The 43,656-nt window shown below is 47.1% G+C and carries 41 protein-coding genes (1 of these 41 only partly in view); 19 read left to right on the top strand and 22 right to left on the bottom strand.

Annotated features, from left to right (window positions below; genetic code table 11):
- Positions 1-232: 232 nt before the first annotated feature.
- Entirely contained in the window at positions 233-952 is a 720-nt protein-coding gene (locus tag ACIGBN_RS09420) for a spermidine synthase (RefSeq protein WP_396665043.1), read from the bottom strand.
- Between the two features lie 252 nt (positions 953-1,204).
- On the opposite strand from ACIGBN_RS09420, the gene ACIGBN_RS09415 reads away from it, so the two are divergent.
- Complete coding sequence (locus ACIGBN_RS09415) at positions 1,205-1,426, top strand: penicillin-binding protein (protein WP_133001441.1); 222 nt, start codon at positions 1,205-1,207, stop codon at positions 1,424-1,426.
- A gap of 573 nt (positions 1,427-1,999) precedes the next feature.
- The gene (locus ACIGBN_RS09410) at positions 2,000-3,385 is read left to right on the top strand and encodes an FAD-dependent oxidoreductase (protein ID WP_396665162.1); all 1,386 of its coding nucleotides are present in this window, start codon (positions 2,000-2,002) and stop codon (positions 3,383-3,385) included.
- Between the two features lie 146 nt (positions 3,386-3,531).
- On the opposite strand, the gene ACIGBN_RS09405 is transcribed toward ACIGBN_RS09410, so the two are convergent.
- Positions 3,532-4,272: a putative quinol monooxygenase gene (locus ACIGBN_RS09405; RefSeq protein ID WP_396665041.1), complete on the bottom strand. Its 741-nt coding sequence runs from the start codon at positions 4,270-4,272 to the stop codon at positions 3,532-3,534.
- 196 nt (positions 4,273-4,468) lie between these two features.
- The gene (locus ACIGBN_RS09400) at positions 4,469-5,353 is read right to left on the bottom strand and encodes a LysR family transcriptional regulator (RefSeq protein ID WP_133001440.1); all 885 of its coding nucleotides are present in this window, start codon (positions 5,351-5,353) and stop codon (positions 4,469-4,471) included.
- Positions 5,354-5,534: 181 nt separating this feature from the next.
- Between ACIGBN_RS09400 and ACIGBN_RS09395 the strand changes: the two genes are divergently transcribed.
- Complete coding sequence (locus tag ACIGBN_RS09395; RefSeq protein ID WP_396665039.1) at positions 5,535-6,677, top strand: alkene reductase; 1,143 nt, start codon at positions 5,535-5,537, stop codon at positions 6,675-6,677.
- 96 nt (positions 6,678-6,773) lie between these two features.
- Here the strand turns inward: ACIGBN_RS09395 and ACIGBN_RS09390 are convergent, their stop codons facing one another.
- From ACIGBN_RS09390 to rnt, 7 genes are all read right to left on the bottom strand, one after another.
- On the bottom strand, positions 6,774-7,220 hold the full coding sequence (locus ACIGBN_RS09390; protein WP_396665037.1) for a hypothetical protein: 447 nt from the start codon (positions 7,218-7,220) through the stop codon (positions 6,774-6,776).
- Positions 7,196-7,864 carry a hypothetical protein gene (locus ACIGBN_RS09385; protein ID WP_396665035.1) on the bottom strand — a complete coding sequence of 223 codons (669 nt, stop codon included), beginning with the start codon at positions 7,862-7,864 and terminating at the stop codon, positions 7,196-7,198. The genes ACIGBN_RS09390 and ACIGBN_RS09385 overlap by 25 nt, the downstream gene beginning before the upstream one ends.
- Positions 7,865-8,070: 206 nt before the next feature.
- Positions 8,071-10,218: a TonB-dependent siderophore receptor gene (locus tag ACIGBN_RS09380; RefSeq protein WP_396665033.1), complete on the bottom strand. Its 2,148-nt coding sequence runs from the start codon at positions 10,216-10,218 to the stop codon at positions 8,071-8,073.
- A 197-nt stretch (positions 10,219-10,415) separates the two neighbouring features.
- On the bottom strand, positions 10,416-10,679 hold the full coding sequence (locus tag ACIGBN_RS09375; RefSeq protein WP_133001437.1) for a YdcH family protein: 264 nt from the start codon (positions 10,677-10,679) through the stop codon (positions 10,416-10,418).
- A 331-nt stretch (positions 10,680-11,010) separates the two neighbouring features.
- A complete protein-coding gene (locus ACIGBN_RS09370; protein ID WP_396665032.1) occupies positions 11,011-14,259 on the bottom strand; it encodes a DUF748 domain-containing protein in 3,249 nt (1,082 codons plus the stop codon).
- A 36-nt stretch (positions 14,260-14,295) separates the two neighbouring features.
- Positions 14,296-14,679 carry a YbaN family protein gene (locus ACIGBN_RS09365; protein WP_133001435.1) on the bottom strand — a complete coding sequence of 128 codons (384 nt, stop codon included), beginning with the start codon at positions 14,677-14,679 and terminating at the stop codon, positions 14,296-14,298.
- Between the two features lie 175 nt (positions 14,680-14,854).
- On the bottom strand, positions 14,855-15,523 hold the full coding sequence (gene rnt, locus ACIGBN_RS09360) for a ribonuclease T (protein ID WP_133001434.1): 669 nt from the start codon (positions 15,521-15,523) through the stop codon (positions 14,855-14,857).
- 94 nt (positions 15,524-15,617) lie between these two features.
- On the opposite strand from rnt, the gene ACIGBN_RS09355 reads away from it, so the two are divergent.
- The 5 genes from ACIGBN_RS09355 to ACIGBN_RS09335 all read left to right on the top strand — a co-directional run bounded on the left by ACIGBN_RS09355 (position 15,618) and on the right by ACIGBN_RS09335 (position 20,458).
- Positions 15,618-16,505: an OmpA family protein gene (locus ACIGBN_RS09355; RefSeq protein ID WP_396665029.1), complete on the top strand. Its 888-nt coding sequence runs from the start codon at positions 15,618-15,620 to the stop codon at positions 16,503-16,505.
- A 210-nt stretch (positions 16,506-16,715) separates the two neighbouring features.
- The gene (locus tag ACIGBN_RS09350) at positions 16,716-17,945 is read left to right on the top strand and encodes an argininosuccinate synthase (protein ID WP_133001432.1); all 1,230 of its coding nucleotides are present in this window, start codon (positions 16,716-16,718) and stop codon (positions 17,943-17,945) included.
- A 243-nt stretch (positions 17,946-18,188) separates the two neighbouring features.
- The gene (locus ACIGBN_RS09345) at positions 18,189-19,100 is read left to right on the top strand and encodes a ribokinase (protein ID WP_396665027.1); all 912 of its coding nucleotides are present in this window, start codon (positions 18,189-18,191) and stop codon (positions 19,098-19,100) included.
- 21 nt (positions 19,101-19,121) lie between these two features.
- The gene (locus tag ACIGBN_RS09340; protein ID WP_133001430.1) at positions 19,122-20,063 is read left to right on the top strand and encodes a nucleoside hydrolase; all 942 of its coding nucleotides are present in this window, start codon (positions 19,122-19,124) and stop codon (positions 20,061-20,063) included.
- A gap of 128 nt (positions 20,064-20,191) precedes the next feature.
- Positions 20,192-20,458: an RNA recognition motif domain-containing protein gene (locus ACIGBN_RS09335; RefSeq protein ID WP_396665024.1), complete on the top strand. Its 267-nt coding sequence runs from the start codon at positions 20,192-20,194 to the stop codon at positions 20,456-20,458.
- 127 nt (positions 20,459-20,585) lie between these two features.
- Here ACIGBN_RS09335 and ACIGBN_RS09330 read toward each other — a convergent pair whose 3' ends face one another.
- The 10 genes from ACIGBN_RS09330 to metG all read right to left on the bottom strand — a co-directional run bounded on the left by ACIGBN_RS09330 (position 20,586) and on the right by metG (position 32,079).
- A complete protein-coding gene (locus tag ACIGBN_RS09330) occupies positions 20,586-20,906 on the bottom strand; it encodes a hypothetical protein (protein ID WP_133001428.1) in 321 nt (106 codons plus the stop codon).
- Between the two features lie 209 nt (positions 20,907-21,115).
- A complete protein-coding gene (locus ACIGBN_RS09325; RefSeq protein WP_396665022.1) occupies positions 21,116-22,453 on the bottom strand; it encodes an aspartate aminotransferase family protein in 1,338 nt (445 codons plus the stop codon).
- A gap of 134 nt (positions 22,454-22,587) precedes the next feature.
- Complete coding sequence (nth, locus tag ACIGBN_RS09320; RefSeq protein ID WP_133001426.1) at positions 22,588-23,223, bottom strand: endonuclease III; 636 nt, start codon at positions 23,221-23,223, stop codon at positions 22,588-22,590.
- A gap of 43 nt (positions 23,224-23,266) precedes the next feature.
- Positions 23,267-24,031 (bottom strand): electron transport complex subunit E, encoded by a 765-nt coding sequence (locus ACIGBN_RS09315; protein ID WP_133001425.1) that lies wholly within the window; start codon positions 24,029-24,031, stop codon positions 23,267-23,269.
- 9 nt (positions 24,032-24,040) lie between these two features.
- Entirely contained in the window at positions 24,041-24,658 is a 618-nt protein-coding gene (gene rsxG, locus ACIGBN_RS09310) for an electron transport complex subunit RsxG (protein ID WP_133001424.1), read from the bottom strand.
- The gene (gene rsxD, locus ACIGBN_RS09305) at positions 24,658-25,716 is read right to left on the bottom strand and encodes an electron transport complex subunit RsxD (RefSeq protein ID WP_396665019.1); all 1,059 of its coding nucleotides are present in this window, start codon (positions 25,714-25,716) and stop codon (positions 24,658-24,660) included. Before rsxD ends, rsxG begins: the two co-directional genes overlap by 1 nt.
- Entirely contained in the window at positions 25,717-28,602 is a 2,886-nt protein-coding gene (gene rsxC, locus ACIGBN_RS09300; RefSeq protein ID WP_396665017.1) for an electron transport complex subunit RsxC, read from the bottom strand.
- Positions 28,602-29,198, bottom strand: coding sequence for an electron transport complex subunit RsxB (gene rsxB / locus ACIGBN_RS09295; protein ID WP_133001421.1), 597 nt, complete (start codon positions 29,196-29,198; stop codon positions 28,602-28,604). The genes rsxC and rsxB overlap by 1 nt, the downstream gene beginning before the upstream one ends.
- Positions 29,199-29,206: 8 nt before the next feature.
- Entirely contained in the window at positions 29,207-29,788 is a 582-nt protein-coding gene (rsxA, locus tag ACIGBN_RS09290; protein WP_133001420.1) for an electron transport complex subunit RsxA, read from the bottom strand.
- Between the two features lie 239 nt (positions 29,789-30,027).
- Complete coding sequence (gene metG, locus ACIGBN_RS09285) at positions 30,028-32,079, bottom strand: methionine--tRNA ligase (RefSeq protein WP_133001419.1); 2,052 nt, start codon at positions 32,077-32,079, stop codon at positions 30,028-30,030.
- Between the two features lie 315 nt (positions 32,080-32,394).
- On the opposite strand from metG, the gene apbC reads away from it, so the two are divergent.
- From apbC to ACIGBN_RS09250, 7 genes are all read left to right on the top strand, one after another.
- Complete coding sequence (gene apbC / locus ACIGBN_RS09280) at positions 32,395-33,465, top strand: iron-sulfur cluster carrier protein ApbC (RefSeq protein WP_133001418.1); 1,071 nt, start codon at positions 32,395-32,397, stop codon at positions 33,463-33,465.
- Positions 33,466-33,474: 9 nt separating this feature from the next.
- A complete protein-coding gene (gene dcd / locus ACIGBN_RS09275; protein ID WP_133001417.1) occupies positions 33,475-34,062 on the top strand; it encodes a dCTP deaminase in 588 nt (195 codons plus the stop codon).
- A gap of 214 nt (positions 34,063-34,276) precedes the next feature.
- Positions 34,277-34,717 carry a hypothetical protein gene (locus ACIGBN_RS09270; protein WP_396665013.1) on the top strand — a complete coding sequence of 147 codons (441 nt, stop codon included), beginning with the start codon at positions 34,277-34,279 and terminating at the stop codon, positions 34,715-34,717.
- A gap of 182 nt (positions 34,718-34,899) precedes the next feature.
- Positions 34,900-35,775, top strand: a complete 876-nt coding sequence (locus tag ACIGBN_RS09265) for a diguanylate cyclase domain-containing protein (RefSeq protein WP_396665011.1) — start codon at positions 34,900-34,902, stop codon at positions 35,773-35,775.
- Between the two features lie 274 nt (positions 35,776-36,049).
- On the top strand, positions 36,050-37,048 hold the full coding sequence (locus tag ACIGBN_RS09260; RefSeq protein WP_133001414.1) for a branched-chain amino acid aminotransferase: 999 nt from the start codon (positions 36,050-36,052) through the stop codon (positions 37,046-37,048).
- 122 nt (positions 37,049-37,170) lie between these two features.
- On the top strand, positions 37,171-37,818 hold the full coding sequence (locus tag ACIGBN_RS09255; protein ID WP_396665009.1) for an NAD(P)H-binding protein: 648 nt from the start codon (positions 37,171-37,173) through the stop codon (positions 37,816-37,818).
- 140 nt (positions 37,819-37,958) lie between these two features.
- Entirely contained in the window at positions 37,959-38,168 is a 210-nt protein-coding gene (locus ACIGBN_RS09250) for a hypothetical protein (protein ID WP_341562819.1), read from the top strand.
- An 84-nt stretch (positions 38,169-38,252) separates the two neighbouring features.
- Here the strand turns inward: ACIGBN_RS09250 and ACIGBN_RS09245 are convergent, their stop codons facing one another.
- Positions 38,253-39,017, bottom strand: a complete 765-nt coding sequence (locus ACIGBN_RS09245; RefSeq protein WP_396665007.1) for a class I SAM-dependent DNA methyltransferase — start codon at positions 39,015-39,017, stop codon at positions 38,253-38,255.
- 204 nt (positions 39,018-39,221) lie between these two features.
- Here ACIGBN_RS09245 and ACIGBN_RS09240 point away from each other — a divergent pair, with 204 nt between their 5' ends.
- The gene (locus tag ACIGBN_RS09240; protein ID WP_396665005.1) at positions 39,222-39,419 is read left to right on the top strand and encodes a CPXCG motif-containing cysteine-rich protein; all 198 of its coding nucleotides are present in this window, start codon (positions 39,222-39,224) and stop codon (positions 39,417-39,419) included.
- A 31-nt stretch (positions 39,420-39,450) separates the two neighbouring features.
- On the opposite strand, the gene ACIGBN_RS09235 is transcribed toward ACIGBN_RS09240, so the two are convergent.
- On the bottom strand, positions 39,451-40,311 hold the full coding sequence (locus tag ACIGBN_RS09235; protein ID WP_133001409.1) for a TraB/GumN family protein: 861 nt from the start codon (positions 40,309-40,311) through the stop codon (positions 39,451-39,453).
- Between the two features lie 193 nt (positions 40,312-40,504).
- On the opposite strand from ACIGBN_RS09235, the gene ACIGBN_RS09230 reads away from it, so the two are divergent.
- From ACIGBN_RS09230 to ACIGBN_RS09220, 3 genes are all read left to right on the top strand, one after another.
- Positions 40,505-41,038, top strand: a complete 534-nt coding sequence (locus ACIGBN_RS09230) for an RNA methyltransferase (protein WP_396665003.1) — start codon at positions 40,505-40,507, stop codon at positions 41,036-41,038.
- Positions 41,039-41,065: 27 nt separating this feature from the next.
- The gene (locus ACIGBN_RS09225) at positions 41,066-42,106 is read left to right on the top strand and encodes a CobW family GTP-binding protein (protein ID WP_396665001.1); all 1,041 of its coding nucleotides are present in this window, start codon (positions 41,066-41,068) and stop codon (positions 42,104-42,106) included.
- Positions 42,107-42,315: 209 nt separating this feature from the next.
- Positions 42,316-43,656 carry the 5' portion of an acyl-CoA dehydrogenase C-terminal domain-containing protein gene (locus ACIGBN_RS09220; protein ID WP_396664999.1) on the top strand. The gene runs 465 nt beyond the window's last position, so the window shows 1,341 of its 1,806 coding nt (coding positions 1-1,341); its start codon is at positions 42,316-42,318; its stop codon lies beyond the right edge, outside the window.

Below are 43,656 nucleotides of genomic sequence, written 5' to 3'. Positions count from 1 at the left end.
TTCCCTTATTTAAGCCCACTTTCCCTTATTTAAGCCCACTTTCCCTTATTTAAGCCCACTTTCCCTTATTTAAGCCCACTTTCCCTTATTTAAGCCCACTTTCCCTTATTTAAGCCTGACACACCATTATTAACTTGGCTTTTACTCGTCTAAATACAGGCATAATCCGCTGTTTTTTGATTGTTAATTATGACTGTCCTAGTTATTTAGTCGTTAATCATGACTGTCCTAGCTATTTGATGCAGACATAAACGGAGTTGGTTGAGTCTTTTCCTTGGAATGGGTTGTAGAAGGAGACAAGGTGGGAATCAACGCGGTTAAATACGGTGGCCAACAAGGCTTCGAAGTCAGCTTCTGGTGGATTCTGCGACCACATAGCGAAAACGCCACTGGGCTTAAGTTGTTCGGCCATTCGAGATAAGTTTTCTGTTGTATAAAATCCGGCATTCTCTGGGTTTAGGTATTCAGTGGGCGAGTGATCTATGTCTAATAAGATGGCGTCGAATTTTTTGCCCGCAGCGCTTGGGTCAAACCCGTTACTTGGGTCGGTTGCAAGGTCAAAGAAGCTGCCGAGCACATAACGGTTTCGCGTGTCTGCGTTGAGTACTTTCCCTAGAGGGACCAGCTCTTTTTGGTGCCAGCTGATGACGGTGTCTAGGGCGTCAACGACGAGCAGTTCAGAGATTCGTTCGTCTTTTAGTGCAGCCACAGCGGTATAGCCTAGCCCTAAACCACCCACAACCACACTTAAGTTTTCACCGTTTACTTGCTCTAAGCCAAGTGTCGATAAGGCTTCTTCTGCTTCAACAAACATGCTCGACATAAGAAACTCTTCGCCTAGCTTTACTTCGTAAATATCTCTATCACCAAACGCAGGAATCTGCCGTCTACGCAGTGATATTTCACCTAAAGGAGAATCTTGGCAATCGAGCTCTTCGAACGATGGTGGCATGGTGTGGGTCCTAAAATGATGATTTGACCTGCATTATACTGATTACATAGAAAGAAAAGTAATTCATTGGCGACTGCTTGAGGGTTTTGTCCAGTTTGACTGAGGATTAACTATGCCTGTCCTGGTAAGGGGTGGTGTGGGGATTAAGTTGCGCTATGCAAGAAGGTGATGATGTTGGAAAATACGCATCTGGTTTTTTAATGAGTTTCATTGACTCGATCGTATGTTGCTAATGTAAGGGTAGGATATTCTATGACAGAAGAAGACAAGCAAGCCATGTTAGAGGCTTTAAAGATTGCGTTCACTTATATGCCAAAAGCCATTGAGGTCAATAAATATGAGTACGGCGATCGTTATCAATTGGTTTTGAGTCATGTGGAAGCCGTGCGAGAAACCTTGCTTATTCATGATATAGACCCTGATGAGGTTGATGGGGAAGTGAACGGTGATATTGCGCCGAACTCGACATATTAAAAAAGGTGCAGATTATAGTGTAGAGTCGAAATGCTAGGTGTCGCTTTGTTTTCGAAATGTCATGTTAATCGCAGGTTCCTCGTTCTTTGGTTGAATAAAATTCGTGATAATTGATCGCTCTTTTTTCTAGGCATTCTAACTCATAAGTGTCAGAGCAAAATCCCTTTCAGCCCCCCTTGAAGTAAGGGGGAGAGCTAGGTCAAGGGCGGGTACTGTTTCTGTCCCTTCTCACTTCCCTTTGATGGAAAGCGTTCAAGGGGAAGGTTAGGATGGGGTGTTCTTGAACTTAAGAGCAAGAGCTGAGCGAGACCTATTGTTTGGACTCTGATCTATGGTGAGATGTATTGATCTCCAGTTATTGGCCTAAAGGCCAACTCACAAGAGCCAGAGTCTCCTTTAGTCCTCTTAAAGTAGGAGGAGTGCAAGATGAAGCTCAGGAATATTTTCGAATGCCGTTGATTTGGCGGGTGATTGAAGAAAGAAGTGAATAATTTGCAAACTGAAAAGACGAGTTGGGCGGCATGTCCGCATTGTCAGGGACGTGGAAAAAAGAGCCGTAGATTGCGGAAGAAGGTGCGGTTGCAGTACCAAAAAGAGCTAGCCGCATTCGAAAAAGCAAAAGGTAACGGTCCTGCACCTGTTCGTCCTAAAGGGCATTTGGACGACTGTGCCGATTGCGCTGGCTCAGGCTTGGTTCGTGCTGTGAATCATCCTGTTGCCGATGTCGAAAATTATCCTCATGTGGCGATTATCGGTGCAGGAATTGGTGGGGTGGCATTGGCTGTGGCTTGTTTGCATCGCGGTATTCCTTTTACGCTTTATGAACGTGATGACAGTTTTGATGCGCGTTCTCAAGGTTATGGTTTGACCTTGCAGCAAGCGAGTAAAGCGATTGAAGGTTTTGGGCTTTTTTCTCTATCTGAAGGCGTGGTGTCGACTCGTCATCTTGTCCATACGCCAGAGGGCAAGGTTGTGGCGGAATGGGGCATGAGAAAGTGGCTCGCTTCTGGCGAGTTGGCTGCGAAAGACAGCTCTCCTAAACGCACTAACGTGCATATTGCGCGACAGTCATTGCGTTTGGCGTTGCTCGATCAACTGGGCGGTCACGATAAGGTTCACTGGGGGCATCAGCTTGTTGATATGAAAGAGGCTGATGATGGTCTGAGATTGCATTTTAAAGTGGCTGGCGAGATCAAACATGCGAAGGCGGGGCTTGTTGTTGGCGCCGATGGCATTCGGAGTTCTGTGCGCCAGTTGTTGATCGCTGACGATGTGGCGCCGCTGCGTTATTTGGGCTGTATTGTGATTTTAGGAATTTGCCCGTTGCGTGATTTGAGGGCGCTTGAAGACGACTGTCTTGAAAACGAATTGCTGGATTCTGCTACGGTTTTTCAAACAGCCAATGGCAATGAGCGTATTTATATTATGCCTTATTCATCGGATTCTGTGATGTGGCAACTTAGCTTTCCTATGCCTGAAGAAGAGGCCAAAGCCTTAAGTGCCAAAGGTGTACAGGCATTGAAGGAAGAAGCCATGCGGCGCACTCCATGGCACGCTCCAATACCACAAATTTTATCCGCTACTGACGCTAGTTTGGTGTCTGGCTATCCTGTGTACGATCGCGCTTTGTTAGAGCCTCAGTGGTTGACTCAAGCGGGGAAGGCTACCTTGATTGGCGATGCCGCTCACCCGATGAGTCCTTTTAAAGGACAGGGAGCAAATCAAGCCTTGTTAGACGCCTTGGCCTTGGCTCGAGCGATGACCAAAGGGTGTGGCCCTTTTGCCGACTGGCGAGAAGCAGGCGTTAGAAACAGTGTGCTTACAGAGTTTGAATCTGAGATGTTAGAGCGCAGTGCTGTGAAAGTAAAAGGGTCCGCCGAGGCCGCCGAGTTTTTGCATTCAGAGATTGTGCTTCATGAGGGTAACGAGCCAAGAGGACGTTGCTTAAATCGGCAATAATAGTGGGCGGATGAATGGGTTAGGGGATGAGCCATAATGCTACCGTCATCGTCATTACCTTACTATTCACGTAACACTTTTGCGATAAAAGACGTTACGCGAAATAGCAAGGGGATGACGCTTTCTAGCCAGCTAGAAGTGGCTAATTACTTAGCAAAACCGCCTAATGGTTTTAGCAATAATGGTGATAGAGCGGCGTGCTTGTCTCTTAGTTCTTGTGGCAGGTCGCCTAGATGAACCATACGAGTTGGCGTAGCGGCGGCGATCCAGCGTTCAGCATGATCGTCCCAGTTTTGAATGTGAATGTGAGATGACTCAAGGTCTTTAAAGCGTTCATACACGAGAATATCGCCAGCATCAGACAAGTAATATTGGTAATTTAGAGTGCCTTCTTCTGTCAGAGCGCGAGCCACTTGAGATTCCATCACAGCTTTAAAATTGTCTAATTGGCCTGGGTTAAGTTTGGCTTCTACTATCCAGCCAAAGTTCTCGAATGTTGTGTTGCCAGCGTCTGTGATCGCGCTGCCTTGTGCTTCTTCACGAGCAAATCCACCGAATGGTTTTAACCAAAGAGGGTCTAGGGCAGCGTGTCGTTCGCGCACATCGTCAGGTAGGTCGCCAAGGTGAAGCATGCGTGTTGGTGCGGCAGCCGCCATCCAACGTTCTGCATGAGCATCCCAGTTTTCAATGTGTTCGTGTGAAGCGTCTGCATTTGCGAAACGCTCGTAAACCAAGACGTCACCGGCATCAGACAGATAGTATTGGTAGTTTTTAGTGCCTACTTCCGTCAGTGCACGATTCACTTGTGAGTTCATAACCGCTTTGAAGTTTTCAAGCTCGCCAGCGTTAAGTTTTGCTTCTACTATCCAGCCAAAGTTCTTAAACATGAGTATCTCCACTTAAATGCATTTTCCCACATGGGGATAAATTAATGTCAGGCAGTAATGCCGATGGAGGTAAGTGTATAGACGTGTCTTTTTGTTGATAATATCTGTTTATGACGCTTCAGTTTATGGAAAATAAATATAATAAGCGCGACAAAGGTTAACCCTAGGTAAGAGGATAGTGGGTAAACCTACCCGCTTATAAATTTTGCAATTGCTCAATTAACCAACGGTGAATAGGACTGTCGCTGGTACGAGGGTGCCAAGCAACGATAACTTGAAATGAAGGGGGCAGCGCGGCGACGGCCAGTTCTTTTACTTTGTCATTAGGCAATAATCTAGACGGGAAAAAAGCAATCATATCCGTGGTTTGTAAAATATTAGGCACAGCCGAAAAACTGGGCACCGACATGACGATATTGCGGTTGAAGCCTTTATTCGCAAACCATTGGTCGTGGGAGCCTTTTAAATTAGCCCGTGAAGGCGACACCACCAGTTGCGGTAGCGCTGCGATTTCCGACAAGCTTAAAGGTTCCTCAAAGCCGCTATTCTGGCAGCCAGTAATACACAAATGTTGCTCTTCGAGTAGGGTCTTATAAGCGAGATTATCTGGTATGAATTCAGGAAAGCTGATTAATAGGTCGAGCTCTCCTGCACTAATCAGTTGATTGACCTTGTCCGATTCGAAATCTCGAACAATCAGTTTTAATCCAGGGGCTTGTCGGCGAGTAATGCTGAACAATTGAGGCAACAGTGCTTGTGTCGCATAGTCTGTGGCACTAATGCTAATCACCCCTTTGTAGGTTTGTGGTGTAAACACATCAGGTTCGAGCAGAGCGTCGAGCTGTTTAAGAATTTGTTCAACCGCAGGGCCCAGTGTTTGGGCTTTGGGGGTGGCGACCATGTGGTTGCCTTGGCGGATAAAAAGACGATCATCAAATAAGTCGCGCATTTTTCGCAGCTGCTCGCTGATGGCTTGTTGCGTTAATCCCATCTTGCGTGCCACTTGAGAGAGATTGTTAAGCTCTAGCAAAGCATTTAGCACTCTGAGCTGTTTGATATCGAGTCTGTTTATACCATTCATAATTGTATCTTAAACAAAAAAGTCTTGTTTCAAATTGTATATTTAAGCCTCTATGCTGACAAACATTGTTTTGCTGGCGATCGCAGTGTTCGGTATGGCCTTGTCTCATGTAGAGCATTCGCCAGAACAAAACATATTTTTAAACAAGGTGTTACACAATCTGCTTTAAAAGAGAGTCTTCATGAAACAAATTTCCCCGAACACAAGTGCGTTATTTTCTAGCGTTGCACTGGGGCCTTATACCCTTAACAACCGTATTGTTTTACCTCCATTGACCCGTTCTCGTAGCTCTCAACCGGGTAATGTTCCGAATGATGTAATGGCCAGTTATTACGCTCAGCGAGCCAGTGCGGGTTTTATGGTGACAGAAGGCACGCAAATTGAGCCAAGAGGCCAAGGTTACGCGTGGACGCCAGGCATACATTCTCCAGAACAAATAGAAGGGTGGAAAAAAGTCACCCGTGCGGTACACGAAAAAGGAGGCATTATTTTTGCTCAACTTTGGCACGTAGGACGGGTTTCTCACACCAGTTTACAGCCAGCTGGTGAGCCTCCTATCGCACCGAGTGCGATTGCAGCGGATAACGTCAGCGTGTTTGTCGAAACAGGTCCAGGTGAAGGCGCTCTGGCTGAGCCAAGTATGCCACGTGCATTGTCCACGGAAGAAGTTGGCGAGTTAGTCGCGCTCTACGCACAAGCGGCACGAAATGCCCTAGCAGCAGGCTTTGATGGGGTTGAGTTGCATTGTGCGAATGGTTATTTAGTGAATCAGTTTATTTCCGAGCACAGCAATCAGCGTGAGGATCAATATGGTGGTTCTCTTGAAAACCGCTTGCGCTTTTTGAAAGACATTGTCGCCGCGGTCAGTGAGGTGGTTGGACCAGAGCGCTTGGGTGTGCGTTTCGCGCCTTTGTTTGCTAGCACCGATGAAGACCGAGTGTATTTAGGTCTGGTCGAAGCCGATCCACATACCACTTATATCGAGGCGATCAAGTTGCTTGAGCAAGCCAATGTGGCGTATTTATCGATAGCGGAAGCCGACTGGGAAAACGCCCCAGATCTTCCCGATACTTTCTACAGTGCGGTTCGAGAGACGTTTTCTGGGCGTATTATCTACGCGGGCAAATACACAATTGAAAAAGCACTGAAAGTATTGAGCAAGGGGCACGGCGACTTGTTTGCTTTTGGGCGTCCCTTTATCGCCAACCCAGATTTGCCAGAACGTATTGCCAATGGATGGCCACTCAATGACGTTGACCCTGCCACCATGTATGGCGGAACGGCTCAAGGCTATAACGATTATCCTCGCTATCAGAAAGTGTAACGCTTAAATGGAACGCGTCTATTGAGTGCCTATGTGCGCTCAATAGACGTTTTTTCTGCTTCTTTATCTGACGGGATAGGACAACAGGCGTCAGGCTTATTTGATATCGATAACAGATAACGTGCTTGGTGCATCGGCGGTTGTGTTGACCATTTTTGGCGAGTCGAAAACCGCGTCGAAGTTGGTTGCGATGACCTGTTTTCCTCTGACGATGACTTCTGCTGGGGCATCCAATTGTCCGTCTTTTCCGTCAGTGTCTCCGTTTTTAGCCAGTTCTACTGTGTTTCCTTGAGAGTCGACACTGTATACCGCGTTGGCAAATAAATCCGCAACATAGAGTTTGTTGGTGCGTTTGTCCCATGCCATGCCATCGGTGGCAATAAAGCCTTTGGCGAACAAGGTGGTCGTGAGTTTATTGTTGTCTTTGTCCATGGCGGTTTTGAAAATAGTGCCGTCTTCCATGATCCCAGTGTACAAATTGCCTTTCTCGTCGATGGCTAACCCATTGGCGCCAAATTTCAATGACGCATCAGAATGAAACACTTCAAATAAGTACGGATTTGAAGTGTTTTATCATAAGGCAACACTTTTGCTGGGTGCGTCGCGTCTAATTGTTGCAAGTTAATTTTATACACACCGCTGAGCTGTTTGCCGTTTTCAAGCGTTTCTGACAGCACTGTGTCTGAGACAAAAAGGTCATTGCCTCGCCATGCTAGGGCATTAGGAAACATGAACCCTGTAGCGACGACTTGAACCTTGACGACCTCGCCTTTGTCTAGGGTGAGTTTTAATACGCGAGACTTGTACTTACCGTTGTTGAACCACAGCTGCAGGTCGGCAACATAGAGATTGCCATCAGGGCCAAACGCGATGCCCATGGGGGCGATTTTGCCTGTGCTGGCTTCTAGGTCGGCTTGTTGGAAGGTATACCAAGCAGAAAACTTACCTTGCTTGTCCACTTTACCAATGGCCGGCATCGCGGGTTTGTCGAGCAGGCCATCTTGCATGAAGGTCTCGTTGTGAAAGTTTGGCGACGTAAAATAGATATTTTCCTCTTTGTCTAGGGCCATACTGGCGGGAGAGTTAACGCTATTGGGAAGCGTCACCAAGAGTCTTGCCTGCGCAGAATAGGCCGTTATAGAGGAGAGCAAAAAGACAATCGTAAGCAGGTAATGTTTAATCTTCATCAGAGAATCCATTTAAGTGAGTGAGTCAGGCTAAGGTAGGGGAAATTGGGCTAGGGGTTAATAGCCTAAAGACAGGAATCACTTTATATAAATTACATATAATCTAATGGAAAACGCGGTTTTATATCTTTAAATCGATAGAGCGAGAAGAGGAGGCGTCAAAGGTGGAGCCTGATTCCAGCGAGTGGATGGAATCAGGTTTATGATTAAAAGTCGTAAGTGGCGGTTAGATAAACACGGCGGCGTTCGCCGACGTAGGAACCAATGGTTTCGGTGAAGCCACTGACGGCGTATTTTTTATCAAATAAGTTCTTGATGTTGGCTTGGAACTTCCAGTCTTCCCATACGGTTTGCCAAGACGCATCGTAAACGGTGTAGGATTTGACGGTTTGATTGTCGCGGTTTTTTTGAGTGCTGACGTAATCCGCGCCAAAACCAATGGAAGAGGTTATGCTCGGGAAGTCATATCGAGTCCATACCCCAAGCTGATGGTGCGGCATGTTGGCTTCGTAACGATAGGCGTCGTCTGTATCGGTCACTTTGACGTCGTTATAGGCGTAACTGATGTTGGCCAGCCAGCGCTTGGTAATGTCGATTAAAGCATCGGCTTCAAAACCTTGGCTGCGGATTTTACCAATGGCAATGTTGTAATCATCGTCATCAGGGTCTTCTGCAAGCATGTTTTTGCGCTCAATATGGTACACCGCAAGATTCAGGTTTAAGCGGTTGTTAAACAAGTAAGTGCGCACACCAAGTTCGTATTGCTGGCTTTCTTCTGGGTCAAATAAGCTGCCGTCTTCAGAAGTTTGTTGATCAGAAGCGCTTTGTGGTGAAAAGCCCGTTGAATAAGACACATAAGGTTTTAGGTAACGGTTCAGATCGTAGGTCGCACCAAAGCGAGTGGAATACCCCACATCGTTATAAGACGCTTCCGTATCTCCTTTGTGATCGGTGTAATCTTCTTGCATGTAATCAAGGCGACCGCTACCCAATAAGCTCAGTTTATCCGTGACTTTCCACTGGTCTTGAATAAAGGCGCCTACCTGATTCAACTCTGTGGTTTGGTCTTTCGACAAGCTCATGGTGTAGTCACTCACGTCGTCGTCGTAAACAGGGTTCGTTAGGCTAAGGTTTGAGACGCCAGCACTTTCTCCTGTGGCTTTATAATAGACATAATCTTCTTTGTTGTAGTAGTAATCTGCGCCCGTTACCAAGGTGTGTTTGCCCAATTCGGAAACAAAGTACGAGGAGACATTCAGCCCTTTATTGTTCCAAACTTGATCGCGGTATTCTCGGGTAGCGGTATCCGCAACGCCATCAGAATCTGTATCCGATAAGCTTTTTAGCTCATGATAATTTTGTGTTTCTGTGTTTTCGAAATAACGTATGCTGGTGTGATTGCTTAACCAGCTATTGATTTCATGGTCTAAGGTTGCTTGGAAAACATCGGCTTTTAATTCCTGATAATCCGAAGGCTCATTGTTATTCCATGAGGTGTCTGCTAGGAAGTTACCGTCGTCATCGGTAGGAATACCGCGTAAACGGGCACCATCGATATGTTGATAGATATGGGTATATTGTAGTGTGAGGGTCGAATCTTCATCGAGGTCCCAGGCGTAGCCAAGGTCAATGTTTTCGTTTTCTTCTTCGACATTATTGCGGTAAGAGTTTTCTCCACTTGAGTAAATGCCGACACGATAACGTTGTGAACCCGACTCATTGGCTGGGCCTGACGACTCAACGCTGCCGCTTAAGAAGTCTTTGTTACCAGCGCTCACCTCGAGTGTATTTTTCTGCTCATAAGTCGGTTTTTTGGTCACGTAGTTAATTGTGCCGCCGGAATCCCCTGCGCCATATAGAGCGCCAGAAGGGCCTTTTAACACCTGAACTTCTTGGATGGTGAACAGTTGAGGGATAGAAAACCCTTTATAAGGGTCGCCTTTCATGCCATCGTAGAGTACTTCGTCTTGGGCAAAGCCACGCATGGTGACCGTTGAAAAATTGTTATAGGAGACGCCTGAGATAGAGCGATAAAGATCACTAATTTGGTTGGCTGCTTGGTCTTCGATCAGCTCTTTGGGCAACACTTGAATGGATTGCGGGGTTTCATCAATGGGCGTGCTGGTGCGAGTGCCTAGTGTTGATTCGTCTTCTTTGTAAAGCGACAGAGCGCGCCCTTTGACTGCGAGAGCATCTAGTTCAATTGGCGCTGAGTCGTTTGTTGTGGATGTGACTTCAACTTGTTCTGACCGATCCGTGGTGTGGTCTTCTACATTAGAGTCTGCGATAACGCCGGCGGAAAAGACAAGCGCTCCATATGCTTGCATCATCGTTAGCGTGGTTTTCAAATTCATAGCTGGGCCAAGGGTAAGTAAGTAAGACGCGCATAATAGTGTTTTTGATAATCATTTTCAATTGAGTTTTTTCTGAAAGTTTACACTTTTTTGCGGATGTCTTCTTTTTTGGCCAAAAAAGGCAATGTGTTGGTCAACATCATTGCCTTGTGTGTCATTGAACGTTTTGTTGGTCAGTTGCCTGACAATAATGCACGCTAAGCGGACGCCGTCTTTTGTTCGGTGACGGTTTTAAGGTAATTTACGATTGTGTCTTTAAGCTGAAGGCGGCGTTTTTTAAACTCCTCTTCTTCGGCGGTGCTAGTAAGGACAATTTCTTTTTCCATTTTTTCAACTTCTTCCGTGATGAAGTTGTACTCATCAAACAGCTTCTTAAAATGCGCATCGGTCATTTTAAGGTGATGAATGTCTTCTTTAAACTCTGGTAATTCATTGACCAGTGTGTGGTTTTCGATCGGCATAATATTCTCCTTATGTATTTCTTATTACTAGATTACGTGAGAGAGCCAAGGAAGCGCTTGATGTGTGTCAAACTTTGTCTGTCTAGCTTGCTGCCATGCCGATGGCTCGAGCATTTAAATCCTTGTATTCAGACTCGCATTAAGATGACGTCTTGTTCGTGCGAGCCATACACTAAGGTATGAGGGAGTATGGGCGTAAATCAATAGCGTGAAGATTTGCTGCGAAGGGTTTTAGTATTTGGCGCTGAGTTTTACCGAATGTTGACGGCTTAGATCATAAAAAAGGCCAATTCATTATAATGAATTGGCCTTTAACGCGTGCTTTTTGTCGTTAGAAGTTGAGCTCAATACGCGGTTGGCTTTTTTTCGAGAAGTCCAATTCTGGCGAGCAAATAAACAAGCGTGCAGAGTCAATATCCTGCGACACCAAGTAATCCTTTAAGTGGTTTGCTCTTTCTTCTGCAATAAGGTTGGCTTGGTGCCTTGCTTGGTCGTCAATGGTTGCTGGTGGTTGCTCAAGGCCTAGATCCACATAGCTGGCAATACCACAAATCTTCAGTTCACTTTGCTTTTTGTCTTTGAGCAGGGCGACCAATTGTTTTAAGAAGACGTCTTGTTGGTCTTCGATAGTGGTTTCTTTTGCTTGGTAGATCAATGGTTTCACACGTATTTTTAGCAATTGATCACTGGCGAATTGCGCCACTGTGATGACGTTGGCGTAAGGCACAAAGGTTTGCAGCAGGTAGCTGCTTGAAGCTTGGAATAAGGCTTTTTTCACTGGTATAAAGAGGAAGTCGCTCCAGCCAAAAGAAGGGCTATCAATGTTGCCTGATAAAGGAATATCTAGGTCGATGTTGTTATTGCTGTCTTTGAGAGCGCCGACCGCTATGTTCAAAGGAATCACCCCAGCCTTAATGGCGGAGCCGCTTTCGTAGGTGCCACCAAGGTCAAATTGTTTTAACACCAGATGGCTCTTACCACTTAGCTCGCCTTGTTGTGAGTCCAACTTCAAATCTAGGTTCAGTTGCCCAGAATCAATTTGATACCCCAATACGTTCGCTATATAAGGGGAATAGGGAGGCAATTCGGCTTGGGATACTGTTAACTCGCTTTGCATGGTTAGCTCATCGGCCAGAGGCCAAATTGTTAGGTCGCCGTTGAGTTTGGTGTATTTGCCATTTTTCACTTCAAGGGCAAGTGTTGTCGCTTGTTTTTTGTCTTTTGTATTGAGGTTTCTAAGCGATAACTTGGTGATCTCGAGTGTGCGCTTTAGTGGCGGTTTGACGCCATTGTCCTCCAAATGAACGCTAGAGGTGCCCGTAAGGTCAAAAGCACCGAGAATCACGTAGTAAGGCGCCTTGAAAGCAGGATCTTGGGCTGCGCCAGGCGTTTTCTCAAGTGTGTTGTTCGCGTCTTTTTCTTTTGGTGCTGAGGTTTTCGGCACAGTGGCATCAGGCGGTGTTTGCTGGTTAGCATCAATAAAGACTAGGTTGCTGATACGGCGTTCTTTGTCCATCAGCACATTACTGACTAGATTTTTAGTGAGCACGCTTTTTATCTGAGCGCCATCTTGATTGGCGTTGACTTGGTTTACTTCTAGATGGCTTAACGTTGCCAGTGGCGGCTGCTTTTTACCTTTATTGATAGGCTCAGAGACCACCAAGTTGTTAATAATAAACTGCTGCAAAGTAGCGGCGAAATCATTGCCTTGCTGTGTGATATCTAAATTAGTCAGATTAGCACTGTCCCACGCTGCCGCGCGCTTTTCAGGGGTGAGTTGGCTGTCCATGGCGTTACTTAGCAGGTTGATGCCTGTGCCGGTTAGGTTCGGCGCTTTGTCACCGTCTAAGTCTATATTAAGCTGTTTTGCCGTCAGTTGCGTGTTGCCTAAGGTCGAGTGAATGGTGTCCTTTTTGGCAACATCTAGGTGGCCAATGGCTAAGTCAAATTGGCTGTTTTGGATGGCAATGCTTTGTTTGTTTTGGGTCGCAGTGAGCGAATTGCTCCAATTGAGCGTCTGATATGCCAGCTTATTGTCCGCCTGTTGTGCGGCTAATCCGCTACTTGACACCTTGCTGTTGAGCGCTAAAGACACCTGTTCGTCTGATGTTTGTTTTGCGCTGAGATTCGACAGCTCAATGCCGGTATGGTCGTTGTCGAGCAGTAACGAGGTTAACGCGAGCGATAGGCCCGTGACAGAGAAATCACTTTTCGGGGTGCTGGCGGTGATGCCTTCTGCTGTTTTGTTGATTTCAAACGGCAGCGCTAAAGACGCACTCTTGATCGCGGCGGTTTGTTCTTCAGGTAGTTGTGCGTTGAGATCACTGAGTTTGATTAACAAATGGCTGGTTAACTGAAGGGTTGTGGCGTCATCTTGGGCTTGAGCAACCAAGTCATCCAGGGTGAGTTGAAGCTTGCCAACTTGTGCTTGATTGCCATCTTGTTGGATGTTGACGCCTTGTAGGCGAATGTCTGTCTGCTGGCTTTTTAGATCGTTGATGTTTTGTTGGCGCTTAAGGGTCAGTGCGGAGCTTAGATCCAAGCTTTGATATTCTGTGCTGTTCTCGTCTTGAGTAAACGCACTGTCTTGGCTAGACAGGGTTACCTTCCCCGATGCGGAGATGGCGTTGTCTGTGTTGTAAGTCGCAGAGACATCAGCAAGGTCCAGTGTCGTGTTTTTGGTGCTGACGGACATCTTGTCTTGAAGCGGCAGTGCAAGGTCATCCGCACGGATAGTCAGTGTCGATTTATGCAACGAAAAAGAGGACGATTGGGCGTTGGAAAGAATCGACAGCGCCAGTTTTCCGTCCAATGAAATCACACCGCTGCCTTGCTGATAAGGCGCAGGTACAAAGTGCGCAAAGTCTTTCAGAGGGAGACGGTTCTTACCCAGTGTTAGATCCACTGTCGCAGTATTCGGGTTGTAGTCGAAGCGACTGCTCAGTCTAAACTGCGCGCTATTGAGTAACGCGTTGAGTTCTAGTTTACCTTGCCAATCAAGCCCTTGTCCGGCGAGGTCGTCAATGGCCACATTGTTAATGGTGAGTGTGTCTTTTGTTGGGCTGCTTTGCTCAGCTAATTGACGTGTTAGATGCACGGCGCTGTTGGTAAAGCGAAAACGTGGCACATTGATTGACCATGGGGATGCCTTGTCGGTGTCTTCTTCTTTTGCCTTCTCTGTTGTCTCTTCTGGTGTTGTTTGCTGATATTGAGATAGATCGATACCGGCCACAAACCATTGATCTTTTTGTTGTTTTATATCGAGGATAAGGCCATCAATGTCGGCGTCGGTGACATGGATGTTTTTGGTAAACAAGGGGAAAACTTCAATGCCAACAGACAGCTTATTCAGGGCCAGTGTCTGTTGTTCACCCGCCATCACGTTAAGTTCTTTTAAGGTGATCTTAGGTGGAAAGAAGTCTACCGACAGGCTAGACACACTGGCTTCTTCACCTTGTTCTGCAAAGTATTTGACCAGGTAGTGCTTGCCGATGATTGGCGTCAGCAGCCAGGTGACAAAAATAACAATGAATAGGCTGATGCTTGGAATGATAAGATAATTACGCCAAGGTTTTTTCATAGTATTTTGCCTGTTTACCCGCGGTTATGTTGTGTTTTAGGTGGATTTCTCTGGGTCTGGTCGTGTTGGCATACGCAGCAGATAGATGCTCACAGCCAACCCTATAATGATTAAACAAAGCGTTGCCCAGAACCGTCCTACAATAATGATAGATATTGTCATGCCAAGCCACATAAATAGTATGGCTCGGTTTCTCGTGCGTTTGGGGATGCCATCGGAAGACTGCCAATCACGAAGTATTGGGCCGAAGTATTTGTGCTCAATCAGCCAAGTATGAAAACGCTCAGAGGATTTTGAAAAGCACCATGCGGCAAGCAGCACGAGAGGGGTGGTGGGTAACAAAGGAAGAAAAATCCCTATGATGCCAGTGATGAGCGAAAACCAGCCTAAAATAATGAAAAAAATTCGTTTTCCTTGCATATCATCGCCCATGATTGTGCGTCACGTTGAAAATTATTCTAACGTTGCTTTGGCTGCTAATGCTAGTCGCTTTGCACTTTACTGACTAGACGTAACAAATTGTTGAGGTAAAGCCGTCAAACGGGGTCGGCTGAGCCAGGATCCCGATTGACGCTTAAAGAAAAGATATTTTGCGTTATTTGCCCGCGTTAAAAATCGCCTCCATGGACTCTTCCATTTCAGGCTCAACGAGGGGCCAACCGCCTAAACGTTTCAAGCGATTTACCATTTCACAAAATAATTCTGCGGTTTTTTCCGTGTCGTATTTTGCTGAATGCGCTTCTGCATTACTGAACGGAATCGCCGCCGCTTCACAGGCTTTTGCCAACACGGTTTGACCGAATACCAAGCCGGCTAGGCTGGCAGTGTCAAAACTGGAGAAGGGGTGGAATGGGTTGCGCTTTATGTCCGCACGTTCAATGGCCGCATTTAAAAAGCCATGATCGAAAGCAGCGTTGTGACCCACTAGAATAGCGCGTTTACAACCAACCGATTTTAATTCTTTGCGTACTTTAGTGAAGATTTGCGTGATAGCATCACTTTCTTCAATGTGCGCTCTTTCTGGATCAAATGGGTCTATACCGGTAAAATCCAAGGCGGCTTTTTCTAGGTTTGCGCCTTCAAAAGGTTTGACCAGAAACTCCAAGGTTTCGTGAATAAAAAGGTCGCCATTTTCATCCATTCTGAGGATGCTCGCGGCGATTTCTAGTAATGCATCGGTTTTTTGATTAAAGCCTGCGGTTTCTACGTCGATAACAATCGGTAGGAAGCCGCGGAATCGATCTTTGATTTCATGGTTTGACAAAAGAAGGTCCTTAATTCTGCCACTTGCTCAGGAATGACTAGGTAGATAGGATCGGATGATAACACAATTGATAATGCTTGAACGAGATCTCTAAATGGGAATTACCCAACAACTGATAATTCGTAGTTTTTTTGTCTTAGGGACTCTTTTGCCTGTTAGTCAGGCGAGTGCATTGACCCATTACCAGTCGGATATAACGGATTCAAAGTGGCTTTTATCAGGGAATATTTTTTCCTGCAGTTTGACGCATCCGGTGCCTAACTATGGGGAAGGGCATTTTATCAAAGAAGCCGGTGAGCCGATGAAGTTTGTGCTCAAGCCAGAAAATGAAAAGCTAGGTCCAGGTCAGGTCTATATTATTTCTCAAGCTCCTAACTGGTCGCCTGGTATCAAGCCAGAGACGCTCGATATATTGCCTTACCCAGGTTATGGTCTAACGGTGGAAGTCGGAGGACGCGTTGCAGAAAAAATGCTCACCAGCTTGGATCGAGGGCGACAGCCTGCGGTGGCTGGTACTGCTTGGGAAAATCGACGGGAAACCGTTGAGGTGAGTTTATCGAATATTAATTTTGCGCCTGCTTATAATGAATTTCGCCGTTGTTTGTCGTCCTTGTTGCCGGTGAATTATGATCAAATTGCGCGAACGGCGGCCTTGTTTCCGATTGGTCATGCGGACTTAACCGAGGGTACAAAGCGACGTTTAGATTTGGTGGCGCTGTATGTGTCCAATGACCCAACAGTGCAATACATTTATATTGACGGTCACTCGGATAATATAGGATCGCGTCGTGATAACCGTGAGCTGTCCAAGGAAAGAGCCGAAAAGGTCACCGCCTATTTGCTGAAAAAAGGCGTGCCCGTGGATAAGATCATTTCACGTTATCATGGGGATCGTTATCCTGCAGTAAGCAACAATTCGGCTAAAGGTCGGGACCGAAATCGACGTGTCACAATTCGTTTAGAAAAAATCAATGACAGCTAAGAGCAAGGCTTGACGCTAGCCACAATCCGTATAAATACCAGAAAGCCCCTGTAATCATGCAATTATCCTCATGGTTAGGGGCTTTTTGCTTGCTATGAAAGGGGCGAAATCTTAAACTAAACGCCCCTTTTTTTAATTTATTTGCGCCGCCATGTACTGGGTTTAAAGTATTGGTGTGGGAGCGCGATCTCGTTGAGGAGAATAGAGATAATGTCTGACGTGAAGAAGGTAGTGCTTGCCTATTCTGGCGGCCTGGATACTTCCGTAATCGTGAAGTGGCTTCAAGAAGAGTATAATTGTGAAGTGGTTACCTTTACCGCTGATTTGGGTCAGGGTGAAGAAGTTGAACCAGCTCGCGCGAAAGCTCAAGCGTTGGGTATTAAGGAAATCTACATCGAAGATTTACGCGAAGAGTTTGTCCGCGACTTCGTATTCCCAATGTTCCGCGCTAACACTATTTATGAAGGCGAATACCTACTAGGTACGTCTATCGCTCGTCCTTTGATTGCGAAACGTTTGATCGAAATCGCAAACGAAACCGGTGCTGATGCCATTTCACACGGCGCAACCGGTAAAGGTAACGACCAAGTACGTTTTGAGTTGGGTGCTTACGCGCTAAAACCAGGCGTTAAAGTGATCGCTCCTTGGCGTGAATGGGATCTTACGTCCCGTGAAACCTTGATGGCGTACTGTGAAAAACACAAAATCCCAGTTGATTTCTCAACTAAGAAGAAAAAATCACCTTACTCTATGGATGCCAACTTACTGCACATCTCTTTTGAAGGTGACCAGTTAGAAGATCCGTGGACTGAGCCAGAAGACGACATGTGGCGTTGGTCTGTGTCTCCAGAAGACGCGCCAAACGAAGCGACATACATCGAAATCGGTTACGAAAAAGGCGACCCAGTTTCTATTAACGGTGAAGCCATGTCACCAGCGACTATCTTGGAAACATTGAACAAGATTGGTGGCGCGAATGGTATTGGCCGTGTTGATATCGTAGAAAACCGTTTTGTTGGTATGAAAGCGCGTGGTTGTTACGAAACACCTGGCGGCACCATCATGATGAAGGCGCATCGCGCGATTGAATCTATCACCTTGGATCGTGAAGCGATGCATTTGAAAGATGAGATGATGCCGCGTTACGCAAAAATCATCTACAACGGTTTTTGGTGGTCAGAAGAGCGTCGTATGATGCAAGCCTTGATCGATACATCACAAGAGCACGTTAGCGGTACTGTTCGTCTTAAGCTTTACAAAGGCAACATTACAGTGGTTGGTCGTCAATCTCCAAACAGCTTGTTCGATAGCTCTATTGCGACTTTCGAAGACGATGCGGGTGCTTACGATCAAAAAGACGCAGCAGGCTTCATCAAATTGAATGCTTTGCGCATGCGCATTGCCGCTCAAAAAGGCCGTGGCTTTTTAGATAAAAAGTAACAGCGTCCTTTTTCTAAAAAACGCCTCATTTTTAACCAGATGAGGCGTTTTTTTTATCTTTTCATCGAAGTTTTTACAATCGGTCAGATATTTTTCTATTTGAATAAACGAAAAAAAATGTTTTGATTAACGATTGGTTTTTCATGCTGTCGTTTTCATTCTGCATCGATAGCGAGTGTATTCTTGAGTGCGTTGTCGCCGCTAAGTATGGGGTGTGGGCGTTATCTTAAAAGAAGAGTAATTATGACAATTTATAACTTTGGTTCGATTAATTTAGATCACCTTTATCAGGTGGATCATTTCGTGCGTCCTGGTGAAACCATGGCATCGAAAAGCTATCAGTGTTTATTGGGTGGAAAAGGTGCGAACCAATCCGTCGCTTTGGCCAAAGCAGGAGCAGAGGTAAAGCACGTAGGGGCGATACATCACAGTGATCAAGCGGTATTGGATCAATTGTCTGTCTTGGGTGTGGACACCAAGCTCATTGCGACACTGGATGTTCCTACCGGCCACGCCATTATTCAGTTAAATGCAGAAGCAGAAAACGCCATCATACTGTTTCAAGGTGCTAACCACGCATTGACGTCAGAGCAGGTTGATGACGTGCTAACCCAAGCCAACGCTGGAGATTGGGTGTTGTTGCAAAACGAAACCAATCAAATCGAATACACCATGAAGCAAGCGCAGGCTCATGGACTAAAAGTGGCGTTTAACCCAGCGCCAATGGACGCAGAATTGACCAAAAAAGTATTGCCATCGGTTGATCTACTGATTGTGAATGAAGTGGAAGCCATGGACCTTCTTGGCGTCTGTGATATTGAAACCGCAAGCCAAACCCTGCCCACAGCCTACCCAGACTTATCCGTATTGATGACCTTGGGCAAAGCGGGAGTGCGGTATTTTCCAAAGCAAGAAGCGGGTCAGCGAATGGAGAGCCTTTTTGTCGAGGCCTTTTCGGTGGAAGCGGTAGACACCACGGCGGCAGGGGATACCTTTATTGGTTATTGCTTGTCTTCATTAATGAATAACGAAGACATGACAGTCGCACTAAAGCGTGCCTGTGCGGCCTCTGCGCTTTGTGTGACCAAAATGGGTGCGGCATCCGCCATTCCAAGCAGTGCCGACGTTACAGAATTTTTAGCCAAACAGGCTTAGTTTATAAAGAGGAAGTCGAATATGGCTCGTAAAATTATTATTGATACAGATCCCGGCATTGATGATGCTATGGCGATCTTTTTTGCCTTTCAAGCACCACAATTAGATGTGCTGGGGTTGACCACAACCTTTGGTAATGTGCCGGTTGAATTGGCGACACAAAATGCCATTACCTTGACCGAAATTGCGAAAGTTGATGTGCCCGTTGCACAAGGCGTTGCCGTTCCGTTTACGATTGCGCCACGCCCACACCCAGACTTCGTTCATGGTGCAGATGGCTTTGGTAACATTAATTGGCCTGCGCCAAAGGGCAAAGCGATTGATAAAAGCGCGGCTCAGTTTATTGTCGATACGGTACGAGCCTACCCAGGTGAAGTGACCATTATTGCCTTGGGGCCGTTGGGTAACCTTGCCAAAGCGCTAGAGCTTGATCCAGAAGTGGCGAATCTTGTCGACGAAGTGATTCTAATGGGCGGCACTGCCATTGAATACGGCAATGTGTCCCCCGTTGCTGAAGCCAATATTATGAATGACCCACACGCCGCAGACGCTGTCTTTACCGCGGCTTGGCAAGTGACCATGATAGGCCTTGATGTCACGCACCAAGTGTTGCTTGATAACACTGTGTTAGAGCGTATTAAACAGGCGAACCCAGAAGAAGGGGGGTTCCTTTACGATTGTGCTCAGCATTACATTAATTTCTACAGCAGCCGTTTTGATATGAATGGCTGTTATTTCCACGATGCTTCAACCATCGCTTACGCTATGGACCCAAGCATTTTTGGGGTTGAATTAGGGGCCGTGCGAGTGGCGTGTGAAGGCATTGGTATTGGCCAAACTATTTTTGCGCCACAAGGGATGACGTTTCCAGAACCGCATTGGAACGATGTGCCAATGACGCAAGTCTGCATGGAAGTAGACAGCGACCGCCTACTGACGTTATTTGAAACAACACTTTCTTAATTCAGGTGTTTTAAGAATAAGAAAAAGGCATGGGAAGCCCTTCTCGTGCCTTTTTTATTGCTCGCTCTTCTCTCTGGCGTGTTAACCTTGCGTCATTGAAAGACAGATTACATAAAGATGAGAAACCTATGAAAATTTTAGTACGAAACCTAGCGCGTAACACCACAGAAGAAGAACTGCATAAACTATTTTCTGCCCACGGTACCTTGCAATCTTGTACCTTGGTGATGGACAAAGAAACGGGCGAATCGAAAGGTTTTGCGTTTATTGAAATGCCAAAAGTAGGCGAAGTAAAAGTGGCGATTAAAGCGCTTAATGGCATCGACCTAGACGGCAACAAAATCCGCGTGAAAAAAGCCGAAGATAAAGTCGCAGACGAAAAAGTAGAAAAGTAATTTTTGCTGTTCAATGACTCGCCCAGTCACTGTGCATGAGCCACTGTGCATGAGCCACTGTGCATGATGCGCTATGACTGAGTGAAATGTGATTACCCGTTGTCCTGGGTAATCACATTGTCTTGTCCTATTCGTGCGCTGCCACGAACGTTTTGATAAAGCTGAGGTCTTTTTCTGAGATCGAGTGAAATTGCAGCTTGATGTAGTGTTTATTGTGTTCGTTGAACACGTCCAAAATAGGGTCCCCTAAGATTTTTACTAGGGCGGTGTTTCCTTCGTGTATTGCATTCAATTCCAACTTTACCATCTTAGAGCCTTGTAGCCCTGAAGGTGCTTCCACTTCAATAGTCTGTGCTGAAATATGTGTGCAATGAATGGGCATGGCTAAGCCATTGGTTAAATACAGAGTACCAGACCAAAAGCAGCGAACGTAAGCGAGTGTTTTCATTGTTGTCTCTTATCCATTTCAGATAGCGCCAAATGAACGATTCAGTGCGGGCTATTATAGAGAAAACAAGCGTTTCAAACAGGGAGTATGCTAGAAAAATTGATAAAAGTCGGCTTTTTGTACGGTGTCTTTATGTGAAGAGGGCAGAGAATTAAGTGAGAACGCTTCATTGATGTGATAGGTCATCAATAAAGCGCTCTATTGAGAGGTTAGTGTTGCTCTTTGAGAGAGTCACCTAGGGCGTTAATCAAACTGTCCATTTCCGATTTATCCGTCGTGAAAGGTGGCGCCAGTTGAATGGTGTCGGCCCCGTAACGAACATAATAGCCTTTATCCCACATGGACATGGCGATTTGGAAAGGGCGCTTAGCGGGTTCATTATCGACAGCTGCTATGGTGATGCCAGCCGCGAAACCATAGTTACGAATGTCGGTAATAATCGGGCTAGCGTCTTTTAGCTGGTGCACACACTCTTCCCACGTCGGGCTCATTTCTTTGACGCGTTCAATCAGGTTTTGCTGTTGGATTTCTTCAAGTGAGGCCAAGCCAGCAGCACAGGCAATAGGGTGAGCTGAATAGGTGTAGCCGTGAGGCACTTCTAGCATATAGTCGGCGCCGCCATTGTCCATGAAGGTGTCGTAGATTTCTTGCCTAAAGACCGCCGCCCCCATTGGAATAACGCCGTTGGTGACTTGTTTGGCGAGCGTAATCACGTCGGGAGTGACGTTAAAGGCTTCCGCTCCGGTTTTTGCGCCCATGCGGCCAAAGCCGGTGATCACTTCGTCAAAAATCAAGAGGATGTCGTGCTGGTCACAAATTTCACGCAATCGCTGTAAGTAGCCTTGAGGCGGTACAATCACGCCCGCTGAGCCTGACATAGGTTCTACTATTACCGCCGCGATATTCGAAGCATCGTGCATGGTGATTAGGTTAATAAGGTCTTCGGCGCGCTCTTTGCCTTGCTCTGCCATGCCTTTGGTGAATTCAGTGCCAGGGACTTGGGTGTGTGGCAAGTGATAGGATTCCAAGCCTTGTCCATACAGAGTGCGGTTGGCAGGGATGCCACCTACACTAAAACCAGAAACGCTGGCGCCATGATAGCCTTTGGCGCGGCCGATGAATTTCACCTTGGTGCCTTTGCCTTTTTTACGCCAATAAGCACGAGCAATCTTGAGGGCGGTGTCCACAGATTCTGAGCCTGAGCCTGTGAAGAAGACTCGATTCAGACCTTTTGGCATAAATTGAGTGATCTTTTCAGCCAGCTCAAACGACTTTTCATGGCCGTATTGAAACGCGGGTGAGTAATCCAGAGTTTTGACTTGATTGGCGACGGCTTCATTGATGGCAGGAACGCTATGACCTAAACCGCATGTCCATAACCCTGATAGCCCGTCAAAAATTTTGCGGCCGTCTAGGTCAGTATAATATCTGCCTTCGGCCGAGACGATGAGTCGAGGGTCTGCTTTAAATTGACGATTGCCTGAGTAGGCCATCCAATGGGCATCAAGCTGAGCTTGGGTGAGTCGGGTTTTCGCGATATGGCTCATGGCAATCCTCTCTTAATTGGGTAAATAACAGATCAATAAGAAGAGAATGCCGCTAAGGAAAGTTTTAATAAATTTGATGTTCATTAATCATACTTTAGCGTTTAGTTAACTAAAGTAATCAAAGATTAAGGCTGCTAGTCCGAGGTTTTTTCTTTGAATTCGCATAGGTCTTCGATAATGCAGGCGTTGCATTTCGGTTTTCTGGCCACGCAAATATAACGGCCGTGAAGAATCATCCAGTGATGAGCGTCGAGTAGAAATTCCTTAGGCACAAATTTCAGCAGTTTCTGCTCAACTTCTAATACGTTTTTTCCGGGGGCAACCTTGGTGCGATTGCTAAAGCGAAAAATATGCGTGTCTACGGCCATGGCGATTTGTCGAAAAGCGGTGTTGAGTACCACGTTCGCGGTTTTGCGGCCAACGCCAGGTAGGGCTTCTAAGGCTTCTCGTGTGTCGGGGACGACACTGTTGTGCTGCTCGACCAAGATGCGGCAGGTTTTGATCGCATTTTCGGCCTTAGCGTTAAACAGGCCTATGGTTTTGATGTAGCTTTTTAAACCCTCTACCCCAAGCGCCAGCATGGCTTCTGGGGTGTTTGCCACTGGAAAAAGCTTACGGGTGGCTTTGTTCACACTCACGTCGGTCGCTTGTGCTGAAAACAACACGGCAATTAAGAGTTCAAAAGGCGAACTGTATTCCAGCTCCGTCACGGGATGTGGGTTTTCTGCCCGTAGGCGAGAAAATATCTCGTAGCGTTTCTCTTTGTTCACGGTTCGCCTCTGTCGTTATAAAATATATGCGTTCAATCTCGTATTAAGAGGCCGTTTGACCTGTCACTCGAACACGTTTGGATTCTGCTGGTCCCTGTTGGGCTTTTTGCGCCGCTAAACGTTTCTTCTCGCGCTCATCCATGTAGTTTTTAAAGGCGATAAGAATGCCAAGACCAATAAAGGCACCAGGCGGTAGCATAGCAAACAACACATTGGGGTAATCACTAAATACCACTATTTTCCAATGTAGAGCCATGTCGCCAAACAGTAATTGCATGTCAGAGAATAGGGTGCCTTGTCCGATTAGTTCTCGCATGCCGCCAAGCACCACAAGAATAAAGGTAAAGCCAAGCCCCATCATCATGCCATCGAGCGCGGAAGGCAGCACAGGGTTGCGGCTCGCAAAGGCGTCTGCACGACCAAGAATGGCACAGTTGGTGACGATCAGAGGGATGAAAATCCCTAAGATTTGATACAGCTCATAAGTGTAAGCCTGCATGATTAATTCAATACAGGTGGTAAATGAGGCAATGATCATCACAAACGCTGGTAAGCGTACTGCGTCCGCTACGTAGTTTCGAATCAAAGAAACCGCGACATTAGAACCGATCAAAACCACCATGGTCGCTAAGCCAAGGCCTAGAGCATTGACCACAGTACTGGTGACCGCCAGCATAGGGCAAAGGCCGAGTAGCTGTACTAAAGCGGGGTTGTTCTTCCACAGCCCGTTGTAAATGATTTCAGAATAATTGGCGCTAGGAGGGGTGTCCTGCGTGGTTTCACTCGTTAATGTATCTTCTGCACTCATGACAATATCCTAACGCGCTAACAGCGAGTCTTTGTGTTTGTTAAAGTAAATAAGCGTGTGTCGTACACCTTTAACCACGGCGCGAGGCGTGATGGTTGCCCCTGTGAATTGATCAAAAACGCCACCGTCTTTTTTGACATTCCAACCAGCCAAATCAGGGTTGCCAATTGAGCGGTTGTTGAATTCTAAAATCCATTTGGATTTTTTCAAGTCGACTTTGTCGCCTAACCCTGGGGTTTCTTGCTGGCTAATGACTCGGGTGCCGGTTACAACGCCGTTTTTATCAATCGCGACTAATAAGCCTAAGCTGCCATTGTAACCGCCTGGGGCTATCGTATCGAAGATAATGGCGCTGACTTGGCCGTCTTTTCGAGCGATGTAAATCTTAGAAGGCTCAACACTGCCCAATAATGGATCGGCCGGAATCATGGCCGTGGATTGGGTTAGGTCATTGTCATACAGATCCGGTGGTAGGATCTCATTAAACGCAGCCACTTGAGCGGCAATCACATTGTCTTTAATGGTTTGCTCAGTGACCAAATGGATGGTGGCAATAAGCCCAGCGGTCAGCACCGCAAAAATACCTAGACCAAGACTGTTACGGCGAATGGAGGCAAGTAAATCCATTAGTTGTCCTCCCCGATTTTTAGGCCTTTTTTGGCTTTTTGATGGCCATAAGTCCGTGGTTGCGTGTAATAGTCGATCAAAGGGGCTGCGAAGTTCATTAATAAGACACCAAAAGCAACGCCGTCAGGGTAACCACCCCAAGTGCGAATGATATAAATAAGAATGCCTATACCGGCGCCATAAACCAATTTTCCGCGGTTACTGGTACAAGAAGACACAGGGTCCGTGGCGATAAAGAAGGCACCAAACATGGCCGCACCTGTGGTTAGGTGGAACAATGGGGTTGCCGCATGGCTTGGGTCGATAAGGTAAAAAGCGCCCGCAATCGCCGCTAAGGCGGCTAATAATGCGACCGGAGTGTGCCACGTAATAACGCGTAGCCACAGCAGCATAAGGCCACCCAACAGGTAAGCGCCATTGATCCATAGCCAGCTGTTTAAGCTTGCGGTTTGCAACGCATCTATGGTGTTAAATGCCGCGGCACTGCTGAGTTCATTCTTGTGCTTAAAGCCATCAAGTGGCGTTGCCATTGTGTAGCTATCAATGTTCGGCAAGTGCTGAAAAATAGCCTGTAGGCTTTGAGTAAAGGTCGGAATGGCGCCAGATGCGAGCAACTCGTGAGCCCCGACCCATTGGGTCATTGGCACAGGAAAGGACACCAGTACAATGGCGTAACCTACCATGGCCGGATTGAAAGGGTTGTTGCCCAAACCGCCATACAGTTGCTTGGCAAAAATAATCGCAAAAGCGACGGCGGTTACTGTCACCCACCATGCCACTGTAGGAGGCAGTGCAATGCCGAGTAACACCGCGGTTAATAGGGCGCTGTAATCCTTAAGGAAAAAGGCCACGGCGCGTCGGCGCACTGATAAAATCAAAGCTTCGGACAATAAAGCGGCGATGCCGGCAATCACGATATTGATAATGGTGCCCCAGCCAAATAGCCAGGTTTGCGCGGCGATCCCAGGGACAGTCGCGAGTATCACCATCAACATGACCCAAGAAGTGCGTCGCCCTGCGCGTTGTGTGTGTGGGGATGTAACCCTCAATAATGCCATCTAACGATTCTCTTGCGTGTTATCTTGCGAAGGAGTGACCTGAGCCAATTGTAATTGAGTCAATTGGGCTTCGGCGTCTTGTTGCTTTTGCTTGGCAGCGGTGATTTCAAGTTGAATGCTGTCAGCGTCTTGTGGTGAGTCGGCTAAGCGTTTGGTCAACTTGTTGATTTGCGCTTTTGCCAATGCCGCCGCAATCTTTTGTTTTTTGATTTGTTCCGCTTTAAGGGCGGCCTCATCCGGCGCAGCCGTAGTGGATTCTGCGTTGTTTGGCGTGGCGGCAGGTGACTCACCCTTGGCTTCTAAATCGGCCAACTTAGCACGTGCTACACTCAGTTTGTCAGGTAAGCCTGAAGCCTCAATTTGAGCTTGGTCCTGGCCCTGCTCTTGCAGAACTAAGATGCCTTTTTCGGCTTTTTTCACCGCCGCTTTGGCGATTGCCAGATCAATTTTACGTTGCTTGTCTGCATTCGCCTGCTGGCTTGGTGCTGGTGCACTGGAGGCCGTTGGTGTCGCAGAGGGCGCCGTGGTATTTGGATTGGCCAAGGCTTTTTCAAGGTCGTCTGCGCGTTGTTGTGCGTCTTTAAGCTGCTGACGAATGGTGTTCAGTTCTGGGGAGTTTAAGTCCTCGGCTTTTTTCAGCGCTTTTTCCACTTTTTTCACCGCCGCTTTGGCGATGGCGGTGTCGATTTTGAGTTTTTTAAGCTCGTCACCGGCATTGGCCGCAGCAGGTTGTGCCGCTGGTGCTTGGTCGGTCAGCGTCGCTAAGCGTGCTTGCGCGTCGTTCAGCTCTTTTTCAAAGCCTGCAACCTTGGCTTGTAACTCGGCGTCATCTGGCGATTCAGCCAGTTGTTTTTGTGTTTTCTTCAGCTTCACACCCAATAGCGCGACGTCTACTTTGGCTTTTTTCAGTTCATCGCTGACGGCGGCTTTTGGCGCAGCACTGGTTGCAGCTGTGCTGCTGGCTGGCGCGTCGGCAGACAGTTTGCTGAGTCGAGCTTGTGCGTCGGCCAGTTCTTTCTCAAAGCCTGCAACCTTGGCTTGTAACTCGGCGTCATCTGGCGATTCGGCCAGTTGTTTTTGAGCCTTCTTCAGTTTGGTGCCGCTCAGTGCAACATCCACCTTGGCCTTTTTAAGTTCGTCGCTGGCAGGGGCTTTAGGCGTAGGCGCTGGTGCCGATGCGACCGCGTTAGCCAATTGCTCTTCTAGCAAGGCAACGGCTTTTTCTTGCGCGCTGGTTTGCAGTTGCAGGGTGTTAATTTCTTCTGTGTGTTCGTTTTCTTGTGCTTCAAGGAGCTGCTTTTGCAGTTTCTTCAGCTTGGTTTTGGCGATCGCTAGGTCAATCTTCAGCTTCTTGCTGTCGTCTCCAGCCGGGGTGGCTGTTGTTGCGGCAGCAGCAGGCGCGGCTTTAGGGGCGACTTTTTTCGTCTCAGACGATTTGCTGGCAGAGGCTTTTTGACGAGCCAGACGCTTCGCTTCTTTTTCTGCGGCTTCGGCATCTTGGCGAGCTTTGCGAGCTTCAAAACGTTGCTTCGCTAAGTCGGATTTCACCGCTGCTTCACGAGCTTCGCGGATGCTGCTCTTAGTATGGCGATAGTACTGAACCAGTGGGATGCTGCTTGGGCAAACATAGGAACAAGCGCCACATTCAATGCAGTCGAACAGATTATAGTGTTCTGCTTTTTCAAGCTCTTGGCTTTTGCTGAACCAAAGTAATTGCTGAGGCAATAGGCTAGCGGGGCACGCTTGTTCACACATGCCGCAGCGAATGCAGGCTTGCTCTGGAGCAGGTTGTGGTAACTCTTTTTTGCTGGCCGCCAACACACAGTTACTGGTTTTAACAATGGGCACGTTGGCCGAGTCAAGGGTGAACCCCATCATAGGGCCGCCCATAACCAGTCGTTTGAGTTTTTTGCTGTCGTTTTCGGCGTAATTCAAAAGATGCTGAATGGGGGTGCCAAGTAACACTTCAACGTTTTGTGGTGCTTTTAGCGCGTCACCGGTGAGTGTGGTGAAACGAGAAATCAACGGCTGGCCTAGGTGAATCGCATCGTGTACAGCGACACAGGTGCCGACGTTTTGGCACAATATGCCAATGTCTGCAGGGTATTGGCCGCTTGGTACTTCTTTGCCTGTGAGCAGTTGAATAAGCTGTTTTTCACCGCCAGAAGGGTATTTGGTTGGCACAACCGCGACTTTAATGTTGCTAAGGCGATCGCTTAATACCTTGTTTAAGGCTGCAATGGCAGTGGGTTTGTTGTCTTCAATGCCAATAATAACTTGTTCCGCTTCAACAAGGTGTTGCAGCGCTTCAATGCCGAGCACTAGCTCGATGGTTTTCTCGCGGATCAGCATGTCATCGGCAGTGATGTAAGGTTCGCATTCTGCCGCATTGATAATAAAGTGAGTGAGTGGGTGCTTATGGGCACCTTGTAATTTCACTTGGGTTGGGAAGCCCGCGCCACCCATGCCAACAATGCCCATTTCTGCTAAATAGGCTAACACATCGGTTTTGCTTAGGGTGTTCCAATCTTGCAGTGGGGTGAGAGTGCTCCATTTTTCTTCGCCGTCTGGGGCGATGACAATGCAAACGTCGCTCAAACCTGAAGGGTGTGCGATAGGGCGTTCTTCGATTGCCTTGATCGTGCCAGAAGTAGGGGCGTGTAAAAAACTGCTCAAAAAGCCATTGTTAATGGCAATGGTTTGGCCTTTAAGTACCTTGTCGCCAATATTGACCAATGGACGTGAGCTTTGGCCAATGTGTTGCCCAAGCGGCAAGACCAGTTCTGTTGGTAGGCTCGGGCGGCCAAGAGGCAGTCGCAATGATTGTGTTTTGTTTTCCGGTGGGTGAATGCCACCATGAAAGGAAAAGACGCTCGCAGTTTGCATTAGTGCACGACCTCCGCTTGGCGGTCAGTCGCAATGATGCTACCAGGTTGCGCGGCAATGCCTTGGGGTTTTTCCCAAGACCATGTTCTTGAGGTAACGCCTACTTCTACCATATCAATACAATCTACAGGGCAAGGTTCTACACATAAGTCACAGCCAGTGCATTCGTCAGCAATCACGGTATGCATCTGTTTTGCGGCACCTAGAATGGCGTCGACAGGACACGCTTGAATGCACTTTGTGCAGCCAATGCATTCGTCTTCGCGGATGACAGCAACGCGTTTCGCGGTTTCGGTGCCGTGGTCGCCATCCAGAGGAATCGCTTCGACATCCAATAAGTCCGCCAGCGCTTGAATAGTCGCTTGGCCACCAGGCGGGCAATGGTTGATGGCTTCACCATTGGAAATGGCTTCAGCATATGGACGACAGCCCGGATGACCACATTGGCCGCACTGGGTTTGCGGCAAGATGGCGTCGATTTGGTCCACGATAGGGTCGCCTTCCACGTGGAAACGCACATTGGCGTAACCTAGGATGGCACCGAAGATTAACGATAGGACCAATAAGATCCCGACAGCAACTAAGACAGTCAGCATAATGGCTCCTAAATTTGCACTAGGCCAGTAAAGCCCATGAAGGCTAACGCCATCAGGCCAGCGGTAATCATACCTATGGCTGAGCCTTTGAATATGCCTGGTACGTCAGCGACATTAATACGCTCACGCATGGCGGAGAATAGGATCAACACAAAAGAGAAGCCTACGGCGGCGCCAAAGCCATATAAGATGGACTCTACAAAGCCATTTTGCTTGCTGGTATTTTGCAAGGCAACACCGAGAACCGCACAGTTTGTCGTGATCAAGGGCAAGAAAATCCCCAGCACGCGATACAGAATAGGGCTGGTTTTATGCACCACCATTTCGGTAAATTGAACCACCACAGCAATCACCAAAATGAAAGAGATGGTTTTCAAATATTCTAAGCCAAATGGCTGCAGAATATAGGTGTAAGTGAGATAACTACAAAGGCTAGAAAGCGTTAATACAAAGGTGGTGGCTAAGGCCATGCCGATCGATGTTTCTAGTTTGCTAGAGACGCCCATAAAGGGGCAGAGGCCTAAAAATTGTACCAATACGAAGTTGTTAACCAGTATGGTGCTGACCAGTATCAAGAGATAATCAGTCATCTCACGTCCAAAATATAATCGATGAATTCACAGAAGTTGACGCGCACTCATTGAGTATCATGCGCGACGGTAACTATACCAAGCTGCTTATAACTAACAAGACTAAATAGCCACTTCGGTTAGTGTAATTTAGAATATAGATAATAAGCTATGATTATATAAGCTCACTTTATGATACTAAAAGAGACAACTGGCTTTACTTATTTAGAGCCAGTTGTCGGGCTTTTAATAAAAAGTGTTTACATCACACGTTGGCCAGGTTTTGCTCCGGCGTGTGGCTCAAGCAAGTAGATTTCGTCTTTGCCAGGTCCTGCAGCGAGAACCATGCCTTCCGATAAGCCAAATTTCATTTTGCGCGGCGCTAGGTTCGCGACCATCACGGTTAATTTGCCCTCAAGGTCTTCTGGCTTGTAAGCGGACTTAATGCCAGAGAATACGGTGCGGGTTTCACCGCCAAGGTCTAACGTCAGTTTCAAGAGCTTATTGGCTTTTTCAACATGCTCGGCTTTGGCGATCAGCGCGATGCGAAGATCCACTTTAGCAAAGTCATCAAAATGGATTTCCGCTTCGATTGGCTCTTTGCTTAGTTCTGTCTCTTCCGTCACCGCCGCGGCTGGCTCATTGGCTTTAGCGGCTTCTGCTGCGGCCTCTTTGCCTTCTTCGATCATGGCATCGATTTGTTTCTGTTCGATGCGCCCCATCAATGGTTTAAACGTATTAACGGTGCGGTCGAATAATAATTCGCTGCGATTTTCCCATGTTAGCGTTTTGCCAAGGAAGGTTTCTGCGTCTGCAACCATGTTTGGTAAAACGGGTTTCAGGTAGGTCGCTAGAATGCTGAATAGATTCAGGGCGACAGTACAGACTTCTTGTACTTTTGGCAGCGTGGCTTCGTCTTTCGCTAATACCCAAGGTGCTTGGTCGGCAATATAGGTGTTCGCAACGTCGGCTAAGCGCATGATTTCACGCACGGCCTTGCCGTATTCACGAGCTTCAAAGTGCTCAGCAATCACATCACCTGCGTCAATGAAGGACTGAATCATTTCCGCTTCGCTGATTTGGCTAGCAAGCTGTCCATCGAACTTCTTATTAATAAAGCTGGCGGTACGGCTGGCAATGTTAACCACCTTGCCGACCACGTCTGAGTTCACGCGTTGTACGAAGTCTTGCAGGTTTAGATCGATGTCATCGACGCTTGAGTTTAACTTCGCGGCGAAGTAGTAACGCAAGTATTGCGGGTCTAAATGGTTTAAGTAAGTGCGCGCCATGATAAAGGTACCACGGGATTTAGACATCTTGGTGCCATCGACCGTCACATAACCGTGGGCATTGACCCCTGTTGGTGTGCGGTAACCTGAACATTCCAATATTGCCGGCCAGAATAAGGCGTGGAAATTGATGATGTCTTTGCCGATAAAGTGGTACAGCTCTGCGTCGGAGTTTTTCGCCCAGTAATCGTCGAAGTTTAGACCTTCGGTGCGGTCACATAGATTTTTAAAACTCGCCATGTAGCCGATTGGGGCGTCCAGCCAAACGTAGAAGTATTTGCCTGGCGCGTCTGGGATTTCAAAACCGAAGTAAGGCGCATCACGACTGATGTCCCATTCTTTCAAACCAGATTCTAGCCATTCAGCCAATTTATTAGCGACTTGATCTTGTAGTGTGCCGCTGCGAGTCCATTTGGCTAGGAAGTCTTGGAAGTCTGGCAATTTAAAGAAGTAATGCTCAGATTCTTTTTCAATAGGGGTCGCGCCAGAGTAAACCGAGCGTGGGTCGATCATTTCCATTGGCGTGTAAGTCGCAGAACAGACCTCACAATTGTCGCCGTACTGATCTTCCGCTTTACATTTCGGGCAGGTGCCCTTGATAAAACGATCCGCTAGGAACATCTCTTTTTCAGGGTCGTACGCTTGCACGATAGAACGCACGGCAATTTTACCGTTGTCGCGTAGTAGCTTATAGATACGATTGGAGATCTCACGGTTTTCTTCTGAGTGAGTCGAGTAGTAGTTATCATAGCCAATCAAGAAATCGTTAAAATCCGCGGTGTGGGCTTTGCGCACACCATCGATCAACTCTTCTGACGTGATGCCTTGTTGGTCCGCTTTTATCATGATGGCGGTGCCGTGTGCGTCATCGGCACAAACAGCGGTACAAAGGTGGCCGCGAAGTTTCTGAAAACGCACCCAGATATCGGTTTGGATGTGTTCCAGCATATGCCCTAAATGGATAGGTCCATTTGCATACGGAAGGGCGCTGGTAACTAAAATTTTGCGTTGCGTTTGTGCCATTAGTGATAAGCCTGCTGGAGTAAAAGGTCGAGTATTCTATCAATAGGAAGGCATCGCTGGATATATCGCGATGTAAGGACTAAGTCGAAGAACGCTAAAAGAGCCTAACCATTGATAACGAAATAGATCGCGTAATTATAAGAGCCCTTCAGTGGTGTGCAATAGCTTGACTTGCTTTTCTGCATTTTGCCCCCACACTTGGCACATATTCTAAAAATTTTCGTCACAACGACTTATTAAAAAGCCGGTCGTGTCTGTTTATGCTCAGTGATTGGACTGTTTATAGATAACGCCGCCGCTTTGTTGGAGAGAAGTATGCAAACCGATGCCCAAATACAGGCTCAATTAGAAACACTAATCGATCAGAACAGCGGTCAAGCGTATGGCGCTGTCTGGCAAGTAGTAGGGGACTCGACGCGCTTACATCTTACCCTAAGCTTGGGTTACCCAGCCCAGACAGAAAAAGCAGCATTAACCGAGCGTATTCGCACTTTATTGGCGGACCCTCGTGAGCTGATTGTGGAACTTGAGCATCAGGTAGTAAGTCAGGCAACGCAAGGAAATATTCCTGGGCTTACTGGGGTGAAAAACATCATCGCGGTGGCGTCAGGCAAAGGCGGAGTGGGTAAATCCACTACTACGGTCAATCTGGCATTGGCGATGGCGAAAGAAGGCGCACGCGTGGGCATTCTGGATGCGGACATTTATGGGCCAAGCCAAGGCATGATGATGGGCTTTGCGGACGGCACCCGTCCAGAAGTTCGAGATGAAAAGATCTTTATTCCACCTATGGCGCACGGCGTGCAAGTCATGTCGATGGCGTTTTTAACCACTAAAGACACACCGGTTGCTTGGCGTGGGCCTATGGTGACGGGCGCCTTAATGCAGATTTTGACGCAAACCGACTGGAACGATTTGGATTATTTATTCATCGATATGCCGCCGGGCACAGGGGACATTCAACTGACCTTATCGCAGAAGGTGCCGGTGGCGGGTTCTGTTATTGTCACCACGCCGCAAGACATTGCTTTGTTGGATGCGCGTCGTGGCATTGAGATGTTTAATAAGGTGAAAATCCCTGTGTTGGGCGTGGTGGAAAACATGTCGACGCACATTTGTTCGAACTGTGGACACCATGAAGCCATCTTTGGTGACGAAGGCGGCACCAGCTTAGCAAAAGAATATAACGTTGATGTATTGGGCAAATTGCCGCTGAGTTTGGCGATTCGTCAGCACAGTGACGCGGGCAATCCAGTTGTAGTGAGTGAGCCAGAAAGCGAAGCGGCCGGCATTTATCAGTCGATTGCGCGTAAGCTTGGTGCTACTCTTGCGTCCCAACAAGATAACCAGTTTGCAATGCCGACTATTGGCATGAGTGACGATTAAGGAATAGAAATGCGTTTGTGTGACCGAGATATCATTAAAGCCTTAGATGAAGGTGCCATTACCATAGACCCTCGCCCAGATAATAGCGTAATTAGTGGCGTCTCCGTGGACCTTCGATTAGGGAACTCCTTTCGTGTGTTCCAAGGTCATCCAGCGCCTTATCTGGACCTTAGTAGTTCGAAAGCCGATTTAAATAAAGTCATTGAATCGGTCATGAGCGAAGAGATTTTGGTCGAGGATGGTAAGCCATTCTTTATCCATCCTGGTGAATTGGTTTTGGGCGTGACGAAAGAATCGGTGACCTTGCCTGACAATTTGGTTGGCTGGCTAGATGGGCGTTCTTCTTTGGCGCGTTTGGGGCTGATGGTGCACGTAACGGCCCATCGAATTGATCCAGGTTGGAGCGGCGGCATTGTTTTGGAGTTCTTAAACGGTGGCAAATTGCCCATCGCGCTGAGCCCAGGCATGACCATAGGAGCGATTAACTTCGAAACCATGTCCGGTTCTGCAGAGCGTCCTTATAACAAACGCGACAATGCCAAGTATAAGAATCAGACGTCGGCGGTAGGCAGTCGCATATCGGGCGATAAAAGCTAAATTCTAACGGTGTTTAAAAAAGAGGCAAGCGCCTCTTTTTTTATGGCGGATTGTTAGGGAAGCCTCAAGATAAAGAAACTTAGCCGCTTTTAATCCAGTGGTTTTTGGTACGAACTCACAAAGTGGTATATCTTCAAAGTAGTGTTCTGTGGCGCCTTACTTGCCGTTTTCGTAAGGTTTGGTTCAACATTTTACGTATTCACTGTGGGTTAGCATGTTAAAAATAATACCTTTTATCTCGATACTTCTTTTCTCTTTGTTACTGCAAGGGTGCGCCTCAGGCTCTTATCAGTTAACCGGCGATAAACGCCCTGAAATTGACCCTGAACAAGTGGCGCTTTTTTCCCATAAACCGACGTTCTCTTATCAGGTGATTGGTACCGTGAAAGCCACCAGTGAAAAAGGCTTTTCTGATGACGCTAGGTTGGAAAAAGCCAAAGTTGAGCTCAAAGAGCAAGCCGCTAAGATTGGCGCCAATGGTGTGATATTGGATCAGGTTTCAGAAAGTTCTTTTGAGCATTTGGGAACAGGGTTAGGGCTGTCTTTAGGCAGTGGCGGTGTTGGTACCTCCATAGGGTCTGGCTTTTCTTTGCCGAAAGCCCGTGTGACTGGGCGGGCGATTTATTACGACGACACGAAGAAGCTGGCGCCTTAATCGCATCGGCTTGATTGTTTTGTGCATTTTTTTCTTTTTCATGACATTTTTCTGAATTTTACAAAGACAAAAGCGAATAAATGAACCTATTATTAGGTTAACTGTCACAAAACAAGCATTTAACCCGAATACAACAGGATGTTTTTTAGGGATCTTGTTGTATGAAAGAGGGGTTCGGTTATATGAAAATAAGTGATTTTATTAGTCTTCCTGATGTATTAGAGCTGATGCTTGATGCGGTTTGTGTCGTCAACCGTGAAGGGGAGTTTGTTTTTGTGAGTGCTGCTTTCGAAGATTTGTTTGGTTATGCGCCAAGCGAAGTGATTGGCAAGCCGATGGACATCATGCTGTATCCAGAAGACGTAGAGAAAACCCATGAAACGGTTGAGCATATGTTACAAGGTGAGTTGAAGCCTCGTTTTGAGAATCGCTGGGTTCATAAGAGTGGTCGTGTTGTTCATGTTTTATGGTCTGCTCGTTGGTCGGAAGAGCATCAGCTGCGCATTGCCGTTGCCCATGATATTACTGAGCGTAAGCAAATGGAGGCTCGATTAGAGCGCATGGCACGCCATGATCCATTGACCGATTTGCCGAATCGTTCGCTGTTTTTGGATCGCTTGCAAACAGGGTTAACCAGAGCCAGACGGGAAAACACCTTATTGTCTTTGTTGTTTATCGATATCGATGGCTTTAAAGAAGTGAACGATCGCTACAGTCATACAATGGGCGACAAACTATTGCGAAAGATTGCCAGTAGATTGACCTCAAGCGTACGTGAGTCGGACAGTGTGGCAAGGCAAGGGGGTGACGAGTTTCTGGTGTTGCTCAATAGCATCAATGTCGCAGAGGACAGTTACAAGGTGGCAGAGAAAATTCGCTCGGAAATTGAAGCGCCGTATTTTCTGGATGGTTTTGAATTTCATGTGACGGCCAGTATCGGTATTGCGCATTATCCTGAGCACGCTAACGAGGTGTTGGCTTTGATTCAACACGCAGACCATGCAATGTACCAATCAAAACACGCAGGAGGAAATCAAATTTCCGTGTTTACGATATGACCCTCAGCTCAGTGTTATCGTCCTCATCTCTTCTGGTAAGCCTTACGTCGTGATACCCAGTCCTCCTTTCTTTTTCGCCTCCTGTTGCTGAATTACGCAAAAATACTGGAAATAGCCTATTTGCGGGCAATGGCTTTTCTGATTCGCTTTCTTGCGGCACTAATCTGATTTACTATCAACTACCATAGGGCAGGCTTTTTATCATAAGAGAGCGTTTCGCCCGTTTATCACAGCGACATTGGATCGTATTCATCTGACTTAATAGGACACAATAATGGCGGCTTTTGGTAGCGTGTTTTTGCCTAAGATGGCAATGACGACATTTGAGAATAATCAGTGGAGTAAAGCAGAGCTTGTTTCTGCACAGAGCATTCAGTTGCACCCAGGTGCCCATGTTCTACATTACTCAAGTACTTGTTTTGAAGGGTTAAAAGCGTTTCGTCATGCGGATGGAAGTATTCATGTGTTCCGCATGGATCAGAACATCAACCGTTTTGCTCAAAGCAGCGAGCTATTGGCGTTGCCAACGATCGATAAAGAACAAGTATCTCAAATGATTTTAGACGCGGTCGCTGAATTTGCGAGCGACGTGCCTGAGCCACCAGGGTCTTTGTACATTCGTCCTACGCACATTGGTACAGAAGCTGCGATTGGTAAAGCCGCTACGCCTAGTGTCTCTTCTATGCTGTACATCTTATTGTCTCCTGTTGGGGATTACTTTACTGGCGGCGTAAAAGCATTACGTTTGCTATTGGATGAAACAGGCATGCGTTGTGCACCACATATGGGCATTATCAAAAGCGGTGGTAACTATGCCAGTGCGCTTGGCCCAACGATGAAAGCCAAAGCTGACCTGCAAGCGGATCAAATCTTGTTCTGCCCAAATGGCGATGTTCAAGAAACCGGTGCGGCGAACTTCTTGTTAATCGACGGCAATGAAATTATTACCAAAGCGCTAGACAGCAGCTTCCTACATGGCGTCACTCGTTCTTCTGTACTGACATTGGCTGCTGACCTGGGTATGACGGTCACAGAGCGCGATATTACCGTGGCAGAATTGCTTGAGCGTGCTGCAAAACCTGGCGTTGAAGCCGCATTATCTGGTACCGCCGCTGTTCTAACGTCTGTTGGTACATTTATTCATAATGGCGAAGACATCAAGGTAGGTTCTGGCGAACCTGGTCCGGTTGTTGAAAAATTGCGTAAAGCATTGAATGACATTCAATGGGGCAATGCGCCAGATACACATAATTGGTTAACAAAAATCGCGTAACTTTCGCGAATAAAATCGTGTTATAAAAAAGGCTAGAGGCTGTGTCTCTGGCCTTTTTTTTGTGTTGGCGTATGGTCAGCCCATGGCATAAATTGAACGAGACAAATCGAAAGGCGTAAAGTATGGGGGAAACAGCCGTTGTTATTGGCGCGACAGGCTTGGTGGGTCGCGCCTTGGTGGATCAGTTGGTGGGCATCGAAGCGATCACCAAGGTGGTGACGCTGACGCGACGCCCAGCCCGTCATGACGCCGAGAAAGTTGAAAATCAGGTGGTGGATTTTGATCGACTTGAGGATTATGCCGACTACTTTACCGCCGATATGTTGTTTTCTTGTTTGGGCACAACGTTAAAGCAAGCGGGGTCGATTCAAGCACAGAGAAAAGTAGATTTGGACTATCAACTGAATGCCGCGAAGCTTGCTCTTAAACAAGGTGTATCCCATTATCTTTTAGTGTCTTCAAGTGGTGCGAATGCCAACAGCAGAAATGCCTATTTATGCATGAAAGGTGAGCTAGAAGATCGCATCAAGGCATTGCCTTTTCCTCGTACCAGTCTATTTCAACCCTCTTTGTTGCTTGGTGCACGTGCGGATTTTCGTTTCGGTGAGGTGCTTGCTAGTCTCCTGTCTCCAGTGTTGCTCGTGTTGCCTTGGCTACGGCGTTATCGTCCAATTAAAGGGACTGAAGTCGCCATAAAAATGGCGCAAGTCAGCCAATCTGATGGCAGCGGTTTGGCCGTTTTTGCGTTGCAGGATGTGTTTGTTGAGTAAGGGGGGGGGGATGGTTATCGGCACCCTTATTGCAGGCATTTTACGCTAATCGTTATTATTTTAAGGTTTCTATGAAAGAGTCATTAAGAAAAGGGTTTTCGTTCATTCTTGCTCCTTTTGAAAAGGGGGAAGAGGAATATGTGTATAAACCTTCTCATCGGAAAATCTTGATCGTGATTGGGTTGTTGTTTTGTGCGTTGTCGATCGCGTCCTTGTCATTGTCGGTGAAATTTTCAGAAGTTGGTGGTGTGATTCCGATTGTGGTGTTTTTAGCGGTGGGGCTGGTTTGCGATATCGTTGGTTTTCTGGGGACTGAACGCGCCGTGGCGACGATTTGGAAAAGCAAATAGCCTGGTTTCCAAAGAGAGGCGTTAGGGCTTTATGCATCATAAAGCCTGATGGTTCGTACGTTCATCGCCTCTAGGGTTATGACTCTAACGTTCGTTGTGGTTTTGCTCGCGTTTTACACAAACAAAAATGGCATTGCCTGAGCTGTGGTCCCACGGTGTAATGCTGTCATAGTTATGTTCAAACACATGCACGTCAAAATACGGTGCGAGCAGTGTTTGCAATTCATCAAAATTGAGCGCCACCATCGGGTGTTCATCTTCCCAAGTGAGTGTTTGTTGATCGGTTGTTTTGTCGATTCGCACGTTGAGCGTTTGTTTCTCGCCATGACCAATGTAGTGCCACGCTGAGCTAAAGTGGAACAGATCTTGGTCCTGTTGCACGCTGTGTTTGGCAAACAGCGCATTATCAATCTGGCTTTTAGCCACGACGTTAAAATAGAAAACTCCGCCGTGAGTTAAGGCTTGGTAGGCGCTTTTGATGCAGCTTTTTAGGTTGTCTAAGTCACCACTGTAATGTATCGAATACAAAAAGCAGGTAATTAAGTCGAATGGGTGTTCCGTCTCGAAGGCGCACATATTGCCTTGTGCGAACTCAGCGTCTGGACAGCGTTGTTTGGCAATGTCTAACATGGGCTGATTAATATCCAAGCCGCGACAAGTAAAGCCATCTTGCATTAGGTGAGCAATGTGAGGGCCGGTGCCGCAAGCCAAGTCTAAATGCTGCTTGCCACCATTGCCAAAAATCTGATTCAGACGATGGGCGCTGTTGCTTTGGCTTTGATAGTCAATGTCGGCACACATAAGATCATAATAACCAGACAAGTCACTGTATAACGCGTTATAAGACATAATTACCTTGCTAGGCGCCGCGTGCAAAAAGACGGCGAGAAAAATGAGGGGCGCATCATATATCAATCCTTGCCTTTTGCGAAGCCTAAACAGCCCCTGTGATGTTGGGGGTAATTGTCTGGGTAAAGGGGAGTAAAATAAGCCTATTGGCAAGATGGGTGTGCTAGATTTAAAAGCACGTTAAAAAAGGTGAGGAAGCGACCAATGGGCGAGTTGATTGAAACGGACATTGCCTGTCCCTATTGCGGTGAAATAATCAGTGTTAGCGTTGAACTATTGGACGAGCCTCAAGAATATATCGAAGACTGTCAGGTCTGTTGTCAGCCGATTGTATTTCATGTGCAGGATGCAACCGATGGTTCAGAGCGGGTGTCTGTGCATTCAGAAAACGAGACTTTTTAGTCTCGTTTTTAATGCTGCTAGGCTGCGTGTTTTACAGCTTTTCAACCTGATAGCCACTGGCTTCTAGCTGGGCTAATAATCCATCTGGCCCCGCAAGGTGCATGGCCCCAACCATGACAAATTCCGTGCTGCTGTCATTTAGCATGGCTTCGATTTGCGGCAACCAATGCTTGTTTCGCGCAACCAATAGTTCTTCGTATATCTCTGGGTAGTCTTCTTTAAAGTCGGTAATGGTTGCCTCAGCCATGGCGATCATATTGCCATCGCGCCAACTTTTTCTTAGTACGTCAATGGTATTGGGCATGTCTTCTATGTCTTGCAGAGAATAATCTATCATCTCGCTTTCGTCGCCTTCCCCTATGCTTTCTAGTACATCAATCTGGTCTTGAGGGGCTTCTAGCCAGCCTTGATGTTTGTGGTCGAGGGTGGCTTTTGCTGAATAATATTGGTCTACGCCTTCGCTGGTGAATCCTAAGGATTGCAATTCCATCACGCTGAGCGTCATCGCGATTAAGCTCGGCTTCAAAGGGGCAATTTTGTCCATGGGAATATGGCGCGCTTCTAGAAAGCGGGCGAGGGCTTGGTAAGTCTCTGGCTTTAGAACTTGGTCAATGGTGGTGCCGTCGGAATAGGAGAGTTGGCTGACCATTTTTTGCTGAAATTCACGAGAATTTATGGTGTTAATGTCTGTTTCGAAAATGACCTTATCCGAGGCGCGATAAGCTTCATCATAGGCCGTCGGAAGTGGGTAGTCATCGGGAGATAAAATATGAATAGTGCCGCCTAAATATAATGCATTGTTACCTGACATAACCTTCCAGACCGATGCTGCTTGGGTTTGAAACGCCGCGGCGGCAAAAAGGGTTAGACCACATTTTTTAATGAATGACATCGCTTTTACTCGTAATGGTGGCATAAAGAAAAGCAGCATAGCCCGAATCGAAGGGTGGGAGCAATTGGCACAGGGCGTTTGCGAGGAGTTGCCTTATTAATAGGAATTGACCAAAAGGATGGTATTATTTGTGCTCTTTCATTGCGTCTTTTTTAAACGGCGCTTCGTTCTTTTAAGGTCTATCTAACCCCATATGAATACTGATTTTGTTTCTATTGGTCTAACAAACCCGAAAAGTACCTCAAACGTTGGCTCAGTTATGCGTGCCGCTGGCTGTTATCAAGTGGATCAAGTCTTGTACTCTGGCCAGCGCTACGACCGCGCGGCTAAATTGTCGACAGACACGAAGAAGGCCCATGTATCCATTCCTTTAATTAACATAGCGTCACTTGGTCTGGACGAATTGATTGATGCGGTGGATGCACAGACAAAAATTGTGTGTGTGGATCTAATTCAAGGGGCGACGCCTTTGCCGGCATTTGAACACCCTGAAAAGGCGCTGTATGTGTTTGGCCCAGAAGATGGCACCATCAGCCAGAAAGTCGTAGATCGTGCGGATCATGTGGTGTTTGTGCCTACAATAGGTTGCATGAATTTGGCCGCCTCGGTGAATGTTGTCTTGTACGATCGCTTAGCAAAATCCTCTCGTGCGGTGGCCGATGATGAGCTGATTCGTAGCAGTAAAGACGTGAATAACAATGTTAAAGTGCGCACTAAGCACGCTTAGTGTGTTGCTGTTTTAGCGGAGACATGAATGCGTTATCAAGGGATTAAGGTCACTATTATCACGGGCTTTTTAGGGGCAGGTAAAACCACCTTAATTCGTGACTTGTTAGCGCAAGCGCCAGCCTATGAGCGTTGGGCTGTGCTGGTCAATGAATTTGGTGAAATTGGATTGGATGGCGCCTTACTGAGCGATAGCGGCGTGGCGATTAAGGAAGTCCCCGGAGGCTGTGTTTGCTGTACGACCTCGGCGGCGTTTGCTCAGGGATTAAACCAACTGATACGTGAGCAAAACCCTGACCGAATTCTGATTGAGCCTTCCGGATTAGGGCATCCGCGACAAATTATTGACTCGTTAAAGACACCAAAATATCAAGATGTCTTGTTGGTCACTGGGGCATTTTGTGTGCTCGATGCGCGCAACCTAGCCGATGAACGCTACACACGACATGCGATTTTTAACGATCAGCTAGAGTGTGCCAATGTCTTAGTGGCAAGCCATGTGTCAGCATACCGCGAAGCGGATACAAAGAGATTGATGCGCTATTGCCAAGCTCGAGGGTTGCAGCCTGAACAACTGGTGATGAAGGACCCTATGTCCCTTTTAGAGTCAGATCTAGACCCTTGTTTGATCGTAGCGCAGGGGGTTGTCGATACGACCAACGCAACGCATGATAGCCACGACCACGACCACGACCACGACCACGACCACGACCACGACCACGACCACGGTGACAGGCGCTCTCAAGCACTGGTAGGCAAAGCAAGTGACCATTACGTGAAGCAGCAAGAAGGTATGAAGGTCATGGGATGGCAATGGCCACAAGGTCGTATTTTTGATGAAAGCCAATTGCGCAATGGTCTGGATGCATTAATGGGCGACCCAGGGATCTATCGTATTAAGGGGGTTTTTGCCCTAGATCGACAGCAGGCGCTTTTTGTTAATGCCTCTAGGGGTGTTTTATCTATGAAAATGTCACCTTGGCATCAAACGAGTCGCTGCGAGGTGATTGGTGTTGATGAAAGTACTTGGTCGCAAAAAATCCTAGAATTTGTGTCTAAAATTCGTTAAATACCGGATAACATCTTATTTATAGTCTTCTTCATGTTGTTTTATTATGGCTGTTAATAACAGAAAAAATCACCACTGATTAATTTTGTCATTAATCTTGGTGTCTTTTGTTATTGAGAGAATCGAGCCGATGGACGACCCTTTCTACCATAGAACTGGGTTTGTTTACCGAACCGAGGCACGATAAAAACAATAAGAGGTTATAGGCTATGCCTGAATATAAAGCACCCATACGTGATATTAAATTTGTGACTGAAGAACTATTGGATATCAATGCTCATTATGCAAATTTACCCGGTGGCGAAGAAGCGACGCCTGATATGGTGTCGGCGATTTTAGAAGAAGGCGCTAAATTTGCAGAGCGCGTTTTGTCCCCTCTTAATCGCATTGGTGACCAGCAAGGTTGTCAGTTTAACGACGGCGTTGTTACCACGCCTGATGGTTTTAAAGAAGCCTATCAGCAATATGTCGAAGGCGGCTGGCCTTCTTTGTCTCATCCTGAAGAGGTGGGTGGACAAGGTCTTCCCGATTCATTGGGCATGATGATCACGGAAATGATCGCGACGGCTAACTGGTCTTGGGGTATGTACCCAGGCTTGAGTCATGGTGCTATGAATACCATTGAGCAGCATGGTACAGAAGAGCAAAAGCAAACCTATTTAACCAAATTGGTGTCCGGTGAATGGACCGGTACCATGTGTTTGACTGAGCCGCATTGTGGTACGGATTTGGGCATGCTTAAAACCAAAGCTGAGCCAAATTCAGACGGCAGTTATGCATTGTCAGGCACGAAGATCTTCATCTCCGCGGGTGAGCATGATATGGCAGGCAATATTGTTCATATCGTGTTGGCTCGACTGCCAGATGCGCCAGCGGGCACCAAAGGCATCTCATTATTTATTGTCCCGAAATTCAATGTCACAGAAGCCGGCGATATCGGTGATCGTAACCAGGTTGCGTGTGGTTCTATCGAACATAAAATGGGCATTCATGGCAATGCCACTTGTGTGATGAACTTTGATGGCGCCAAAGGCTTTCTGATTGGCGAACCTAATCGCGGCCTTAATTGCATGTTTACTTTTATGAACACGGCGCGCCTAGGTACTGCACTGCAAGGTCTTGCGCATTCTGAATGGGCATTACAAAACTCCGTTGCTTACGCGAAAGATCGTCTGCAAATGCGCTCTTTGTCTGGACCGAAAGCCCCAGAGAAAGCCGCTGACCCTATCATAGTCCATCCTGATGTTCGCCGTATGCTGCTGACGCAAAAAGCGTTCGCGGAAGGCGGTCGAGCAATGATCCATTACTGTTCTTTGTTGGTGGATAAAACCAAGCGAGGCAACGCAGAAGAAAAAGCCGAAGCGGATGAGTTGATGTCTCTGTTGACGCCTATTGCTAAAGCCTTTTTAACAGAAACTGGGTTTGAGTCTGCTAACCAAGGTCTCCAAGTGTTTGGTGGTCATGGCTATATTGCTGAGTGGGGCATGGAGCAAAACGTTCGTGATTGCCGCATTGCTATGTTGTATGAAGGCACCACAGGCATTCAAGCG

It is taken from the genome of Marinomonas sp. NPDC078689 (genome assembly GCF_044542435.1).
Classification (GTDB): domain Bacteria; phylum Pseudomonadota; class Gammaproteobacteria; order Pseudomonadales; family Marinomonadaceae; genus Marinomonas; species Marinomonas arenicola.
Note: the sequence above shows the minus strand (reverse complement) of the source record. Positions and strands in the feature narration are given on the sequence as shown.

Excerpts from the sequence above, each read along its gene's own strand:
- ACIGBN_RS09420 (WP_396665043.1), bottom strand. The coding sequence starts at position 952 with ATGCCACCATCGTTCGAAGAGCTCGATTGCCAAGATTCTCCTTTAGGT.
- ACIGBN_RS09415 (WP_133001441.1), top strand. The coding sequence starts at position 1,205 with ATGACAGAAGAAGACAAGCAAGCCATGTTAGAGGCTTTAAAGATTGCG.
- ACIGBN_RS09405 (WP_396665041.1), bottom strand. The coding sequence starts at position 4,272 with ATGTTTAAGAACTTTGGCTGGATAGTAGAAGCAAAACTTAACGCTGGC.
- ACIGBN_RS09400 (WP_133001440.1), bottom strand. The coding sequence starts at position 5,353 with ATGAATGGTATAAACAGACTCGATATCAAACAGCTCAGAGTGCTAAAT.
- ACIGBN_RS09395 (WP_396665039.1), top strand. The coding sequence starts at position 5,535 with ATGAAACAAATTTCCCCGAACACAAGTGCGTTATTTTCTAGCGTTGCA.
- ACIGBN_RS09385 (WP_396665035.1), bottom strand. The coding sequence starts at position 7,864 with ATGAAGATTAAACATTACCTGCTTACGATTGTCTTTTTGCTCTCCTCT.
- ACIGBN_RS09380 (WP_396665033.1), bottom strand. The coding sequence starts at position 10,218 with ATGAATTTGAAAACCACGCTAACGATGATGCAAGCATATGGAGCGCTT.
- ACIGBN_RS09375 (WP_133001437.1), bottom strand. The coding sequence starts at position 10,679 with ATGCCGATCGAAAACCACACACTGGTCAATGAATTACCAGAGTTTAAA.
- ACIGBN_RS09370 (WP_396665032.1), bottom strand. The coding sequence starts at position 14,259 with ATGAAAAAACCTTGGCGTAATTATCTTATCATTCCAAGCATCAGCCTA.
- ACIGBN_RS09365 (WP_133001435.1), bottom strand. The coding sequence starts at position 14,679 with ATGCAAGGAAAACGAATTTTTTTCATTATTTTAGGCTGGTTTTCGCTC.
- ACIGBN_RS09355 (WP_396665029.1), top strand. The coding sequence starts at position 15,618 with ATGGGAATTACCCAACAACTGATAATTCGTAGTTTTTTTGTCTTAGGG.
- ACIGBN_RS09350 (WP_133001432.1), top strand. The coding sequence starts at position 16,716 with ATGTCTGACGTGAAGAAGGTAGTGCTTGCCTATTCTGGCGGCCTGGAT.
- ACIGBN_RS09345 (WP_396665027.1), top strand. The coding sequence starts at position 18,189 with ATGACAATTTATAACTTTGGTTCGATTAATTTAGATCACCTTTATCAG.
- ACIGBN_RS09340 (WP_133001430.1), top strand. The coding sequence starts at position 19,122 with ATGGCTCGTAAAATTATTATTGATACAGATCCCGGCATTGATGATGCT.
- ACIGBN_RS09335 (WP_396665024.1), top strand. The coding sequence starts at position 20,192 with ATGAAAATTTTAGTACGAAACCTAGCGCGTAACACCACAGAAGAAGAA.
- ACIGBN_RS09330 (WP_133001428.1), bottom strand. The coding sequence starts at position 20,906 with ATGAAAACACTCGCTTACGTTCGCTGCTTTTGGTCTGGTACTCTGTAT.
- ACIGBN_RS09325 (WP_396665022.1), bottom strand. The coding sequence starts at position 22,453 with ATGAGCCATATCGCGAAAACCCGACTCACCCAAGCTCAGCTTGATGCC.
- ACIGBN_RS09315 (WP_133001425.1), bottom strand. The coding sequence starts at position 24,031 with ATGAGTGCAGAAGATACATTAACGAGTGAAACCACGCAGGACACCCCT.
- rsxG (WP_133001424.1), bottom strand. The coding sequence starts at position 24,658 with ATGGATTTACTTGCCTCCATTCGCCGTAACAGTCTTGGTCTAGGTATT.
- rsxD (WP_396665019.1), bottom strand. The coding sequence starts at position 25,716 with ATGGCATTATTGAGGGTTACATCCCCACACACACAACGCGCAGGGCGA.
- rsxC (WP_396665017.1), bottom strand. The coding sequence starts at position 28,602 with ATGCAAACTGCGAGCGTCTTTTCCTTTCATGGTGGCATTCACCCACCG.
- rsxB (WP_133001421.1), bottom strand. The coding sequence starts at position 29,198 with ATGCTGACTGTCTTAGTTGCTGTCGGGATCTTATTGGTCCTATCGTTA.
- rsxA (WP_133001420.1), bottom strand. The coding sequence starts at position 29,788 with ATGACTGATTATCTCTTGATACTGGTCAGCACCATACTGGTTAACAAC.
- metG (WP_133001419.1), bottom strand. The coding sequence starts at position 32,079 with ATGGCACAAACGCAACGCAAAATTTTAGTTACCAGCGCCCTTCCGTAT.
- apbC (WP_133001418.1), top strand. The coding sequence starts at position 32,395 with ATGCAAACCGATGCCCAAATACAGGCTCAATTAGAAACACTAATCGAT.
- dcd (WP_133001417.1), top strand. The coding sequence starts at position 33,475 with ATGCGTTTGTGTGACCGAGATATCATTAAAGCCTTAGATGAAGGTGCC.
- ACIGBN_RS09270 (WP_396665013.1), top strand. The coding sequence starts at position 34,277 with ATGTTAAAAATAATACCTTTTATCTCGATACTTCTTTTCTCTTTGTTA.
- ACIGBN_RS09265 (WP_396665011.1), top strand. The coding sequence starts at position 34,900 with ATGAAAATAAGTGATTTTATTAGTCTTCCTGATGTATTAGAGCTGATG.
- ACIGBN_RS09260 (WP_133001414.1), top strand. The coding sequence starts at position 36,050 with ATGGCGGCTTTTGGTAGCGTGTTTTTGCCTAAGATGGCAATGACGACA.
- ACIGBN_RS09255 (WP_396665009.1), top strand. The coding sequence starts at position 37,171 with ATGGGGGAAACAGCCGTTGTTATTGGCGCGACAGGCTTGGTGGGTCGC.
- ACIGBN_RS09245 (WP_396665007.1), bottom strand. The coding sequence starts at position 39,017 with ATGTCTTATAACGCGTTATACAGTGACTTGTCTGGTTATTATGATCTT.
- ACIGBN_RS09240 (WP_396665005.1), top strand. The coding sequence starts at position 39,222 with ATGGGCGAGTTGATTGAAACGGACATTGCCTGTCCCTATTGCGGTGAA.
- ACIGBN_RS09235 (WP_133001409.1), bottom strand. The coding sequence starts at position 40,311 with ATGTCATTCATTAAAAAATGTGGTCTAACCCTTTTTGCCGCCGCGGCG.
- ACIGBN_RS09230 (WP_396665003.1), top strand. The coding sequence starts at position 40,505 with ATGAATACTGATTTTGTTTCTATTGGTCTAACAAACCCGAAAAGTACC.
- ACIGBN_RS09225 (WP_396665001.1), top strand. The coding sequence starts at position 41,066 with ATGCGTTATCAAGGGATTAAGGTCACTATTATCACGGGCTTTTTAGGG.